Here is a 57,671-nt window from a genome sequence, read left to right on the forward strand (position 1 = left end):
ACGTCACTCCGCAAGAGGTCCGCCGGGTCCAAGATCTTATCAACCACAGACCCCGCGAATGCCTGGGCTTCCAAACCGCCCACGAAGTTTTTTACGCTAGCTCCTAAACCCGCGTTGCGTTTGAGTTTGATGTCCGCCAGTTGGCGTGCAGTCTTAAGTACTTTATTCCAACGATCTCCTACAAATGAGTAATGTCGCCAACCCGTAGAATGATACCGGAAGTCACCATCCCAAACGACACAGGCCCAATCGAGTTCGAGGCCTTGAACATGAAATTCCGTTGCAGCGTCTTCAAGATAATATGAGGATCGAACATCATCTTTGTTGTCAAGGAACCAATGTACAGGATCAACTGGAGACTTGATGTCAATTGCATAAGGTTTTAAGCGATGAGCCTGCGATGAAACGACAATGCCATAGCGTTCGGAACCTCGAGCTTGTGTTTTAATCCATTCTTTCGCTTTTATTAAGGACCGTGTGATCACAATCGGATATTGATGCTCGATACTTTGCAGCACGCTGCGAGCCTCTTCTTCGTTCTGATCAAGAATGAGTTTGACGAGGCTGGACAATTTTTCAGCACGAAATGACCTTAACGATACGGCCAGATGCAGATCATCGTTAAAGTGTACACCGTCGCGCTCAGCAAATAACTCAATAGCCTTATTAGCTGCATATTCAGTCTCGTGAAGGTCTGAGGAAATGTGCACATCCCAATGAGGAAAAGAGGTCGCGAGAGTTTTCAGCCATTCGCTTATACCTGCTTCACCTGTATTTATCTCCTGTCCACCTCCGACCAAGCAAACAATGACCGCCCAGTCTTGATGTCGATCCAGACACGAAATCAGAAATTCCGGCTCGGACTTATTGAAATCGGCAATTCCTTTTTTTTGACGCATGAACTTTGAGGTTTGCTCAACGTCCCATGCACGCTGAGCTTCATCAAAAATCGCGACATGCTCGATGGGTGGCTGACTTGCATCAATCAAGCCTTCGTCACGGAAGTTGTGTACGTTCTGAATAAAGAGTTTAACTTCGCTTCTAGCAGCTCCCTTTGTAATTTTTCGCCCAGCTAATACTTCTCTTTCAATTTTGTCACGAGCGAGGGCTTCCCTTAATACTGCAACGAGCGGGGCATTACCGGAAAGAAATACACTGTAAAGATCGCTCTTGTTGTCTATGTGTTGTGTAGCGACATTTAATCCGACTAGCGTTTTGCCGGCACCAGGCACTCCTGTCACAAAACCAATTGACTTTCTCGATTGCTCTTTGGATTGGCGAATAATCTCCGCGATTGCATTAGAGGTGCGGTCTAAATTGATTGCAGTAGCGTCATTACGAGAAATGTCAGCAACACTATGCCCTCTGTAGAGTGACTGTGCTGCCTCAATGATCGTTGGAGTTGGACAATAGCGCCCCGTTTCCCATGTCTGCAAATTAATCGGATGAGATTCGTCCAATTCAAGTACTAATTCGATTACTTTACCGATGTTGTCTATGGACGCGCAAATAGGAATTAGTAAACCGTCGTCGTGAACCGTTGTCGCAATATTTACTGAGACTGACGATGCACCTGTAGGAACCAAAATCGGGGCAATAGTCAGATGATGGCTTGGCTCATGGAAGTTTTTTAAATCAAGTGCGTAGTCCCAAACTTGTTCGATTGCATTCGTCTTGTACTTCGTTTCATTGACTTTGAATTCAATTACAAAAACAACATGCTTGATTAGGACAACAACATCAATCCGTCGTCCCATTCGCGGTATCGAATACTCAAAATATATCTTTCCACAACTACGAAAAGGTAAGAGGACACTTTTTAGGATTTGTATTTGCTGCAACCATGCATCTCGTTGGAGTGTTTCTACGGCAAAAGAATCATGCTCCACAATAGATCCGAGTATTTGATTCGGATCACAATCCAAGAAATTTCCTATGAAGTCAGAGTACAATGCACGAATGGTCATTTTTGGCTCCATAAGACTTAACTATCACTTTGCTGTTATTATAATCAATTTGTATGCTTCGAGAATAGATTTGAACATGTTCCCTACTTTGCCATCTGCCGCCACTTTTGTAAGTATGTCTTGTAGCGTCCTGACGTTGAGCAAGGGTCGCGGGAAATTCTAGCAATCCTCTCGGTCCTTATCCCAGCCCTCCCCCAAAAAAAGCGAGGGGTAGCTATTCCCAATCGAGTCTTTGCGCCGGCCTAGGGCCGAGATCTGTCGCAGATTCAGCGTAATCTGTGCCCACCCCCTATAACTAATAGTAAGTAGAGAGAGGTTATGAGTGAAAAGTACAACAGATCTCCGTTTTTCCAGAATTGCCTAATAAACGATTAACACAATTGTAGGAGTAAAGCTAATACTCGCGTTTTAGCCGTTGAGGCATCTGGCAATCAGTTTCTCACACAGTTCGCGGGCTACTAATAGGTTCTGTGGCGATTTCCCGCATCCAGCGATCTGAATGTTCCTGAATTTTCCATCGTCTTGTAAATATGCTTGTCGCCTCCCGGGAACTACCCCCGGTTCCTGTAGTGTCACACTATCATTGGATGACAATTTAAATTTCTTCCATAGGCATCGCGACACGCGGCGCAGGCGCGGTCAATCCCCCTCGACGCAAAAAATTATTTGCTTTTCGCCGGGTCATCGCCTATTTTCAAATTTCAGTCGTAGCTTTAACGACGGACTTTGATAATGGTTCTCCCACCCAGGAGCTGATCAGATGCGTTTTTGTTCCCGGTGCGGTTGTTGCAAAGGGGGCCTGAGTTCGCGGCATTTTTTGATGCAGGTCGGCCTGCTTTGGGGACTTTGGGGGTTGGCCTGCATGGTGTCCGCCGCCGAGCTACCCGTGACATTGACCGAGACCGCCGACGGCGTCACGGTGCAGGTCCAGAACGACCTTTTTACCAAGTATGTGCTCTTGTCAAAAACAAAGCCGATCCTCTGGCCAATTCATGGTCCGGACGGCGTGCCGCTGACCCGCGCCTGGCCCCTGGACAAGGTTGAAAAAGAGACCCGCGACCACCCGCATCATCGCTCGCTGTGGTTCACGCACGGGGATGTCAATGGCGTTGACTTTTGGTTGGAAGAGGGCAAAGATAAACAGCCGGGCGTGATCGAGCATCAAGGGTTTGATAGTGTCTCATCGAGCACGGGGACCGCTCCGGCCCGGCTGGTTGCCAAAAATATTTGGAAATCCCCCGCGGGAAAAGTTATTTGCCAGGATGTGCGGGAACTGGCGTTTTCCGCCACTGATAGCCAACGGGTGATCGACTTTACCATTACCCTATCGCCGGTGGATGCTCCGGTAACCTTTGGCGATACCAAGGAAGGCTCCTTTGGCATCCGCGTCCCCGACAGCATGCGAGTGGAGGCCAAACTGGGTGGTAAAATCGTCAATAGCCAAGGGCAGGTGAATGGTGCCGCCTGGGGGCAGGCCGCCGAATGGGTCGATTATCATGGGCCGGCCCGGTTTGATACGTCTGCTGACCAAACCGGTGGACGGTATGGGATCGCTATCCTGAACCATCCGGATAGCTTTCGGCATCCGACGCACTGGCATGTCCGCGAGTACGGGCTATTCGCCGCCAACCCGTTTGGCTTGCACGATTTTACCAAGCAACCTCCGGGAACAGGAAAGCATACCCTTCAGGTCGGGGATCACATGAAGTTGCGTTATCGCGTGATTTTGCACCGGGGAGATGAACAAGAGGCCAAGATTGCCGAACAGTATGTCAAATTTAAGGACGAATAAGGGCTTTGGTCAGGTGAACTGGTTCATTAAAAGGAGCCAGCATAAAAAGTTAACGGCGTCGTTGGCGAACTAAAGTCAAAAGTAGAAATTTCCGACACGCTATTTTCTCTATCTTAACCAAATCCTCACAGACAAATTTGCCGATAGGTAATTTGTCCCGCATTTATCCCATTTTGCCTATTCCTGCCAATTTGCGAATCTTTGCTAATGGCAGTTTTTTTATGGAGTTTTCTGTAGCAATGCTGTGTCCCAGCTTTCATTGCCCAGATTTTCATACCCTCAGACAACTTATCTTAACAACCTTGTGCGAACATGAGCAATTTGAACCTGACGCGTTTCCGTTGACGGCGCAGTCGCTCATTCGTCAGGGGAAAGTTTGCGGGTTGTTTTTTTGCTTGCATGGTCCCCGGTCCGTGCGTATCACCGCGATTTGGGAATCCGCGGCGAATGTGGTGTATTGCTACGGTGCCAATGGGGAACGGTTTGCCACTCTGCAATTAGCCAGCACGCCCGTGGTCTCCTCCCTGCCGCAAGCGGCCTGATGGGAAACCCGCGGAGTACTTTTTGTTGGGCGTGGTGATTAACAATTGACATTAGTACACCAAAAGTGTACCCTACATACAAACGACTTGGAGGTCATAAACATGTTGGTGCTCTCGCGCAAGGAAAGCGAACAAATCAAACTGGGCGATCAAATCACGATCACCGTGGTCAAGGTGGCCGGTGATAAAGTGCGCATCGGTATCGAAGCCCCCAGCGACATTGTGGTTTTGCGCGAAGAGCTCAAGCCGTTTTCCGCTCCCAAGGTCAGCCTGCAACAAAGTTGATATTTTTGATGGGGGGGGCTTTATATTAATTATTGGCATGTTGCAGTCGTGACGAACGACCTTTCTGGGTGATTGGCCAGGGCGTGCAAGTCCGGTTTTTTGATTCAATATTTTTCTTTGGCCGCGCGGCACCGGGGGTGGAAAGTCTAAAACTGGATATCCAGGGCAAAAAACACGCTATATCCGGGAGAGTATCCGCTGCCTAAAATAAGTGGCGGATGGTAATTCGTTCCCCGAAGTCTGCTACCCTGATGTCATCCAGCGCCGCCGTTTCAATGGCATCATGTTACGGAACAAATTTTTTTAGTTTATTGTCATGACATATAAGCTTCATCGCTGGCGTGTTTTTTGGTTATTTATCCTGGTCGTGGTCGTCTTGGCCGGGGGGGGAATCGGGGGATTATTGTGGGCGTTGCGAACGATCCGTCCGTTTTATCGATCCGCGCTCTTAATTCCCAAGCAAAACTTGGATCAGGGAAGTTTGGATTTTCTAAATCGTCTTAGCAAATTTAAAAATGACTTACGCAAGTTAGGACAGTGGTCGTTGGTTTTGACGGATGAACAAATCAATGGCTGGTTGGCGGTGGATCTGCCGCGGAACCATCCTGATGCGCTGCCGGAAGGCATTTATGATCCCCGCGTGGCTGTGACTTCCGGCCAGGTCTCCGCCGGGGTCACGGTTGATCGCCAACCGTTTCCCGTGGTGGCCTCTTTGGATGCCAATATCCAACTCGAACGGGAAAATCAGATTTCCGTGCGCATTTTGACTGTCCGCCTGGGGAATCTTCCCTGGACGCTCGAGCAAGTCGTCACAAAACTGATTGCTTCCGCCCAGGATCAAGGCTGGACAGTCCAGCAAACCGTGGTGGATAATACACCGGTGCTGATTTTTACCATGCCCGAGCGGCAGTCGGGAGAGCCGTACCAGATCATCATTGAGTCGTTGGAACTGCGGGACGGGGCGTTGTATGTAGCGGGGAGGACAGAACCAGTGGCCGCGGATTTGCCACCAAAGGAATCTGTTCCCGCGGCAGGCCAGCCAACAGGTCCACTGGCACAATAATTCCCTTTTGATTGAATCATTCGTGGTGGATACCAGGCAATCAACGACCGTGGCCCCGTCTCCTCCGCTTTTACGGGTTTGTCAGGCCAGCGTACGGTTTCCCACGGAAAAAACCTGGTTCGGCGCGACGAGCGGTTATTTACAGGCCGTGGCCGGCGTGAGCCTCGAGTTGCGGGCGGGCGAAACACTAGGGCTGGTGGGGGAATCTGGCTGCGGCAAGAGCACGCTGAGCCGCGCGATTGCCGGACTGACGCCGTTGCATGGCGGGGAGGTCTATTACAAAGATGAGCGGATCGATGATTTAAACGATCATGCGCGGCAAGCTTACCGCCGTAAAATGCAGTTGGTGTTTCAAGATCCATTTGCCTCGCTTAATCCGCGTCAAACGGTGGCACAGATCATCACCGAGCCAATGACGATCTTTGGCCTGCACCCCCCGCGGGAACGGTTGCTTCAGGCGTTGCGATTGCTGGAATTGGTCGGGCTGAATCCCCGCTCGCTCAATCGATATCCCCACGAGTTTTCTGGCGGGCAACGGCAGCGGATTGGCATCGCCCGCGCGTTGGCCGCCGAACCGGAGGTGCTCATACTGGATGAGCCGGTATCGGCCCTCGATGTTTCCATCCAGGCCCAAGTCATTAACTTGCTTGAGGATTTGCAGAGGCAACTGGGCTTGGCGTATTTGTTTATCGCGCATGATTTATCGGTCATTCGGCATTTAAGCGATCGGGTGGCGGTGATGTACCTGGGGCGCGTGGTCGAAACCGCGCCCGTGGAAGAACTTTTTGCCCAACCGCGGCATCCATACACGCAGGCGTTATTGGCGGCGATTCCCGTGCCTGATCCCATCGTAGCCCGCCTCCGTCGGCGGCAGCGTCCCCCCGTGGGGGGAGAATTGCCCAGCGAGGGAAACCGTCCGTCCGGTTGTGCCTTTGCCGAGCGCTGTCCGCTAGCCGACCTGGAGTGCCTCAAATCCGTGCCCCCATTAGTGGGAGAGAAACATGCCACGGCGTGTTTTAAAGTTGCTGGAGAGGACGGATTGTCCCTGGAGCGGGCGGCAATAGAATTCCCCGCAAGATAAACACCAAAAAAAGATAGATCGCACTGCTAAAGACGACCGCGGCCGAGATCACCACCGGAAAGTGGTCGCGCAGCATCACGAGGGCGGGGGGTTCCGGACTTTTCGGAGGGCGACGTTTCACTGGCGACTGCACGCCATCCATTTGATTCGCCGCCGCCCGCCATGCTTCCCAGGATTGCTGGTCCGCCGCACTATAGGCGGCAACCCAAGTTGGTTGATTGAGCAGCAGATAACCGACGATGGCGACTTCCAGGCAAAGCCAGATCAAGCAGACCGCCAAGAGGGGAATCATTGCGGATTTGCGGAAGAGGCTGGCCATGAGGGAAACTTGCTTCACGGAGAAGGAGAAAAAATCGCCAGCAGCGCTGGCAAAATCTGACGTAGGGAACGGGCCCGATGGCTGAGGACCGCTTTGACAACGGGGCCTAATTCCGCAAAAGTGCGGTGGTACTCCCGTACTTCAAAGTAAGGATCATAACCAAAGCCCCCGCCGCCGGATGGCGCCGAACGGATCAAACCGTGGCACCGGCCTTCGCTGGTGGCCACAATTTTGCCCGTCGGGTCGGATAGGGCGGCGCTACAGATATAATAGGCCGTGCGCTGGGGTGGGGGTACCTCCCGCAGGCGATCTTGCAACAAAAGATTATTCGACTGGTCGGTTGCCTCTGGCCCGGAAAACCGGGCGGAATAGATACCCGGCGCGCCATTCAGGGCGTCCACGCACAAGCCGCTATCCTCACCCAACACCCAGTGGCCCAGATGCCGCGCTTGAGTGGCGGCCTTGAGGGCGGCGTTTTCGGCAAAGGAAGCGCCGGTTTCGTCAACGGTGATCGCTCCCGGCAGATCGGCCAGCGTCAGCAGGGGAATGCGCCAGGGAGCTAGAAGGTCGACAAGTTCGCCGGCCTTTTTGCGGTTGTGCGTGCCCAGGACCAAGGGGGGAGGGGACATCGGTTTCCATTCGATAAATACGCGAAATTCGAGAGTTGCGAATTTAGCATATCAATTTAGTGGAAAAATCCCATTCCCCACCATATTACCGCTGCAATTTTGCCGCGACGCCTCGCTTGGGCACGCTCACGGGGAGCGGCTGTAGATCCAGGCTGATGCGTAGGTTTTCGCCGCCATAGCTGACGGTGGTAACCTTGGGGTGCATACCGGCCGCCGTGCCGGGATTGGCAGGATCAGCCTGGGTCGCGCCAAACACTTTCATGATTTGGTGGATGCGCGGATCAAGGTCGATTTTGCCGTCGGGATGCTTAAGCCCCACATCGTTAAAGCTGCCGATGCAGACCACGCTTTCATGCCGATCATGAAATTGGTACGCCTCGTAACCTTTTTCCCGCAGTGATTCCGTTAGCAGGGCCGCTTTGTCCCCGGCTTCGCTCAGTTTTTCCTTCATTTTTTTCCCCCCCGCGACCTCTTTGATCTTTTTTTGATCTAACAAGGTCGCGCCGCGAAACGTCGCCACTTTGACGCTGTATTTTCCCGGACAATCCAGCAGGCTATATCGCATGCCGTTATTCATATCCAACACAAATTTGTCCAGTCCCGGTTGCTGGAAATATTCTTTTGGTAACAGGGGATTGCTAGAGACAAAGGCCATGCTCATGGGTCCGCGGCGGCGCAGTTGATTCACCTTATCGCGGTACTGTTCCAGTTCGGCGGTGGTGGTGGAGTTATTGTCTTTATTGGCATTTTGCAGCGAATTTAGACGCATTTCCTTGATCTTCTTCAGCGTGGCCAGGGCATCGGGGTCATCCACGGTGCTATAATTACCCACCAACACGGCAACTTCGCGGATTGTTTCTTTATTGGCGAAGGACATCATTTCGGGTTTGCCATAGCGGTCCACATGCTGTCCCTGCCAGCTCTTGGAGTAATCCGTTTCGTACAGATGCGTATAGGCCTCCAAATGGTGGTCCTTGCGCAGTTCATAAACAATGGCCTTGGCTTCTTGTTCGGCTTTGTCGCCGCGGCAGACCGTGGCCATGATCATCCAGGGGCCGTTATTTTCCAGCACGGTGTAGTTTTTGTGGGGATCGGCCTCGACCCGGCGAAACAAGTTACTTAACGGATTGGCCGCGGAAACCAAGGTGACTCCCCACACGCCCAAGAGCAGTGCCAAACACCAATAATAGCCTTGACGATTCCAGGTCATAACCGCGCCTTAAACTTAAAAAAGGTAAGCACAGATTGCCGCGCACCGGGGCAGGCAAAATTTGGGCAAAGTTTAGCGGCTTTCCCCGGCCAGACCAAGAGCAGACTTAAATCAATCTATATAAAATTTCTAAAAATTCCCGCTAGCCCGGGTCACAAGCTGCTACTGCATGCAATCGCTAGCAAAAAAGCGGCCTGGATCGCAATGGATCCAGGCCGCATTACATATTTAAGACCAGTGTGTCTACAATGACTCGCCCTCGGTTCGCCTACTTCTTTTCCCCGAGCAACTCCGCTAGCTTATCCTCGATGGCGTCCGCCCAGATTTGATATCCTTGTGGGCTGAGATGTAAAAAATCGGGCATGACGTCGGCGCTAATGGTGCCGTCCGCTTGGGTGAATTTGGGGCCGATGTCCAAAAAATAAACCATCTTGTCATCCGCCAGTTCACTGGCCAGTTTGCTGGCGGTGGCGTTCTTTTCCCGTTGGGGGTTGGGTTTTTCGCCGCGGGGAAAAATCGCCAGCAGCAGGATCTTGGTCGTGGGTAATTCCTTGCGCAGTTTTTGCACAATGGCCTTGATTCCATCGGCGATTTGCTCGGCCGTGTGATCCCTGCCATTGCTATTATTGGTGCCGATCATGATGACCGCGGCTTTAGGCTCAATCCCTGCAATGTTGCCATTTTCCAGCCGCCACAGGACATGCTGGGTCCGGTCGCCGCTAATTCCCAGATTGACCGCCTTCCGCGGGGCAAACCGTTTATTCCAAATCTCCTTCCCTGGTCCTTCCCACGCCTCGGTGATGGAATCGCCGATAAACAGCACGCCCACATCCCCTTGTTTAATCCGCTCGTTAAACCGCTGGTGCCGCTCGGCAAATCCCCTTTGCAAAGAGCCGTCCGATTCGACTTTTGGAGCGGGGGTGTTTGCCGTGTGTGTTTGGGAATCTGAAATCAATTGGGCCGGGGAGACCGAGGGGATCCATAACAGTCCACACAAGCACATTTTCCACCAAGTTGGCATGGGATGCTCCTTAAAAAAATCGGTAATCAACGCACTCCGCGATGTCGTTAGCATAATCCATGCGGCGGCTGAAGCAACCAGAATCGTCGTCGCGCCGTTTGGACAAGATTCGCGGAATGCACCGGGTATGCCGGTAAAAAGCGGAATGCAGGGCGTGGAAGCCCGAATTTTTCGGCAAATAATTCGCGGTTTCGCGCAGTTGGCAACCTAGAGTTGTCTATATTTTTTAACGCTAGTCGGGCAACTTGCGTTTGTCGTCGGCGTCCCGGGAATTTCTATCCTTTTTTTGCGACCTACCCATGAGCATGCGAACACAGCGGATCGGCATCTTGACCAGTGGCGGTGATTGTCCGGGGCTGAACGCGGTCATTCGTGGCGCGGTTAAAAGCGCGACCCAGTTGGGATACGATGTGGTGGGTTTTTTAAAGGGGTATGAGGGACTGGTGGACCCCGTGAGCTACATGCCGCTCAACAATAACAATACCAGCGGCATCCTGACCAAAGGGGGAACGATTCTCGGATCGACAAATAAAGGTCGGTTTGTCGCCGTGGCGGGCGTGCATGACCGGGTGGAAATTGACCCCGTGCTGCTGGCGGGCGTCAAAGTGACCTGCGAGCAACTTGATTTGGCGGGATTGATTTGCATCGGCGGGGATGGATCTTTGGCGATTGCCCAGCAATTTCATGAATACGGCATTCCCGTGGTGGGAGTTCCCAAGACGATTGATAATGATCTGAGCGCGACGGCCTTTACTTTTGGCTTTGACAGTGCTGTCGCCTGCGCGACGGACGCGCTGGATCGCCTGCACACCACCGCCGCCAGCCATGAACGGGTGATGGTGCTAGAGGTCATGGGCCGCCATGCGGGCTGGATCGCCCTGTATTCCGGCCTGGGCGGGGGCGGGGATGTGATCTTGCTGCCGGAAATTCCCTGGACATTTGAAAATGTCTGCCACAAGATTTTGGACCGGGACTCCAATGGACGGCATTTTACGTTGATTGTGGTGGCGGAGGGGGCGGAATTACCCACGGGGGGCATGGTGGGACAAGATCGAAACGAGTTAAAGCAACAAATGAAACTCGGGGGCATTGGGCAAGTAGTCGCGCAAGAAATCGGCAAACGTTTGCATCGTGAAGTACGCAGCATGGTGTTGGGACATTTGCAGCGCGGCGGCGCCCCGACCAGCTTTGATCGGGCCTTGGCCACGCAGTATGGCGCGCATGCGGTTCGATTGATCCATGAAGGCCGCTTTGGCGAAATGGTTTGCTACTGGCCGCCGCGGGTCGAAAGCTGCCCCATTTCCGATGCTATCAACAAACTGTCCACGGTCGATCCCAATTGTTCCGCCGTCCAAGCCGCCAGGGCATTGGGGATCAGCTTTGGAGACTGCTCGGCCCAGATCAGCCCCTTTGCCCATCGGGAACTACTGCGGACAAATAAACCCACCTTCAACGGAAATGAAGCGACTTCCGGCTCTAACGCCCCAAGCTTGCCCCAGACCAACGCTACGCCGGTGATCGCGGCGGTGGCCGCCCTGGCCTAGCCGCCAAAGCCCCCTTCGTGGGGACCCTCGCCAAGAGCCGCCAGAAAGAGAATAATACGGGTATGGCGCGAGGGAAACGCAAAAAATCGAAATCAGCGGCGGAGTTGTCGGGAGAGGCTCCGTCTATCCCAACAAGCGAATCACAAGCAGGGATTGTGTCCGACGGGGGGGAAGCGCCCGCACTTCCCGGCACTTCGTCCAGCGGATGCTCCGAAGAGACCTCCACCCCGGCTAATTCTTTTGCTAGCGAAGCATCCCCCCCGGCTGGAGGGTTTGAGTTCGCATCCAAAAAAGTACGTGAATTTCCCCAAAGCCCGGGCGTTTATTTGATGAAAGACCGCGCCGGGCGGGTGATCTACGTGGGCAAGGCCAAAAACCTGCGGAGCCGTGCGGGTAGCTATTTTTTGAAAGCGGCGGCCCAGGATCTGCGCACGTCGGATTTGGTCCGGGAAATTTGGGATATAGAGTATTTATCGATGACCAGCGAGGTGGACGCGCTATTGGCGGAAGCCCGCCTGGTTAAGGATATCCAGCCCAAATTTAATAGCGATCTTAAGGACGGCAAAAGCTTTCCATACTTGCAAATCACCACGCACGAGGACTTTCCGCGCGTGGAAATCACCCGCAAACCCCGCACGAGCGGGGTAAAGCTGTATGGGCCGTTTGTCAGCGCGGGGAGTTTGCGGGGGGCGGTGACTGCCTTGCAAAAAATCTTTCAATTTCGTAATTGCAGCCTGGATATCGACGCCGACGATGAGCGCTGGCGCTGGTTTCGTCCTTGTCTGTTAGCGAGCATCCGTCAATGCACCGCGCCTTGCAATTTGCGGATTAGCAAGGAGGAATACCGCCGTTCCATCCAGCGGCTGCGGATGTTTTTGGACGGTAACAAGGAAAAGCTGCTGGCCGAGATGCGGGCCGAAATGCAAGCCGCCAGTCAGGCCCTGCGGTTTGAAAAAGCGGCTCGTTTACGGGATGAAATAAGCAAGTTGGAAACCTTGGATCGGCGGGGAACGCTTAGCGAGAACACGCAACCGGAAGTGTTTTATATTGATCCCAAACGAGGCCTCAAAGGCCTGCGTAAGATATTGCAGCTAGAAAAATTGCCCCGGGTTATCGAAGGAGTGGACATTGCGCACCTGGCTGGCGGCGAAACAGTCGCCAGCTTGGTGCAGTTTATTGACGGTCTGCCGTTCAAGCCCGGTTATAAACGCTTTAAAATTCGCGGTGTGGCGGGCGTTGACGACTTTAAAAGCATCCACGAGGTGGTTTCCCGTCGTTTTCAACGGCTCAACGAGGAAGGCGAGGTCTTTCCCGATATTTTATTAATCGATGGGGGCAAAGGCCAGCTAAGCGCGGGACTGGCCGCCTTTGCCGAATTGCAAATCCAGCCTCCCACGGTGATTTCACTAGCCAAGCGCGAAGAAGAAATTTACATTCCCGGCCAAGAAGAACCACTCGTGTTGAGTCGGCATTCTTTTGCCTTGCGGCTTTTACAGTATGTGCGGGACGAGGCGCACCGCTTTGCCCAGCAGTATCATCATCTCCTCCGCAAAAAGAACATCTTAGGCGACTGACGCCAATGCGGTAATGCAGCGGCACCTTGGATGAATTGTGGTATCGTCGGTACTGCCACGACAATCCGCGCAAATCTTGCGATTCTGGCTGTTTTAATTTTCTGGAAAAAAAGACTTGCGAAAAGCGGAGAAATCCGTAAATTCATCTTTGTGGATTTTATACCCATCAACGGCAATTTAACTGGAAGTGTTGTGGGTTTTTAACCCAATATGCCCTATTTGCCATAAAGGAGTCATGGCAGCCGAACAGAGTCATCTGGGGTTTGTAACATTTGGTACCTGTGGCCATGAGCGCCGATACCCGCTTATTAATGGGTGAATTTTCCCGTTCCCTGGATGAACGGTATCGAATGTCGTTGCCAGCGGAGCTAGCCGACCCCTTTGTGGAGGCTGGCCCCAACTGCATCTTGGTAAAGGAACGTCCCGGTTGCCTCAGCCTGTGGGTGGAATCCGTTTGGCAGGCTCAGTATTCAGCCGCGGTAGAGCTTTTGCAGGCGAAATTGCGGGCGGGTAAGTTGCGGGATCGTGGGGCGGATGTGCAACGGTTGGGTCGGATGTTGTCGACGCGGCATCGGGTTATTCCCCTGGCGGGTCGGGGCAGGTTGGTGCTGCCCGAGGGTTTTCGCGAGTTTTTAGGTGTGGAAGCCGGCGGCATGGTGTTGGTGGTGGGAGCGGCGGTTTGCCTGGAGTTGTGGCATGAAGCCTCCTGGCGGGAACATCTGGGCCGGGAGTTACCCGGCTTTTCCAGTTTATTTGAGGAATTAACGCGCTAGTCTATTTGCATTGTAGATGATGGGACACGATTTGCCGAAGCTTGTTGATTTCGAATTTGCTTTAATCAATTGACGCGTGGAAGCGTTACGCCTGCGGTATGGAGGCCGGTTTATTGCGACTTTGCCCGTGGCCGGGATTTCACCACCTTTTCAGTACCTGCCATGTGTCACCCGGCGGAGACTGGGATAGAACAGAGAAGGATTCTCTAAGTTTGTGGGTCACGGATGCCGTAGAAAGTGGAATTTCGCCCGGGCAAGTCGCATTTTTGGGGTTAGTTCGTATTTAGCAAAAGCAAATTATCTTGAGCGGGGTCTAGCAGCGCGTGCGACGGCTCAATAGGTATTCGCTGAGCGCGCGGTCAAACTGCTGGCTGGTGTCCAGGGGAACATAATCAATATTTGATTGAAAACAGAATTTACGGTAATCCTCTCGCCAGGCGGAAATTTGCTCCATATACTCTTTGCGAATATGGTCCGCGTCGACTTGCAGCTTGTCCAGGCTTTCCGGTTCTTCCAATTCAACCATGCCGCTAAAGGGAAAGCGAACCTCTGCCTCGTCCAGGATATGAAACAAGATTACATCGTGTCCGCCGTGTCGCAGACGGGCCAGGGACGTTTTTATCGGTTCAGGATCGGTCAACAAATCGCTAAAAATCATGATCAAGCTGCGATGCCGCAGCATGGCGGCCACCTGGACCAGGCTTTTGGCGATGTCGGTGTCGCCGGTGGGCTTTAATTTGGCCAACAGGGATAAAATCTGGGCCAGTTGCGTGCGTTTGCTTTTGGCGGGAAGGGATTGCCGCAACTGCGTGTCAAAAGTGATCAGTCCCACCGGGTCCTGCTGCATGACCATCAGATACGCCAGCGCCGCGGCCAGGCAAATGCCATATTCAAACTTGCTCAATGTCTGGCGGTGGGTGTAGCCCATGGATCCACTCAGGTCCATGCAGAGATAGCCGGTGATGTTGGTTTCGGCCTCAAATTTTTTGATATAATATTTATCGGTTTTGGCAAAGACCAGCCAGTCGATATCATCCGGGTCGTCTCCGGCGGTGTACTTGCGGTGTTCGCTAAATTCGACTGAAAAGCCATGAAACGGGCTGGAATGCATCCCTTGTAAAAAGCCCTTGACGATAAATTGCGCGCGCAGGTCCAATCGCGCGATCTGGCGAATGACTTCGGGCTTTAGATATTTTTCGACGGTGGACATGGAGAGTGTGGGGCGGGAAACATTACCCTTCCGTTGACTTATTATCGTTCATGAAGTTTATAAACATACCTGCCACTCGCATTACGTTTTCGTTCAAGGTGGAAGTCACACTGTAATACCGGGGAGTGGCGATAACCAGACTCGTCCGGTAGGGATTCCAAGTACTTACGACGAGCTAACTTAAAGATTTGAAATTTGATGGACTGATGACGCGCATCAATAATCCAAAGTTCCTTGACTCCCGCTGAAAAATAAGCTTGTGGCAATCGTTGCGTATCTTTCATTTCCGAGGAGTCGCTCACAATCTCAACAACCAAGTCCGGGGGACCTTCTAATTCAACAAAGCGTTCGGCTTCTTCGCCCGATTTGGGAATTAACTTTACCTTTCCAGAGTCAATCGATTTATCCGAAACATACAATACATCTGGTTCCACGGATAACATGGCTTCCACGCAAGTAACACGGGTGCGGTCGGTGCAGACATGGCCACTGCCCAAGTCCGCTACGCGAGAAAAGATCGCAGCCGCCACGCTCGTCTTGATAACGGCGTGAAAGAAAAAATCCTCCGGAGACAAATCGACCTCCACTTGACCCGCAAGAAAATCAAAACGCCCAATTTTTGGAAAATCCAATGATTGAGTCCATTTTCGAAAGTCCGACAAGGATGCCACAAATGGGACCCTGATTCGTTCGTCGATTATTATTCCCGGCGGCATGTTGGAATCACTTTACTGTGAAGTAACCAGGGCCTCCCCCTTACCTCACCAATTTGGGAATTTCCGGCGCGGGAATTTCCTTGATCAACCGCTCAATGATTTGTTCATTGTTGATCCCCTCGGCCTGGGCCTGAAAGTTGGTGCTGATCCGGTGTCGCAGGACCGGCGTGGCCACCTTGCGGATATCGTCAATCGCCACGCTAAACCGTCCCTCCATCGCCGCCAGGGCTTTTCCCCCATAAATCAAAAACTGCCCGGCCCGCGGACCCGCCCCCCAATCAACCAGTTCCCGCACGAATGCCGGGGCGGAATCATCCTTTGGCCGGGTCGCGCGGACCAGCCGCGACACATATTTTACAATGTATTCGCTGACCGCCACGCTGCCGACCAATTTCTGCAAATTGACAATCGCCCGCCCGCTCAAAATCTTATTCACGGTCGGTTTTTCATTCCGTGTGGTCGAGGACAATATCTGTTCTTCCTCGCTAGCGCTGGGATAGCCCACCTTGATGTTAAACATAAATCGGTCCAGCTGCGCCTCGGGCAAGGGATAAGTTCCCTCTTGCTCGATCGGATTTTGCGTCGCAATCACAAAAAACGGCTCCGGCAGTTGATAGGTCGTTTGACCCACGCTGACTTCCCGCTCTTGCATGGCCTGCAATAATGCCGCCTGCGTCTTGGGCGGGGTGCGGTTGACCTCGTCCGCCAATAATATGTTGGTAAAAACCGGCCCCTCGACAAAGCGAAAATTCCGTTTGCCGCTTTCATCCTCTTCCAGGACATTCGTTCCCGTAATGTCACTAGGCATCAAGTCCGGCGTAAACTGAATTCGCTTAAAACCCACGTCCAGGATTTTTGCCAATGTGCTGACCATCAGGGTCTTGGCCAGGCCGGGAACCCCCTCGAGCAAACAATGCCCACGGGTAAAAATAGCCGCAAAGAGCTGTTCAATGACATCCGATTGGCCAACAATGACTTTCTGAAGTTCGTCGCGCATCACCTGCCGGTGCTGGGCAAATTCCTGCAAAAAATCGCCTAAACTGCGGGGTTTGGTGGACACGCCTGCTCTTTGCCCGGAGGGGCAAAGCCAAGAAACAAGGGGGATAAGGAGCCTGCCGGGGGACTTTTTCACCCCGACAAATTGTATCTTATAGCCCACGCCGACGGCGGGCAATCCAAACTGGCAGTTCCCGGAACCGGCAGTTTCGCTGGTTTTACCAGCTTTTGGTTACTCCGCTTTCACTCCATATTCCCCAATTTGGCGACAAATTTCACTAAGTGACGGCAAATGCTAAAATAAAGGGATGATGACAGCCAATCAAACTGGCCGGAATCGTGGTTTCCCGATCCACCATTTTTGAACACTAGCCAAGATGTCCAATCCAGGCAGTTTATCCAGTCGTTTGCACAGACCCCCTAGGGCAACAAATTTGCCCCAAACAACTAAATGGGGCAGGGGGGGCTTGCAAGTTTTTGCGATGGCGCTGCTGGTTTGGATGATCGGGGGAACTGCCCTGCCCCCCCTGCATGCCCAGCAAGAGGTAGCCAAGGGGCCGGTGGACGCGGTGCAAATTCGCACGGCAATGGACAAAGGGGTGGAGTTTTTACGTCGTTCCCAAAATAACGACGGCACCTGGGACGGTCATCCGGAGCAACCAGGCGGTGTCACGGCGCTCTGCACGCTGGCTATGCTCAATTGCGGCGTCCCCGCCAGCGATCTCCAGGTGGCCAAGGCCCTCGCCCATTTGCGGACCAAAACTCCCGAAAAAGTCTATGCCAGCGCGCTGATTATCATGGCGTTTGCCGCCGCCGATCCTAAACAAGACGCCGCCACCATTAAAAAACACGCCCTTTGGCTGCAAGAAAACCAAGCCAAAAACGAAAACACCCGCGGCGCCTGGGCCTATGATCGGCCCACGGGGCGTCCCGATAATTCCAACAGCCAATTTGCGCTACTGGGCCTCTACGAAGCGACCCGCGCTGATGTAGGGGTCAATATTAGCCCCGCCACCTGGAAAAATTCTTTGGATTATTGGAAAAAATCGCAAAACGAAGATGGCTCTTGGGGGTATATCTTTGACAAGTTGGTTCATGGACGAACGGTCCCCGGCACAGGCAGCATGACCTGCGCGGGTATCGCCTCGCTGCTCATCGCGCAGAGCATGGTCGAACAAGGGGATGCCAAAATCCAGGGAGATAATATTATCTGCTGTGGTAATCAGGAATTGGATGAAGGAGTAGAAAGCGGTCTCCGCTGGATGGGACGGCATTTCACCGTGCGGTTTAATCCCGCCAACTTTAGCGGGGCAGGGGTTGGCTGGAATATGTACTACTTGTATGGCATCGAACGGATTGGACGTCTTAGCGGGCGAAGGTTTTTTTACGGAAATCAGGGCCAAGCGCATGATTGGTACCGCGAAGGAGCGGAGCATTTGGTCCGCACCCAAAATGTCGGCGGGAGCTGGTCGGGGGGAAATGACAACGAGGGTAACCCTCCCGTGTCAACCAGTTTGGCGTTGTTATATCTCAGCAAAGGGAGGCGGCCGGTTTTATTGGCCAAGGCCAAATTTGGATCCGGAAATTCTTGGAATCGTCATCGAGATGACGTGGCTAATCTGACCACTTATGTGGAACAAGAATGGAAAGCAGATTATCCCATTGGCCTCAGCTGGCAGGTGGTCGACCTGGAGCGCGCGACTGTCGAGGATCTGCTGCAATCGCCGGTACTTTTTCTCAGCGGGAGCGAGGCCCATGAATTTGCGCCCGCCACGGTGCAGTTGTTGCGCGACTATATTGATCGAGGGGGCTTTATCTTTGCGGAGGCTTGCTGCCCCGGAGGGGGGGATTTTGATCGCTCGTTTCGCCGCGCGATCCAGCAAATGTTCGCCGATAAGCCGGAACACACGCTGAAACTGCTAGGCCCCGAACACGCGATTTGGCGGGCCGAAAAATCGATTCCGCCCGATGCCTTGCGCCCTTTGTGGGGTGTGGATTACGGCTGCCGGACCTGCATTGTGTATGTTCCTCCCCGCGCGGCCGACGATCCTCCGGGGAATTTAGGTTGTTGGTGGGAGATCAACACCCTGCGCAAACAACTCAACTTTACCGAAAAAACCAAAAAGCAATGGCAAGGGGCCTATGGTATCGGCCTGAACGTGTTGGCCTATGCCACCAACCGCGAATTGAAATCCAAGGACCAAAATCTGAATTTGGAATTAACTGGCAAAAAAGTCGATTCCGGCGACCGAGCGCTGGTTTACCTGGCAAAACTTAAGCACCCGGGCGGTTGTGACACAGCGCCCGGAGCTTTGCCGGGAATTCTGCGCGCCGCCGAACAGCAATTGGGCTTTCGCGTGGAGGTTGATTCCCGGTTGATTGACATCACCGGAGAGTCCATCTTTGACCATCATCTGGTATTTATGCATGGGCGGAATGATTTTCGTCTGACGCCCAATGAGCGTAAACGAATTCGCGAGTATATCGAGCGGGGAGGGACCCTCTTTGCCGATGCCATATGTAGCAGCCCCGCGTTTGCCGATTCTTTTCGCCAGGAAATGCGAGAAATCTTTCCCCAGGGAAAAATAGAGCCGATCCCCCCGACCCATCCCCTGTGGACGAATAAATACGGTGGGTTTGACCTGTCCAAGGTTGTCCGCCGCGACCCGCAAAATGCCGCCGATCAACCGCTGGAGGCCCGCAAGCAGGTCGGCCCGCCCGAGTTAGAGGGGGTTATGGTCGGCGACCGATTCGGGGTGATCTTTTCCAAATATGACCTAAGCTGCGCGCTCGAACGGCATGATTCCCTGGAATGCGCGGGGTATAGTCGCGAGGATGCGGAACGAATCAGCCTCAACGTGCTGCTCTACTCGCTGGTGCAGTGACCATTGTTAGTCGCGACGCAACAGTTATCCAACCACACCTACCAGGGTGATAGTGCGGACATGGGGGGCAACGTGACGTGCTAGCACGTCCCCACTTGCCCAAGTCCGCCAGAAAAGCTATCTTTTCCGCCCACTGGTTTTTTCTGTCAACAGCTTGCCTGATTGGGCCATCCTTTGCCAAATTGCAAATTCGTACGGGAAAAAGGAATTTCCATGCGCTGTTATCGCCTTTGGACATTGTGCCTGCTGAGCGCCACAAGTCTGGTTTTTGGCCCGCAACTGCTATTAAACGCCCAGGTAATTGTCCCCGGGACCGGCACCAAGATCGCCGTCGCGGGGGACGATTTTGAGGATGAATCCTGGGCGTATATTCCCAATAACCCCAAAAGCAGCGATGAAGATGACGAGAATAGCCGTTTTCCCGCGGGCTATTCGGCCAATCGCCGCTGGTTTGAAGGGGTCAAACGGGGGCATCCCGATCTGGTCAAACGGATCGATACTCCCGCCGGAGGCCTAGCGGGCAGTAAGGGAGCGTTATTACTGCAGACGCTGCGCTCGGGTATTCCCAACCAATTTTTGAATAAGCCGATGCAGGACGACTTTGTGGCAAATGTGATTAGCAACACCGGCGGAATGCTGCATGTGTCGCGCAGTCCGAATGTCGTTTGCCGCGTTTATCTGCCTCCATTTGAGCAATGGGAACGCCGCAGCGGCAATACGTTTGGATTTCGGCTGGCTTGCCGGGGAAATCCCACCCGCGCGACAAACTCCGAATTCAAAAATAGCGATGGCACAGAGACCTATTGGCCCGGCTTCTTTATTTGGCATACCATGCCTAGCCCCCAGCGAAAAATGGAGGAGTCGGCCCATTTTATTTTACGGGCCGGACCCGTGGGGCAGGATTTTCGCGGGCCGGAAATCACCAGGGAACAATTGGGCTGGTGGACCTTGGGGCTTTCATGTTCTCCGGATGGGGCAGTCCACTATTATGCCAAACAAGGAATCGAGAATCTGACGCCGGAGGATTGGATCGCCACCGAGCGTCCCTATGGCTATCGCTGCACGCACATGGAAACTTTCTTTTTTAACGTGTTGAATCAGGATAACGGCCGCACGTGGTCGACACCCTGGGTGATTGACGACCCGAGTGTTTATTACACCGGTCCGCAAATCAATCCTCCGACCGTTAAACAGCAAACCGTCCGGCAACAGCCCGCACGGCAACAAACAGTCCGACAACCTTCCCGTTCGACTCCCGGCGCTTCCCAAAAATCCGCTGCAAAAAAGAAGTCAACCGCGGGCCGTTAAAGAGCGGGGTAAGCTACATTGACGCTTTATCGTCCCGCGGGATTGGCGCCGTCACGCCACTTGCGGCCCATCAGCCACCGCCAGCGCAAAAGGCAACTGTGCTAACCACGCCAGTAACCTAGGGCGCAGGGGAAGTCCGTCATGGGTGGTTTCCCCCCGGCAAATGGTTGAATCAGCCCCGAGGATCTGTTCCAGCCAGGATAGTTTTTGGCGCGCGGCCAGCAGAAATTCGTCATGTACCCGTGGGGCCAGCGGGGCGCTGCGCAGGACCACTTGATCAGTCGTGCGTTCTCGCTGCAGGCGGATCAGTTGACCCGCCTGGGCCTTATACAATTCTCCCCCCGCGTAAGCCCGCCGCAGTTTTCGGTTGCTGGTAAAATGGTAAGCGGGATCCTCGCCAAAGAAGAAACTGGCCGCGCCATTCGCGCGAAAGCCAGTCACAATCGGCGGTTCTCCGGTCGCGGGCAAGTATTCGCCACGCATTACCAACGCGCGGGCGTCACGCAATAAATCTTCGCGGGGAAGTTCTTGCCGGGCCATGAGTGCCACATTCCCTTTGCCGGGGGATAGGATGCGCGGTAATGCTTAGTGCCGCGGGCGGGCGCGGGCGCGTAATTTTTGGCTGGCCTGTTCCAAAAATTCCCGGTCCCGGCGCGATAGCGAAGAGAGTCCCGCCAGTTTGACACGGCTCAAAATTTCGTCCAAGCGTTCTTCTTCGGTCGGCAGGGGTGGCGCATGCCATTCGGTGGAACCTTCGGGCGGATAAGTAAATTCCTCTGGTTCTCCATCTTCCAGCCAGTCCGCCGCATCCGCCAATTCCTCATCCATCGGGGGATCGCCATCCAGGACATCTTCCGGAGGAAAAGGCTTGGTAGTGCGGCGATTCTTGGCAAATGGCTGGGGACGTGGTTCGATGTCTTGCTCGATGACCCCCCTCGCTTTGCGCGGTTGATCATCAATCCAGGGAAATAACTCGCTTTCGTGATGATTGTCGTGGTCCCAACGCCGGTCGCGACCTTCGTCGGCAATCCAGCTTCCGCTGGACCAATCGGCAAAAGCCGCAAATAAAAGCCACGTGGCCAAGCACATCATGGCCAACCATCCTGGCAAGTACCACAACTCGATCAGGGGCAATAAACATGACAACACCACTAGGCCCGCGCTGGTCAGCATCATGCTGCGGGTCACGATCAGAATGGTACCCCGGCGGGAAAATACCGGCCATAAAACCGCCACCAAAGCCCGCCCCCCGTCCAAGGGAAGCGCGGGAAACAAATTCAATAAAAACAAACCGTTCCACCAACACCAAAGTTTCATCGCCACCAGGCCCAAGGGGCCTTCTTGCACGCCCTGGGGCAGAAACGGCGACAGGACCAAGTCAAGGCAGTTAATCCCCTGCCAAGCTAATAAAATAGCCGCCGCCAAGCCCAGAATAAAATTCATTCCCGGTCCGGCCAACGCGTAAGAAAACTCGGCCTGGGGTTCCTGGGAGAGGCGCGGGGCCGCCATATTGCCCAGCGGAGTGCAGACATAATCCTGGAGTTTGCCGCCAAAATGAACCAAGGCATAAACATGCCCCAGTTCGTGCGCCGCCAGCGCCAAGACCCAAGTCAAAAAACCGACGCACCACAGGGTCGCGCCCCGCGCGGGATCGGCCAGTTGCGCCACCTGCCAGGCAAATAACCAAAACAAGACCGTCGTCACATGCAGGCGAAAATGGATTCCCCGCCACGTGCCAAGCAATATTGTCCAAGAAAAACGGTCACGCATATCGCACCGTTGGAGATCCCGCCCGACGCACAAACTGTCAAATAAACCACTGCTACTGATTTTATCAAGCTCGGGGGCTAGAGACAAACTGGCTCCGACAGGGAATTTGCCAATTCCTCTGTGGCACATTATTCGCCCTCTATTGGCATGACCCCGGCTGACCGCCGTTGGTGGAAAAATTTGCACAAAAAACGCCGGGATTCCCCGCAAGAGCACCCCTTCCGGCGCGCTTGGTGTAACATAATGACAGATTCGCACATGTTGAACTCAACTATTATTTTCTTAACTCCACTTTTATGGCAGATCGACTAGTTTCTCCGGAATTGTTATTGGCTACTCCCCGATTTACCGTGGTGCGGCACACTTTGACGCTGGCCGATGGCTCCCTCCTAAAAAAGGAAACCATCCAACACCCCGGAGCGGTGGTAATTTTGCCCTGGTTTGACAACCAACAAGTCGGCCTCATCCGTAATTTTCGACTCGCCGTGGGTGACACGCTGTGGGAACTACCCGCCGGGACGCTGGAGCCGGGGGAAACCCCCCTCGCCAACGCGCAACGCGAATTACGCGAAGAAACCGGCTACACCGCGGAAAAATGGACACCCCTGGGTGAAATGCTCATGTCCCCCGGAATTTTGCACGAACGGATGCATTTTTTTGTGGCGGAGCAACTGCAAGCGGGGGGGACGGCCTTGGAACCAGGGGAGTTAATAGAAAATGTCCGACTTCCCTGGGAATCAGCGCTGGGCATGATCGATCGCGGGGAAATTCTTGATGCCAAGACGGTTGCCGCGTTGTTGCTGTGGGAACGGCGGCTAACCCAACGGCTTAAGCAAGCTGGGGAAGATAGAAAAGCTTAGGCGGAAAACCAGCCTAGTTCAGCCACCACCCTAAGAGCCAAACCCGTGGCTGGTCAGATCGCCATCAATAGTCCCCCACATCCCCCCCGTCTGCGCGCCGACCGACCCAATCGCGCTGATCACGGCGACCAGGATCAAGGCCAGCATCACAGCGTACTCGACGGCAGTGGCCCCCGTCTCCTCACGCAAAAATTTTTGACCGGCGGCTAACATGGCACACCTCGATGCGGAATTGCCTGGTTGGAATAACCTTCCACCCAAGATAAAACTTATCCCAGAAACGGGCGGAGTCAAAAGCGACCCCCCCTTCATGAGTCAAAATCACCTCTCTGTCCAATTTTTTTGGTCCATCTCGACGGCATTGTAACGTTTATTCCGGTTAGATGGTTCAATCGGATTGCGGCGCACCATGGCTGATTTGCCCAAGGCGGATAGAGAACCTTGACAATAAACTAGCCCGTCGGTTGGGCCATGACCGCGTGCGGCTGATAATGCGCCTTGGGGGGGATATGCAAGTTTCGCCGGGGATTGCGGTATAAAAGTTCGGCTAATAACCGTCCACAGCCTCCTTCTGCCGGTTCCCGCCGATAATGCCATTCGCGATCGGTGGGAATCCAGCGTTCTTCCAGCGGCCAGGGGTCAAAAGGCTGGTAGCCCAACGCCGCGGCCAGTTTGCTAGAATTCATGCTGACATTTCCCGCGCGCGGCGGCATCGGCCCCGCCTCGATCCGAGGAATGCCGTGCAGCAAATGCGGATCGTACCCCCCCACGCGATTCACAATCTGGGCGATTTGATATAGGCTGAGCGCCCGCGTTCCCCCGGCGTGATATAGACCTTGAATGTTCGGGCGAGCCAGGACAACTTCGCATAGTTCATTCAGGCAATCGGTAAACGTGGGCGTGCGGACCTCGTCAAAATAGAGCGTGGCGGGCTTGTGCTTTTTAAAGCGGGATTGGATCCAATCGATCGCCCCGGCGTGGCCGTTAAAGCTGATTCCCATCGGCAGGGAGATGCGTAAAATTGCCGCCGTGGGATAATCGGCAAGGATTAGTTCCTCCGCCGCGACCATGCTTTGCCCATAGGCGGTGACGGGGTCGGGGATAGCGGTTTCGAGATAACCGCCCGAGCCGACTCCGCTAAAAACCAAATCGATTGATAGGTGCACATAGCGAGTATTCCCGCCGCGCATGACGGCCAGCAGGTTTTTGACGCCGTCCACATTGATCCGCCAAGCCATGGCGGGGTCGAGTTCGCAGCTTTTGAGGGCGCAGTTGCCCGCGGTGTCCAGCACGCTGCGAAACTGAAAGCGGTCAAATAGTTTTTCGAGCGTGGCGCGGTCTTCGGCATTGCAGACGACCACGCCGGGACCGACGAGTCGCCAGTTATCCGCCTGGCGAATCCCCACGACCTGGCTGCCATACCTGGCATAAAAATAAGGGAGCGCGTTATAGCCCGCGACGCCGGAAATGCCGGTAATCAGCAGGGGAAGGGGAAGCGGGGGGACGGAATATGAGTTCATGTACGGCATTGAGGGTTTATCTTTACAGTGTGTACAGCGGAGCTAGGGTTGATACTGACCGTTAGATTTCTCGCTTTGCACAGCACTGCTTTTTATTGAAATTTCGCTTGGTGGCCGCTGGCTTGTTTTGCGGGCCAACGGCCCGGTTCAAAGTCGTGGTTTACAAACAGTAGTGCGAATTCCTTAGGGTTTAAGGATCGTAATCATTGTAGTTTAGACGGTGTCAGCCGCTGCGCGGAGGTCTCGCCCCGTTTGCATAAAATGCATGCGGTGTTTATACCTGAAAAATCCCGTAATTCAGGCGGCAAAGGTGATTTGTGACAGGTTTTTAGAGAAAGTAAAACTGCCCCAGGGGTGTTTCAAAGTTGAAGATTGGAGTTAGTCAAATCAGCCGCCGGGTGCTAGCCCACGCTTAAAGCCACTCCAACTTGGGCTATGATCCACTGTTTTTGGATTGTACAGTGAGCTTCGCGGTACTCCCTCTCCCTTTAGGAGAAAGCAGGGGCGTGGGATTTCTACCGCAACGCGGTTGCGTAACTCAGCCCAGGGTTACCGCGCAGCGGTTTCCCTGGTAAAACGGCAAGCGAAAAAATTTCTACCGCAACGCGGTCGCGTCATGCCCAAATTCACTATCGATTTTTCGCAGATTTGCAATATGCTGGCCGCGCTAGATTTCGCTAGTACGCGGAATACATGCGAAAATAGTGTGACAGTTTAGAAACCAACAGGTAAAATGGAGTTTGTGTATTAACAATGCGCGTGTGAATGGGGGCATAGATGACTAATATTAACGTAGCCGTAAAGTTTGGAATCGTTCGTCAACGATGTCATAACAGCCTGGTGAGCATGAGATTTAGATGCCGACTATCTTGCGAATCGGACCATATCGATTCTACTTTCATAGCCATGAACCCAATGAGCCGCCGCATGTCCATATTGATCGGGACGACTTATCGGCCAAGTTCGGGCTTGAGCCAGTAGGACTCGCTCGAAATCTCGGATTCAAACCCTCGGAACTGCGTCGCATTCAAAAACTAGTAATGCAACATCAACCTGAAATCGTGGAGGCCTGGCATGGGTATTTTGGCACTTACGGCTGATGAACGAGTCGCCGACGTCAAATTTACGAAAGATACATTGAGCGTGGCCCTGAAGGATGGGCGGACCATCATCGTTCCACTCGCTTGGTATCCACGGTTATTCAACGCGACTGTCGCCGAACGAAAAAACTGGCAAATCGCAGGTGGGGGTTATGGCATTTATTGGCCCGATATTGATGAGGATTTGAGCACCGAGGGGCTACTCCGCGGCGCTCCCGCCCCGTTATCGGCAAAGGTCAGTACCCAGAAAAACCCTAGCCGCCGCACAAAGCGGTGAATGGGAGGGTGGTTAAGTCATATAATGAATCCAAAGCTATTGCACCACCAACCGCGATATCTTGATCGTTAGTTGACTTTCAAATGCATCGCATTCACTCAGATAACCGGCCCATCCGTGCTTTTCCTAAAGACCACCCCGCACGCGCCACACTGATTGCCCATATTAAGTGTCGTCGACAATGCATAGGTCGTGAGATTGCGTGGCCGGGCCACGAGGCTGAAGCAATCGACCAAGAATGGTATTCTGTGATTGACGGCAGAAAGAGTAACTTCTCTGGTTTTGCTTACTCATATCTAAGTTTCGATCTCGTTCTGCACGAATGGCTCGATCAAGAATCGCCGTTCGACGCGCATCCTACGCTCGCCCACATCTCCAAACTTTTGGGTATGCTTAACGAATGCGAGAGTGCTTGCGGGAAAGACGAAAACAACGGTGTCCTCCAGCTAATACCCATCGTTCGTAGGTTTCTCACCCTTTGGGATGCCGCAACTAGACATCGTGAGTCGCAAAACGATACTTACGCGCAGAACATCTAGCCAGTCAGTCGGTTAATTGAGCGAATGGCTGAAACAGCATAAAATGCGAAAATTGTGGGACGGCGCACACAATATGCCGAGCGTATACTGCGATTCAGGTTAGCATCGGCGCGATCTATTTCACGGAACAGTAAATCAGTTATACCCCACGAGTTCACATATGGCAGACAGCGACGAAATGGAGACGGTCACCGATCGAGACGACGCGACCTGGATTGCTGATCAACGCAAGATCGTCGAGACATACCTGCAGCATCAAGGTTGCGAGCATGCCGGTGTTTCTTTGGAGCCGCGATGGTACTTGTATCCATATCTAGCTCTCTGGGCCGTGCGATCCAAATTGAATCCCCAGTTGGTTGGGTGGTGGGCAATATCTGGTGATGTACCGACTGATTACATGGCAGCGGCTCGCGAACTGCGAAGCATAGCGGATGTTCTTGCTGCATTTGGTAGGTTATGGCTCCAATCAGCCGAAGCAATGTCACGAGGGGAGCACACGGGAAAAGGCAAGCCTGAAAACGCAATTGAAGTTGCTCCCTTACTGCGTGTTCGAGCAGAGATGATGCAAGAGCTTGCGGAGCAGGTTCGAGCCGAAGAGAGTGAAGAATAATCTGTGAGAGAATATCACCCTACGGATGGTATCGCGGTTGGTGTGTCGTCACTCATTTTTTCTGTTATGTGCATAAGGAAGCGACAATATGTCAGACAACTGGATTACGATTGTACCTGAGGACCCTCGATTTGTTCCCGATGTTTTGAAACAGCGACTTGCACGCGATCGGTTTGCAGAAATTGCACCCGAGGCGGACGAAATCAATATCAAGGTCTCTGAGAATATTAATTTCTTCGATTGTGGAGCAAACTTCGAACGAATCTGTTGTCCATCATGTGCTGCGGAAATCCCGGTCGAATGGTGGCAAGTCCGTATGGATGAAGATCACGATAATGGATACAAACTTGCCCCGTATGCCTCGCCCTGTTGTGGAAAAGTGTTAACGCTGAATGAACTTATTTATGTATGGCCACAAGGATTTGGTCGATTTGCGCTCGATGCAATGAACCCCAAAATCGGCAAGCTGGAAGACAAGTTTAAGATGGAAATGGAGAAGATACTTGCCACTAAATTGCGTGTAATTTATCAACATCTATGATGACCGAGAATTTTAAACGTTTGCTGATGATTGAGGGCGCATCTGGTTTCACGCGGTAAATGCCTAAAAGGTGCGCGGGAATCTATCTTTTTATCTTCACATCGATCCTCTCCGCCCACGTTTTACTGGGTCATTTCCTAGTTTAACATCTCCCCCCTAATCCACATAATCGTTAAACTTTACCAGCACTCCGCGTCGATTATTGGCAGGGAAGCCGAAAATCCTGGGTTGGGGTTTTATGCCCACCTTTGCCTGTTAGACCGCGAAAAATCGCCAGGAGCTGTCATGACCACCGCGGGAATCAGTGGCTGGAATACGTCGGTGGATGGTTCCCCGCGCGGCAAAAAAGGGGAAGAGTCCGCTAGCACGTCCTTTGCGCGATTATTGCAAGCATTTGGCGGGGGTGCCGCGCCCACCAGCGAGTCCCCGGCGGCCGGAACGGAATCCGCAGATCCCCTGGCTGGCGTCGCCACGATCTCCGCCGACCCCGCGCTGGTGGAGCGCTACGATAACGATTTGCAGCTATTGCGCGAGCGAATCCAGGAAATCCTGGCCGAGCTAAACCTGCCCAGCGATGCCGGGCTGACCATTCAGCAAAGCCTGAGCAATAACCTGACCGTTACCGGAGAGGAACCCGCCCGCACCGAACTCGAAACAGCGCTCAATGACGACCCACGGTTGCAACGCTTGTTCCAGGCGGTCAAAAGCCAAGCCGAGCAGCTTGCCCCCAGCTTTGACACCGAGGGAGTATTACCCACCGCGGGCCTAGCGGCGGACGGCAGCATTCAATTACCCGCGCGGTTTTCCCTGCAGATTGAAAACAATCGTATCTCCGCGCGCGTGGGCTAGGGGGTGGAGTACTGGAGAAATGGAGTAATGGAGTAGTGGAGTAATACAGTTCTGCTCCCCTGCCCCCCTGCTCCCCTGCCCCCTCCGCTCCCCCATAATCCCACTCTTTGAATCACTTGTTCGGGGTAGCGTAAACAATCGTCCCCGTCGAGGTTTGCAGTTCCGCTCCTGGTGGCAAATTGCGCCGCAGATACGCCAGGCCCAGGCTGGCCGAGCTATCCGGCAGGGGAGCGATCGACGTGATCCGCCCGACTGGCTTCTCCTGATAAAATAGTGGCAAGGGAGTGGTGCCTGTTAGCCGCTCTGGTGACCATATACGCCGCAGCAATTGATTGACATGTCCCAGGGCATCAATTCGGGCCACTGTTTCTTGGCCCAGATAGCACCCCTTGGTAAAGGAGATGGCTTGCTGGTCGCGGGCGACTTCTTGCGGTAAATTTTCCGTGGTAATATCACCCCCAAACCAGGGATACCCCCCTGCCACGCGGAGCAGGTCAAACGTCTCCCATGGGGCGAACAACTCCGCCGCTGGCCGCTGGAACGTGCTTGCCATCCAGGCTTCGGCAGCGTCGGCCTGTGCCAGCGGCGTGCGCACTAGCCAGGACGGTACGGGAAGCCAATCGACCTGGGCCATCCACAGGTTAAATTCATGTCCCGCCGGATCCTGCGCGCGGAGTTCGCTGCTGATTAATGGTTCCTCTGGCCAGGTTGTGATACCGGCTAGTTGCCATGTAGCTTCATTACCGCAGACCAGCCACGTCGCAACCGCGTTGGTCTGATCGGCCAATTCCACCTGTTCGCGAATGATGTAGCGATCCCAGTGGGGTAGCAGTGTGGCCGCCTGACCCGCCACGGTCATATATGCTAATTCATTTGGAAAAGCCCAAAAGATTCCATGCCCCAGCGTGTGCCCCTTGGCCGTGCAAATGAAGGCCTCTTGCCCCCGGCCCTCCGCCAATTCCCGCACCTTATGGGTGCAAAAGTTATTGGCAAACGTCAGTCGGTCCCGCCCCGCCAGGGTCAGCCAAGTAAGCTGGGAGCTCATTCGCACGAGCAGGGGATATGTCAATTGTGGCAGGGCTGGAGGGGATGGCTGGTCCATGTTAATTCCTTCCCGCTGTGGGCTGGGGCAATGGTTCCAAGTCCACAAATTCCGCATGATGAAAGACGCAACCGCTGGCTGCCGTTTCACAGAGCCGTTGCAAGTCCTCATCTTCCACCAGGGGATGCCAGCCCAGGTCGCTCACTAGATGTTCTGGTAATTCACTCGCTAGGGCCAATCGTGCGTGTTCGCGGGCGTTTTGCAAAATTTTGGCCATTTGCCACCCTGGGACCTTTTCTCGTTCCAGGACTTCCGGCACTTCGTCGGCAAATCCTGATTGCGCCCATTCCAGCACTCCCGCCGGTGGCATGACGGACAGATCGGTGTAAAGCGCCAGGCTGCCGCCACGCTTGACATATTGCAAATACCTTGCTAATTGCAAAACCACATTTTCCCAACTGGAGCTGGTAGCACCATTTAGCCCGGCAATCACCAATGGGACTGGAGTTCGCAAACCGGCTCCCCATGCTTGACGGCCAAAATCGGCTCCCCACTGACAGACAGAATCCAACATGCCAGCGGAAACAGCTAGCACATCCCCTGCCGGTCCAGGAACCACTTGCACGCAAAATTGCACGCCTAAGAGCCAATCGGGGGAGTGGGTAATTTCTGGAGCCTTGCCTGACTTGGGTGGCTTGGCGGATTTGAGTGGCTTGGGGGATTTGGTCAGATTGGCCAAGCTGGCGTTAATGGCTCGCCCACGAGCGGCCAAATCGGAGAATTCTGGATACAGCAAACTGCGCTGCACGGGAGTTTTTCCTGTCAGATCCGTCGTTGAATTCGAGTTCGTCCAGCTTGCGCAGCCCACGGGAATAATCAAATCCGCGTCCAGCAGTCGTCGGTTAAAGTAAATCGGCGCCGCGGACTCGTCAGCGGCCAGATAGCCCAGGTCGTTACGTTGATCGGGATGGTGCAGCGCCAACGTGGGTGCATCGGAGCTTTCCGCTGGCCAAATCTGGCGTAGTTGTGCGAGTTGTGCCTGTGCGGCGCCATCCAAAAGGACGGTAAGCCGCGCGGCGTCAACATTTTGGGCGAGTAAATACTTGCAAATTGCCGGGACGATCGTTGCGACCTGGGGCAACTGGGGATCGACAGCTAGCACGATTTGGTCCCCCGGAACGGTTGCCGCCGCCAAGGGGGGAAAATCACGCGGATGATGCAGGGCTGTTTGTACAGTCGAGGCCAAGTCCGCGACTGCGGCGAGCGTGGGGAGTCCATAGTGCGTCAGTCGACAACTGGTGTCAACCGGCACAAGAATCTCACTTTGCTGGCCATATTTTAACCGTGCTGGCATGCAAGCCGACCCGCGCGACAGGTGTTAATTCGGGGAGGTTATTAAATTAGGGTATTTGGCATCATAGCCCCCCATGTGCAGGGGTCAAGGCAGGGGATGTTGGTCAAGGCTGCTCCGGTTCGTACAAGGAATTCGGTTGCTAGCCCATTCCCAGGGAGATAACGAGAGAATTGCCTGGTCACCAGGTGTCAGCGGCGTATTTCCTGCTAAACTCCCCCAGATCGAGCTTTACGCAAAACCTCTGGAAAGAAATAATTCCCCAGCGGAAGACTCTCTTGATTATTTTTGCTTGATTTTTGCCAGCATGTGCCATGAAACTGCCGCTCAAAATATTGGTCCTGATGATCGGGTTGGGGATGATTTCCTGCGCTGGACTGCCCGGTTGCGGAAGAGCTGTTCCCGAACCTAATTCCCAACAACCCGCCGCAACGGTGGCTAATAATACCACTGGCGGAACAGTTCAGCCACCCGCGCAAGGTGCTTCCTCCACCGCCCCGCCGATTACCGATTCGGTCAATTTTGTGCCAAAATCCGTTGTCCCGGCGGGAACGCCTGTTGCAGCTCCGACTACAGCCCCCATTCCCCTGGCGGCCGCCGATTCGGCGGTGGGAATCTTGCAACGGATGGCGCAGGCGTACCGCGTTGCGGAGACTTACGCCGATCAAGCGTACGTGCGGCAAAAGTTTGTGCGCAATGGCCAGGAATTTACATTAGAACAGCCGTTGCAGGTTGCCTTTGCGCGGCCCAACAAACTGCGGCTCGAGTGTTATACGTTGAAACTGGTGAATGATGGCCAAACCGTGCGCGGGGCGGTGGAAAATACCGAAGGAGTGCTGGAGTTGCCCGCGCCGGGACAACTGACGCTGGATAACCTGGTGTTAGACGCGACCATGCAAAACATCATCAACCAGGGCTTTGCCGGGACACCGTTGCAGCCTTTGTTGCTGTTGGGTGATGACGCCTTATCGATGATTTATCAACCCAGCCTGCAACCCCGCTTGGCGGTCGAGGGGCGGCATGAAAACCGCCTGTGCCACCGGGTGGAAATTCCCTCTCCCGCGGGTGTGTTGACTTTGTGGATTGACCAAGAGAGCTATATTTTGCGGCGGGCCGATTATCCGTTGGATGGCCTGCGGGGCGAACTGGAAAAGGGGGGGCCGGTGTCGGATTTGCAAATGTTCGCGGATTTTTCGCAAGCACAGTTCAATTCGCGGCTCGCGCCAGAGGCTTTTCAATTTGCCGTCCCTCCCGGCGCGCTGCTTGTCAAGCGGCTGATCTCCTTTCCTCCACCGTTGTCGCCGACGCCCCTCCTGGGAAAACCGGTTCCCAACTTTGAATTTGTGGCGCGAAATGGAGATAAAATAACGCCCCAAACCATGCGGGGAAAAATTCAGGTGCTCTTGTTTTGGGGGGTGGACAATCCCGCCAGCCGACAAATCTTGCCGTTGTTTGCGGAACTTGCCCAGCGCTACGGGGAGATGTCCGCGCAGCTCGCCTTTACGCCCGTCAATGTGGATGACGCCCAGGTCACGAACGAGACCATCGCCAACACCTTGTCCCAGTTAAACATTACTTTGCCGACCTTGCGCGATCCGCAATTGGATGCAAAGAAATCACTAGGCGTGGACGTTATTCCTTCGCTGCTAGTCCTGGATGCCGCGGGGAACATCGAGCATCATTGGCCGGAATTGCTGCTAAATATGGCTAGCACGTTGCCGCCGTTTTTGGATGCCCTGTTGGCGGGCAAATCCACCGCCGCCGCCTCTTTTGAGGATTTTCAGTTACGTCTGGCCGAATATCGCCGCTATCAGCAAATGCCTCCCCAGGCACCCGGGACCGTGGCCGAAATTCCGCTGGCTCCCGCGGCGACCCAGGCCAGTGCCCCCAGTAAACATCGTTTGGAACCGCTGTGGAAATCATCCGCGGGACAATTGGCGCAGGGAGGTAATATCTTGGTCATCGAAGCGGGCGCCGGCGACCCCCAGGTGTTGGTATTGGATGGTTCGCAGGCGGTTTGTCAATTCGATAGCGCGGGCAAATTGATCCAGCGGCACGAGTTGGGCTTGCCCCCCCAAACACCGGTGACCACCCTGCGTACCGCGGTCGGCGCCAACGGCCAACGTAGTTATTTGTTATTTCATCCGTTTGAAAAGCATGTCCATCTCTTTAATGAGCAATGGCAAAAGACGCTCAGCTATCCCCAACCACAGCAACAGGGGCAAGATCAAATTACGGATGCTCAATTGATTGACTTGGATGGCGACGGCGAACTGGAAATTGCCCTGTCGTATACCGGTCTGACCGGTGTGCGGCTGGCCAAGCTGGATGGCACCGACCTGGGGGGAAACCGCAAGGATATCCAGTTTGGCCTACGCCTGGCCTATAGCGAACCGGACGCCCAGCGGCAGCGTCTGCTGTTTTGTTCCACGGCACAGGGTAATATCGTGCCGCTGGATTTCCAGTTGCGGGCCGCCACCCCGTGGACCATTCCCGATGTGCGGCTCTTTGGAATTGTCGGCGGAGATGTGCAACCTCTGGGCGTACGGCAGTACCTGGGTTATACCTTGGCGGCCAGCAGCGCCACGCGCCTCTTAGCGCTGGATAAGACGGGCAAGCCGCTGTGGAGTTATGATCTGCCCGCCGGCGTGCACCAGGTGCCGATCGACTTTTTATGCACGACCCCTTTGGTAGGCCAGGCCAACCGCGCATGGTTGATGGCGGGGGCGGATGGCTCGATTCATTTGGTTGATGCGGCGGGAACGTTGATTGATAAATTTGCCACTGGACAGGTCCTTAGCGGGATCGGGGGATATGTGACCGCGGATGGCCGACAGTCGGTCATTTTGACCTCTAGCGGCCAGGAACTAACCGCCTGGAAACTGACGCCGCTAGAGTCCGCCAGCCAAAAATAGTAGAATGTATTTCTCTCAATCCGTGAGAGGGTGGAATGGAGTTTGGAGTTTAGAGAAGTGGAGTTGGGTGATGATGACATTGTACTCCTCTCACTCCGTGAGAGGTGCAGAGTGAAGGAGACTTAGAATGGCCGTATTTAGCGTCTCAACACCGAACGGCGGTAATAGATACATCACACGGAGTGTGATGATGACATTGTACTCCTCTCACTCCGTGAGAGGGGTATCGGCTGCTCGCGATAAATGAGGATGTTTTGCGGATTGCCAGGTTTTGTTGCAAATCAAAGATTATCCCATGACCACCGCCACCACCGAAAAACAGCTCGATTTGCCCGCTTATGCCCGGGAAGTGGCCTCCGCCGCCCGCGCGGCGTCCGTGGAGTTGGCCCAGGTCTCCTCCGCCGTAAAAAATGCGTGGCTGCAAAGCGCGGCGACTGAATTGCGAGCGCAGACCGAAGCCATCCTGGCCGCCAATCAACGCGATCTGGCGGCCGCTCCGGATTACGGCTTGACCCCCGCCGCGGTGGATCGATTAAAACTAACGCCGGCGCGGATCGCGGCCATTAGCCAGGCCCTAGTAGAGATCGCCAGCTTGCCTGATCCGGTGGGCGAACTCATCGAAGGCCACATCCGCCCAAATGGTTTGGAAATACAAAAAGTACGCGTCCCCCTGGGTGTGGTTTTTTTTATCTATGAGTCGCGGCCTAATGTGACGGCGGACGCGGCGGCGATCTGCCTGAAGAGCGGCAACGCGGTGATCTTGCGGGGGGGGAAGGAAGCCGCGCACTCCAGCCAGGCGATCGTGAAAATCCTGCGGGAGTGCCTGATCCGACACGGTTTGCCAGCGGCGGCGGTGCAGATTGTGGAGACGACGGATCGGGCCGTGGTGGGGCATTTTTTGGAATTGGCCCAATACATTGATGTGGCAATCCCCCGGGGAGGAGAAGCCCTGATTCGCCGCGTCACGGCCGAGGCCAAAATGCCGGTCATCAAACACTTTGACGGCAACTGCCATGTGTATGTGGATGAACACGCCGACTTGGATCTGGCCGAGAAAATCATCATCAACTCGAAATGCCAGCGCATGGGTGTGTGCAATACGGCGGAATCGCTAGTGATTCACGCGGCGGTGGCAAAAGACTTTTTGCCCCGCATCGCCGCGGCGCTGGCCGCGCGGGGCGTGGAATTGCGGGGGGATGAACGCACCCGGCGGATGGTGCCCGCGGCGACACCCGCCACCGAGGAAGATTACGGCAAGGAGTATTTGGGACCGATACTTTCGTGCGTGGTGGTGGACACCCTTCCCGCGGCGATCGAGCATATCGGACGGTATGGGTCCAAGCATACCGACGCCATTATCACGCGCGACTTGGCCGCGGCCCGCGCTTTTGCCGCGCGGGTGGATAGCTCGGCGGTGATGATCAATGCCAGCACCCGTTTTAACGACGGGGGGGAATTTGGCTTGGGGGCCGAGATTGGCATTAGCACGGACAAGTTTCATGCGCGTGGTCCTTGCGGACTCAAGGAATTAACCACGTACAAGTATATTGTGTATGGAACGGGCCAAATTCGCGAATAGCGGCCCGATTCCGTCGCCACGCCCCTAGATGGATGTCGGCAATAGGAATTTTAGCGCAAGGAAGCCACGCATGGCCGATCTGTTAAGTCAAAACGAAGTCGAAAGCCTGCTTTCCGCCATGGAGACGCAGGCCCCGGCAAAAACATCGACCCTCTTGCCGGAAAGTCCCGCCCACCCCGTCCCCCGCGTGCGCGAGAAAGTCACTCCGTATGACTTTAAGCGTCCAGAGCGCGTGGGCAAGGAGCAAATGCGCTCCCTGCAGTCCTTGCACGAGGGGTTTGGGCGAAATTTTGGCGCGTCATTGTCGGGCATGCTGCGCAGCATCGTCGAAATGAAACTCACCAGCGTGGACCAACTGACCTACAGCGAATTTGTGTTCAGCCTGGAAAATCCCACCTGTTTTAACGTGCTGCGGGCCGATCCACTCGAGGGAAATCTGATCCTAGATATCAATCCGGCAATTTTGTATCCAATCATCGACCGCATGCTGGGGGGGGGAAAGGACTCTGGCCCAATTTCACGCCGGCCGCTGACCGAGATTGAATTACGGTTGGTGGGGCGGATCACCACGCTGTTTTTGGAAGAGCTGAAGCACGCTTGGGAAAACGTCCTGGAGCTAAATTTGTCCCTGGATCGCGTGGAAAGCAATCCGCAACTGGTTCAAATCGTCCCTCCCAATGAAGTTGTCATCTTGATCTGTTTTGAGCTGACGCTGCAGGATGTGCGGGGAATGCTTAGCCTGTGCATTCCCTTTAATAGCATCGAACGAATCGGTAACAAGCTTACCGCCAATAATTGGACCTATGGGCGTAAATCGAGCACGCCCGAAACCGTGGAGGCCCTCAGTCGGCATCTGCGGGGGGCGCTGGTGGAAATGGAAGTCCAACTGGCCGAAACAAAAATCACGACAGGAGAACTGATCGGTCTGCGGGTGGGAGATATCATCACCACTAATAAAGACCAGCGCGAAGCACTGGCGGTGCTGGTCTCGGGTGTTCCCAAATTTTCGGCCAAGGCGGGGGTCTTTAAAGGGAATAAAGCCATTCAAATCGAGCAGGTACTAGTGCGTGAGCCAGCCCCCCCATCCACCCCGGCCCCCGCCGCCTCCCCGACTGCCGCTCCCCCACCCACGGCCAAGAAAAAGTAACCACCGAACATTCCTTAGCCAGCGGCGTCAGCAAGGGACCACACTCAGCCCGCCGCGTTAGCCAGGGACATTTGATTTGGTATTTCAATTTTCAGATCAGAGATTTGAGATCCCATATTCGAGATTTCAAATTTCAAATCTGAGATTTGGGAACTTAATACTCCCTTACGTTTTCGTGATCTACTGCTTCGTACCGCCAGACTGCTTCGTATCGTCAGAGTTGGCCCGCCGGGCAAAAAAGACCGCTCCCCCTAATACTGCCAAGGCCGGCAGTTGCAGGACCAAATTCCCCCAAAATTCTTCATCTGATTGACGTGAGCCCTGCACCAGCACCAGCGTCGTAAAGCAAGCCAACGCCAGCCACGCATAGGGTAACGACCGACTGGTCATCCGCATGGCCAGGATTAATAAAATCAGCCCCCCGATAATGGATATCTGGTCAACCCACAACGCATCATTAAAGATCGCTTCCACTTTAAAGCGGATATCATCGGGCTCTCCTTTTTCCTCTGCTGTCGCCCGCTTGAATTCTTGTTCAATGATTTCCGTCTTGCTGATGTACGACAAAATGTGGGTAAGTACCACTAATAATCCCACCGTCCCCACCAACAGTACCGCCAGCGTGTGGGCCAGGCGGGGCGTTAATAACTGCTCCACGCCTAAACGGTCACTCGCGCCCGGCAGGGGTAATTTGACCGCCGCGGCGGTTTCCTTCTCCTCCGGCGGGCGGAACTTATGTTTTTGTTTTGCCATAAAGCATGCGTTTGATAAAAAACCATGATTGCCGCGGGAATTAAACCGCCAGCCGTGGAGTGGTGGGTCAAAACGATGTTCCGTTTAACCCGCCGCGGGAATCAAGTTGCCTGTTTGGGGCAAGGTGGCCCTGCGGCGGGGTGGCCCGCCGGCAAAGATCGCCAGTACCGCCTCTACCAGCATGAGCGCGGCCAAAACCAAAAGCACCACGCCGGCCCAGGCGACCGGATCGCTGCTCCATCGCCAGCTTTGCGCCGTCGAGTCCCAAAACTTGGCCCTGGTCATGGTCATTAGCGCCCAACTGCTCATTACGTACATCCAGACGGTTGGAATTCCCGTGACCAGCCATACCCACATCGCCCTGCGCGTTCGCCACAACCAGACGGTCACGCCCAAGAGCGTTAGAGCGGCCAACAATTGATTGCTAGCGCCAAATAAATCCCAAAATGTCCGCCACATGGGCTGGGGTTTGCCGTTGACCACCAGCGGATCCAGCAGCACAAAATAAAGTGGCACACCCGCGGTCAAAACAGTGCCAATCAAGCGTCCGATCCAATCGGGCCGGCCGATCAACTCTTGAATAATAAACCGGCCCAACCGGACGCAGACATCCAGCGTGTCAAACACAAATGTGCTAAACGCCAAGAGCGCGAATGACGCCGCCAGCGTCGCCGGAATGCCAAAGGACTGCACAAACGAGCCGATTCCGTTGGCATAGACCGCGTTAGGCGATTTACCCGTCAGGGGGGAATCCGGAGCCAGGATCATCACGCAGGAGAGCGAAATGATGGCAATCATCGCCTCCAGCAGCATCGCCCCATACCCGATGGGCTTGGCGTCGGTTTCCACCCGGAGTTGTTTAGAAGTAGTCCCGCTGGCGATCAGCGAATGAAATCCTGAACACGCGCCGCAGGCAATCGTAATAAACAACATGGGGAACAGATCAACCGGCCCTTTGCCCAGTACATCCACCCGCCAGCCACGAAATTGGGGGTATTGAATCGTTTGCGGAGTTAGCAGCATCCCCACCGCTCCCGCAGCCAGCGCCACATACAAAAAATACCCCCCTAAATGTCCCCGTGGTTGCAAAAGCAGCCACACCGGCAACACCGCCGCCACCAGGCAATAGCCCAAAAGAATCACATCCCACAATTTGTGGGCTTGAACCTGGCTGATTCCCAACAGGGATTCTAAGTCCAGCGGCAAAAAAGGCCCGGCATAAATGGCCAGCCCGATCAGCGGCACAAAAATTAGCGTGGCCATCGTCAGCGATAGCTTTGTATAACGCAGCAATATGCCCATGATAATCGGCAGCGCCAGATAGATGAGCGAAGAGGTGGCAATGGCCGCTCCTTGAATTTCGTGTCTGGTGGGGGGCTGATCGGCGGAAACGACTGCCTTTTCGCCGGATTCTAGATTAAATGTTCCCACAAAGGACTGCGCCGTGATGTCCGTGAACGCCACGATAATGTACACCAGCGCGATCCAGATAAAACTGAGAAACAGCAGGTACGACCGCTGGCTCATGTGTTGGCGGACAACCTCGGCAATGGACTGGGCCTTGTGCCGAATACTGGCTACCAGAGCCGTCAAGTCATGCACACCGCCAATGAGAATGGAGCCCACCAAGATCCAAATGAGCGCCGGTAGCCACCCAAAAGTGATCCCGGCCAGAATGGGTCCGACGATCGGTCCCGCCGCGGCAATTGCCGAAAAATGCTGGCTGAGCAAAAATTTGGAGTCGGTCGGCACATAATCCAGATCATCGCGCAGTTCCACGGCGGGCGTCTTTGTGCGCGGGTCTAGCCGCAGCAGTCGCGCCAAAAGCGTCCCGTAGGTCCAATAGGCCGTTAATAAAATTCCCGCCGCTCCGAGGGCAATTCCCGCCAACGTCATCGTAAAGTTCTCCCTAGTTGTGCCGTCCCCAGTTTAACACGACCGCCAGAGTTTCGCAGCACTCCTTTGTTTTCCTTGGCAAAAGTCCTATAATTGCCCGCTTCGCGACACTGTGTTCCTGTTCCTAGCGAACGCCAGGGACGCTTTTGGGTCCCAACATTTTTGCCAAATAATCCCTCCCCTTTCCACTTTTGCCAGAGGATTCTTGCATGCCCGAACAGTTGGTCATCATCGGCAGCGGTCCGGCCGGCTGGACCGCCGCCATTTACGCCGCGCGGGCGAATCTGCAGCCGTTGCTCTACGAAGGGGCAATAACGCTTGAAAACCAAGTCAATAGCACACTCCCCCTGGGTCAACTCGCTCTGACCACGGAAGTCGAAAATTACCCCGGATTTCCCGCAGGCGACCTCGAGTCGTACCTGGACCATGCTATTTTGCCCGCCCGCCGCGAACTGATGGCCCCTCATATGAAAGAAGGGGTCAGCGGCCCGGAACTCATGGAATTGATGCGGCAACAGGCACTCAACTTTGGCACGCGAGTGGTCACCGACGACATCGTCAGTGTGGACTTTAGTGATCGGCCGTTTCGGCTGCAAAGTCTTGCGGGGGAATCGCTTACGGCAAATTGTGTCATCGTCGCCACGGGCGCGCGGGCCAATTACCTGGGCCTGCCCAGCGAAGACCGATTCAAGAATCGCGGGGTAAGCGCCTGCGCCGTATGCGACGGGGCGTTGCCGCGCTTTCGCAAGAAACCGCTGGTGGTGATCGGAGGGGGTGATTCGGCGGTGGAGGAAGCGACCTACCTGGGCAAGTTTGCCAGCAAAGTGTATCTGGTCCATCGCCGGGATAAGCTGCGGGCGAGTAAGATCATGGCCGAGCGGGCGATGAACGACAAACAGATTGAAATTGTCTGGAACCACGAATTGGCCGAGGTCCTGGGGAATGATCAACAAGGGGTCACCGGGGTTCGGCTAAAAAATACCGTGGATGGCAGCGAGCAAGAGCTTGCCGCGGGGGGGATGTTTTTAGCTATTGGACATACGCCGAATACCAAGTTTCTGAATGGCCAATTAGCCACCACGGAAAAAGGGTACGTGCGCTGGACGGTCCCTTTCCGGACAAATACCAGCGTGGAGGGGGTCTTTGCCGCGGGGGATGTGGCGGACGACTACTACCGCCAGGCGATCACCGCCGCGGGAAGCGGCTGCATGGCGGCCCTGGACGCCGAGCGCTGGCTAGCGGGGCACTAAGTGGTTTTTGGTATATGGAATTTGGTGAGGCAGAGAGTGGTGACAAGCCGCGAATTGAAATCTCCAGATTTCAAATTTGAGATTCTTGATTTCAGAAATGCATTTATCACTGAGGACTGGAGCAGACACGGAGGCGCACGGAGAAGCATAAATAGGACGCGGATGCACGCGGTAGCGCAGCAGATTTTCGCGGAACTGTAATTGGAAATTCTTAATGCAAGAACTGGAAACAAACTACTTTATTAATACCCGACTTCATTTCTTCTCTGTGAATTTCTCCGTGTACCCAGTGTCTCAGCGGCTTATGAATTTCCTCGGTGGCTTAGAAATTTTATGACTGACAACTTCTCCGTGCCGCTCCTGTCTTTATTCCGCGACTCCGAGCTAAACGAATTCCTATTTGTTTTCATTTTTGAGTAACCCATGACTACTCTTTCCATCAAGGCGGCATTGCAACCCGCGGCCATCGGTCAATCCGTCACCCTCCGCGGTTGGGTTCGTACCCGTCGTGACTCCAAGGGAGGGTTCTCATTTATCGAGCTGAACGACGGCACCAGCCAGGCAAATCTGCAGGTCGTGGCCGAGGCCGCGCTGCCTAATTACGAAAGCGAAATCAAAAAGCTGGCAGCCGGTTGTAGCGTCAGCATCACCGGCGAACTGCGGGCTTCTCCCGCCAAAGGACAGGCGACGGAACTGCTGGCCAAAGAGGTCGTCGTGCATGGTTGGGCGGACCCGGAAACCTATCCCCTACAAAAAAAGGGGCATACCTACGAATTTTTGCGAGGGATCGCCCATTTGCGGCCCCGGACCAACACCTTTGGGGCGATCGCCCGCGTGCGCAACCGGGTCAGCTACACGATTCACCAGTTCTTTCAGGAACGGGACTTTTTGTATGTTCACACGCCGATTATCACGGCCAGCGACTGCGAAGGAGCGGGAGAACTCTTTCGCGTGACGACTCTCGACCTGGAAAAGCTGCCCAAAACAAACGACAAGGTCGATTATGCTAGCGATTTTTTTCACAAAGCGGCGTATTTGACCGTCAGTGGTCAACTCAATGGCGAGACCCACGCCTGCGGACTGGGTAAGATCTACACCTTTGGGCCGACGTTTCGGGCCGAAAACTCCAACACGTCGAGACACTTGGCTGAATTTTGGATGGTAGAGCCGGAGATGGCGTTTTATGACCTGGCCGACAACATGGACCTGGCCGAGGCGTTTCTCAAGCGGATCATCAGCGACGTGCTAACTCACTGCGGCGACGAGCTGACGTTTTTTGTCGAGCGGGTGGAAAAAACGGTGCGGGACAATCTGGAAAAAGTGGTTGGCAGCGAGTTTGTCCGTTGTTCCTACACCGAGGCGATCACGCATCTGGACAAGGCCAGCCAAAAGTTTGAATACCCGCACGAGTGGGGGCGCGACCTGCAATCGGAGCACGAACGCTATCTGACCGAAGTCGTCTTTAAGAAGCCGGTTATCTTGTATGACTATCCGCGGACGCTCAAGCCGTTTTACATGCGGGTCAATGACGATGGCAAAACCGTCCGGGCGATGGATATTTTAGTCCCTGGCGTGGGAGAGATCATCGGCGGCAGCCAGCGCGAAGAACGCCTGGACCTGCTAGAGTTGCGGATGCGGGAGCAGAATCTCGACCCCGCGGCTTATGGCTGGTACAGCGACCTGCGGCGTTACGGCACGGTCCCGCATAGCGGCTTTGGCCTGGGACTGGAACGAATCCTGTTGTTTTTGTCCGGCATGGGAAACATCCGCGATGTGATCCCGTTCCCCCGCACGCCGGGGAATGCGGAGTTTTGAGTGTAGGGAATGGGGAACGGGGAACTGGGAACGGGGGATGGGCGTTTAGCCGCGACGCGCAGCGGAGCGCGCCTGGGAGCGGCCTTTTGCTAATAGCGTGGTAGAGCGAGACGTGTGCAAAAATCCCAAATTTGAAATTCCAGATTTGAGAATGATATGATAGGTGGGTGTTTCGCGTGAAACTCAATTCAGTGGACTTTCCAGACTTATATTAAAAATCTCCTTTCCGCCGGAGTATCAAATCTATGCAAAGTAGAGTCTTAATTTAAGTCGCTTTTGCCGTATTCAATTTATTGCTTTGCCTGGTAATTGTTTATTGGTACAACATTCGGCAAGGTACCACTTACACTCAAACCAGCCAGTATTTTAGCGGTCTGAAACGATACCCTGATTTAACCCATCATCGTTTCATTTTTGATCAAACTCGTGTCGGTAGCACTTCAGGCTCTGGGCCAGTCATTGTATTTGGAAAACCGGTCCATTTAACTGAAAAAAATCAGCCTGGTCACTTCGGAACGCGGCGAATGCTCGGGCATCGCGTAGCTCAGAGTCACATAACCATCTGGAAGTTTGACGCCAAAGGAGAGTTGGTTTATCCTTGTTACCGGATCACGAATCAAGGAAAAATTCTAAAGAGCAATTCGTCTATCTTGTTTGACGTGTGTGAAGAAGCCCAGGAAATCCAAGTAACTCAAATCCCTGATCCCGAATTGCGATTAGCTACTGAAAGAGAATCGAAAATCGCTCAATTGACTGGTTGGTTAAGTCACTAGCAAGCACATTCGAAAGTTGTTTTCCAGCAAACAAAGTCTAGCCACCAAACTTCACTTCTCCAGCCTTCCCCTTCGGCAACGGAGTTGCCTCCTACAGTTCCCTGTTCCCCGCGCCCTGTTCCCTAATCTCCGGCAACGAGACGCTGCCTACTACATTACTCCAGCGGGTTCACCACCAGCCCACCTAGCAGCTTGGGGTAAAAATACGTGCTCTTGGCGGGCATGACTTCATTGTGCAGGCTGATCCGGCGGATATGGTCCACCGTCGCGGGCATGACCAGCGCCGCCAGTTCAAACCGCCCCCCGCTGCTCACCACGCCAGTGGCGTCGCGCCCCGCCACGTCTCCCGCTTCCAGCGATTCGACCACTTCTTCGACCGAGTGGACATATTTGGCCTTAGGCAGGTCTTTGGCTCCCAAAATCGTCTCCACCAGCAATCGGTGCAAAATCGCCACCCCCAGGCCGTGCCAGTCCGTCGAATGTTCCTGCGCGATCTCCGCCATTTTCTGCTGACCGGCGGGACTAAGCTGCGCTAGCGTCCACCTTTCATCCGACTGGGTGAATAGGCCCAGCGTCCCTTGATTATTGCCGGTTTCGATCTCTTGCCAGACGCTAGCGGCCTGGCCAGCTCCTTCACCCACGATGCGGGTGGAGAAATAGGGGTTAAGCTTGGTGGCCAGTTCCATTGCGGTCATGGGCGCTAATCCCCGAAACAGGCGATGGGTTGGTAACACCAACAGGCCCGGATCGTCCATGCCGACGCACATCATCAGGACAAAATTCGCCGGGTGGTGGTCCGGCAGTGAACCGCCGTTGGCCGCGGCGATTTCATCGCGATAGTTGCAGGCGGTCTCGTAACGATGGTGGCCATCCGCGATAAATATTTGCTTATCGCTCATCAGGCGGGTCACGGTGGCGCACAGTTCGGGACTGGTAATAGGCCACATCCGGTGGATAACGCCCAAGTGGTCCCGTGCTTCTAGCGGGGCTGTAGTCCCCAGATGCGCTTCCAGTTGGTTCTGGATAGTGTTGGTGGGATCGGGAAACAAGCCAAAAATCTGGCTCAGATTTGCCTGACAGGCTTTCATCAGTAGCAGTCGGTCGGCCTTGGGACCGCTCAGCGTTTCCTCATGGGGAAAGACCTGCCCCTGGCCGAACCGCGTTAACCGACAGCGACCCATGAATCCGCGGCGGGTCACGGTTTTGCCATTGGCCTGAAAAATCTGGTGATAGACGTAAAACGCAGGTTGGGTTTCGGCTTGTAACACACCCTCTGTTCGCCAATTGGCCAAAAACCGGGCCGCGCGGGCGTATTTGTTGTTGGCCTGATCATCCCCCGGTTCCTCGCGGTTCAGTTCCACCCGCACGAAATTAGCCGGATGCAGTTTGTACAGGTGGTCGTGCAGGGAGGCATCGATCACGTCATAGGGAGGGCAGACCACGTTAGTCAGATCTCCCACATGTTTTTGGTCGTAACGCAATCCGCGAAAGGGTTGAATGTCGGGCATGATAAAAAAAGCGAGAAACGAGCGGGAACGTAGTAATTCTTGAAAGCGCGAGGCACCCATGATCGGGGGTGCCACGTGAAACAGGGAAAGTTGGGAATGGTTTACCGGTGAAGGTAGCTGTAGTCTGCCGCGCACGGGGGGGAATTGTCAAAGGGGAGGCGAGGTCAAGGAAAAGAATACCATACAAGCGGAAACAGAGATTTTTATAGGCGCTCGCAGCAATTCCATACCGGAAGTATGGAAAGACAACAATCCAAAATGCTGCGCTAAACCGCAGAAAATCACGAGTTGAAGTCAAGTTAACTCACGGAAATTCGCTACTCATTCAAACACCACGCTAGCAAAATCCTTACAAAGTTGGGCAATTATTTTGGCTAGAATAGAAATCGATGAAGTTCATTTTGCGCCGCTCCAATTCATTGACCTAAATCTCTTCTTCCTCTAACACAAGTGGGGTACTGGCAATTTTTGTGCAGTTCCTAAATCTCGCCCAGTTTACTTTTTTTGGGCGAGTCAGTTTGTACTTTTTTTAAGGGGAGTCGCTCATGAGTCGTCGTTCGCTTCGCTTGGCCCTTGCGGCCAGCGTCAGTCTCGTTGCCCTTGGCGCAAGCACGGTCCACGCCCAGTTTATGCCCCCGGCCGTTAACGTTCCTGCGGGCGAATCTGCTCCGGGTGCTTGGCCATTCCGCCTGAGTGGCGTCAATTTGGAAATTGCCCCGGTCCCAGGCTCGGTTTACAACACAACAAATCAAAACAATCTTTCCGTGGTGCCAACCGATTTTGGGCCATACAAATGGACCGATACCCGACATAACCAAGGTGACTTTGCGTTGGTGATCGGCCCTGCGGATACCAGCGTCAATTCCAATCCACCCCTGCCACCGGATCCGGCTGCGAACAACTTTGCCCCCTCTACTGGTCCGACCACCCATGGCTGGCGCGTCAATCACGCTGCTGGCTTTCCCATTGCCACTGTCCGGGTCAATGGCCGCGACAACTTGGACACGATTCCCTCGACTCCGGGAACTCCGGTGGGAACAGTCTATGGCACCGCTAGCTTTAACGCCCAATTCGCCCAAGGTACGTCCTATAACATGCTCACCGGCAATTATGGCAACGGTGGGAATGGCGCGAGCGACTTGGTGATTGGGATTGCCGGAGCACCGGCCCAGGAAGGAAGCATGAACGTCGCTGCTGCGTTTTTCCCTTATAGCCAGGGTTGGATTGGTGGTTTTGTGGATGGCAGCAACATCGGGCCTGCCGGCGAGGTGAATTATCTCTCCCCCTCGGCGGGAATTCGCTCTGCCAGCCCAAAGGTGCTGTCGGACTCCTTTAACGCCGCACCCAATGTAACCTGGCAGTTGAATCCCGGCACTTCCGCCTACGATGATGGTCGCGCGGTTGTCAATTTGGGGACGGGCCGGTCGAATAGCGACGGGATGCTGTTTGTGACCCAGTTGGATGACGACAGCAATCTGGAAATCGCCGCCGCCACCCCCAACACCACGGGTGGTTGGAATGTGGCCATCCGGAATGACGGCAACTTTGACACAACAGGCGCGACTTTGGCCCCGATTGCTGGCAACGATTCCGATTTCGGTTACTTGTATATCCCCTATGACGCCAATAATTTGGTGGGTGGACGGATCGATGGCTCCACCGGAAATGCGTTTGCCGGCGAAGCGGCGGGGAGCTTTACGTTGACTCGGACGGCCGCGGGCGTCTACGAGTTGGAAGTCACCGGCGAAACCGGCAGCGACGGGATGCTGATCCTGTCCAATGCCGATGGCAATGGCAACCCCGGTGGCCTGGCTGATCGCTCCTTCCTGTCGTATGAATACAACAGCGGCACCGGCAAGTTTGTGATCCAGGCTCGGGAAGGGATCGCGGGTACCAATCCCGTTACTGGCGGAACTTTCCCCCTGACCGACACGGATTTCTACTTTGCCTATGTGGACTTTAGTAATCCCATGACCCCTGTGGCTCAAAGTTTCACATGGAACGTGGCAACGGGCAACTACAAGGATTTTGGCAATTGGTCCCCCAATGGCCGTCCAGTATTGACCGAAAACGCCACCATCGGCAACAACGGCACGGCGGAAATCAGCTTTGACAATGTCGGCACCGACGCCGCCATGGCGCGTGATCTTTCCATTGGCACAACCAGTGGCAGCGGCACCGTGCTGATGACCGCTGGCGAACTGTACCTGGGGAATCGTCTGTATGTGGGGGACAGCGGCACGGGAACACTGACCCAGGACGGCGGTTTGGTGCGGATCGAACTGCAAGGGAGCGAAGACCTGCACATTGGCAACCAACTGGGCAGTGTCGGCGTGTACAACTTGAATGGCGGGGAATTGGCCGTGGGTGACGACCTGTTGATCGGCGCTAACGGAACCGGAACGCTGAACATCAACGGCGGCGTGATCCTGCGTGCCGGTTATACCGTCATCGGTGATGAAGATGCTGGCACCACCGGCGGCGCGGCCGCCACGGGTACGCTCAACATGACCGCGGGGGGCTTGACTTTGGCGTTTGGCGATATGGAAATCGGCGACGAAGGGACCGGCACCGCCAATATCAGCGGCGGCGTGCTCAATGTGCCGGAGCGGATTTCCATCGGTAATAGGGCCTTGGGGACGGGTGCCTTGAATGTCAGCGGCGGGGCGATTATCAACACCCGCGACTTGGGGATTGGCTTTCGCGGCCAAGGAACTCTCAAGGTCACTGGAGATACCGCCTTTGTCACTGCAACCCAGGATGTCGTTGTGGAAGGAAATGTCGGCAGCACAGGTCGCCTGATCGCCGAATTTACCAGTGCCAGCCACACCACCATCAACGCCAATCGCGATGTACTACTCAATGGCGGGACGATTGAAGTTTCCGCGGCCAGCACTCCTCCCGCGACCGGCGCTCATACCTGGAATATCCTGGTGGCCGACGCCGATAGCGACTCTAATGGCGCGTTAGTTGGCACGTTTGCCGCCAAGTCCTTGCCTGGACCTGATTCGCTGGGTCGGCGGTATTCCGTCCTGTATGAAAACCGCAATCAGGGTGGTGTGGGCGTGGTGGACGCGGTCAAGGTTGGTCTGGCCCTGCCGGGCGACCTGGATTTTGACAGCGATGTCGATTTCAATGACGCCTTTGAATTGACCAATAACTACGGTCTGGCCACCGGAGCCACTTGGCGTCAAGGGGACTTCTTTGATGATGGCGCGGTCGATTTTAATGATGCCTTTGAACAGACGAACAACTTTGGCGCGACCTACGCCACCACCGAAGGTGACTTTGGCGATAACCGGTTGACCGTCGTGTACAACCCCATCACCGGTCTGTTGACCGTGGATGGTGCTCCGGGCGAAATTTACAAATCGCTGATCATCGAAAGCGCGTCGGGTTTGCTGAAGATCAACCAAGCCGGTTGGTTGGGCGCGACGGGTGTGGGTTTTACCCAGAACTCGCCTAGCCAACAAGGTTTTGCCTCGAACACCGCCCTGGGTCATACCTTTTTGATCCAGGATGGTTACGCCATTGGCACGCTGATCGATCCGGGAGTTTCCCAGTCGTTCCTGCTACAGGATCTGACGATCCGGTATGGCATTCAGGGCCAAGTGGGGACCCGTACGGGGGACTTTATCCCGGAACCTAGCACCTTTGTGCTGGCGGGCCTGGGCCTGGCGGGGTTGGCTGTGGCTGGCCTGCGCCGCCGCAAGCTGGCCGCGTAGTGGCAAGCAATAAACAAATGCGGCTTGTCTGTCATAGACCAGTCCGTTAAACGCAAACAACCAGCCGCAAAGCTGGTTGTTTTTTTATTGGCTGTTAATACTAATTGCAAGTAATCATAGCGCGGCTTTTACCCAATTTACCAAAGGATTCCGCAACTCCGTTGGAGTAGGATTTCACTGGTTTTGTTCTTTTCCCAGGGTTGTTCGCTGCGCTCCAACCCGTGGGCTATGATCCAGAACCGCGTTGCGGTACTCCCTCTCCCTCTGGGAGAGGGCCGGGGTGAGGGAATCTACCGCGAAGCGGTTGCGTCACGCGGAAATAACTCACGAATGCTGGGTGTCTTCATAAATTGCTAGCCGCGCTACGTTTAGCTAGAAAGAGTATTAATCTTCAAAGTTATTTTGCTTCGACCGCTTCTTCCACACCCTCAAGGTGCAGGGCGGAGCAATACACAGCGCGATCCGGGAGGGGATCTGCTTTAGTGGTATGTGCCAGGGGAATGCCGATGTAGATTCCACCTTTGACCAGCCATGCGAACTCTGGGTGCCGCACTTCTTATCGATCCCCGCTAGACAATACCACGGTAAACGGCGTGAATGGACGTCGTTTAAGCATATCCCTGAGATTATCGATCATATTTAACCGCTAAGAAACATAGCCGTAGAATAAGAAACTATGCGCATGCTAATCTATACAAATGTTCAAGCTACCCGGCATGGATTCGAACCATGAATGAGAGAGCCAAAATCTCTAGTGTTACCGTTACACCACCGGGTAGTGATTCTTATAAGTAATTTAGCACGTATGACAGTTGCGGAACAGTGGAATTTGGCCCAAAAATCGCACGCTTACTCGGTAATTTCCACTTGCCAAACAACAGCACGGCGGCGATTTCAACCGCATCCGCTTTTTGGACACTATGATGCAGGACTTGGTTCGCCAGCCTCGGTCAAAAGCCAGTTTTATGAATTAAATTAGCCAGCAATTAGATTTCGGCGTCGCTTTCCAGCTTTTCCTTGGCCTTGCGGCCCGCCACGGCAAAGCACAATTGCTCGAGCTCGATCGCCAGATCCACGCCAATCAATTGTACTTTTTCCGGTAAATTTAGCGTCACTGGGGCAAAATTCAGGATTCCCTCGATACCGGCCGTCACCAGGATATCCGCGACCATCTGGGCGGCAGGGGCGGGGACCATGATCATCCCCAGTTTAATCTTTTGCTCCTCGACCAGTTTGGCCAGATCGTCCAGATGATAAATGGGGATCCCTTCGATCTGGCCCCCCACCTTGGCCGGATCGACATCAAACGCCGCCACAATATGAAAATTTTGGCTGCTAAAGCCTTTGTAGCCTAATAGCGCGCGGCCTAGGTTTCCCGTGCCGATCATCGCCACCGGCCATTGCCGGTCCGTTCCCATGATCCGACGGATATTGTCCACCAACTCTTGGCAGCGGTACCCGACCCCTGGATAGCCAAAATGCCCAAAATAGGCCAAATCCTTGCGCACCTGGGCGTCGGTAAAGCCCAGCAGCGTCCCCAACTGGCTAGAACTGGTGGTATCGTACCCATCCCGCAGGAGATGCTGCAATTCTCGCAGATACAGGCTTAGCCGGTTGGCGACAGCCTTTGGCACGGGCGTGTCAGGGGGTGTTTTGCCGGAATTTTCAGACATACCGTCATCCATGGGGAAGAATAAGGTTGTGAAAATTCCCGGAATTTGTAGGTGAGACGGGAAAAAGCGGTACGGAGGGGCAAAATTGCCAAAGGCGGAATTGTTTTAATGCTATCGTACTCTAAAAAAATGTGAATCTTTTCACAAGGGGAAGCCACAATTGCTGGTAAAGGTATCGCATTTAACACGAACCACCGTGGCTGAGGGCATTCGCGGGGACATGACGGGGAGAGCTACATTGGTGTAAGGCTTAACACATTAAATCCCAAAAAAACTTATCTAAAGGGCGTCAAGTATGCCCTTTTCAAAATCATTAAACAATATTCTATCAAAATCATGGCATTTTGGCCGCGCGATACAAGCATTACGACCTGCATAACCCGTTTATCTCTTCAGAATTCCCCCGACGTTAAGGTGGTTACGTGGCTAGCCTCAACGGGTGGTTAAAGTAGTCGTAAATTGCGCAGGAATAACAGCTTACATAAATTAATGACGATTAGTAAAAATAGGATTTTTGCAAAGACTGTGGTCATTGGCAAGACTGCGTAAATTGCGAAGGACAGCTAATGTGCGTTGTCTTTGCTGGCCGATGACAGCTAAGGCGAGTCGGGCTCGTCAGACCAGACCTATTTTCCCCTTACGGAAGCCGTCCCAGAAGGAGGCAGGACAATGAAAAGACTGTTTATGGCGCCGCTGCTGATGGCCGTTATGGCCCTCTCTTCGGCCCAACTTGCCCGCGCGGGTTATTGCGGCGCGGCAAGCTTTCGCTTTTGTTCCGCTCAAAGCACGGAGAGCGGGACCAGTGGCCCATGCCACACCGTGATGAAGACTGTGCGCGAAACGGTATATGAACCGCAACAGTTCACCACGTACAAGACCGTGCACGAGACCGTCTACGAGGACAAGACCTACAACGTGGTCAAATATGTCCCGGAAACGGTTTATAAGGACGTGGAATACACCGTCCGCAAGCCGGTGTGGGAGACCAAGACCCGCACGCACACCTATACTGTTTCCACGCCCGTGTGGGAAAACCACACCAAGGAAATCCAGTACACGGTGATGAAGCCGGTTTGGGAAACCAAGACCCGCGAAGTCAACTACACGGTGATGAAGCCCGTGTACGAGACCCGCGAGGCGCGGTACACGGTGATGAAGCCGACTTATGAGACCGTGACCAAGGAAATCCCCTACACGGTGATGAAACCGGTCTACGAAAACCACACGCGGACCATCAACTACACGGTGATGAAACCCGTGTACGAGACCCGCACCCGCGAGATCAACTACACGGTGATGAACCCCGTGTACGACACCCGCGAGATCCCCTACACGGTGATGAAGCCCGTGTACGAAACCGTGACCAAGGAAGTGCCCTACACGGTCATGAAGCCGGTGTACACCCAGCACACCAAGGAAATCCCCTACACGGTGATGAAGCCCGTGTACGAGACCCGCACCCGCGAGATTAACTACACGGTAATGAAACCCGTGTACGAAACCCGCGAGATCCCTTACACGGTGATGAAGCCCGTGTATGAAACCGTGACCAAGGAAGTCCCTTATACGGTTTGCAAGCCCGTGTACGAAACCCACACCCGCCAGATCAATTACACGGTGTGCAAGCCAGTGTATGAAACGGTGAACAAGGAAATTCAATACACGGTTTACAACCGCGTGACCGAGCAACGCGAACGGGAAGTCACCTACACCGTCCGCAAGCCCGTCCATTACACCAAGGAAATCCAAGTGGCCGGCGGCCACTGGGAAAACCAAAGCTACGAAGTTCCCGGCCGAGTCATTAACAAGACCGTCCAGGAACCCGGACGCTGGGTGTGGGATCCGTGCACTTGCAAATGCGTTTATTGCCCCGGTAAGTGCTGCACCGTCCAAGTGCAATGCCCGCCGGTCAAATGCTGCAAGAAAGTCTGGGTGCCGACCTGTGAAACCAAAACCATCAATTGCTGCCGTTACGAATGCGAAACGTGCGTCAAGAAGGTGCCTTACTGCGTGACCAAGTGCGTTCCGGAATGCCGGACCAAGACTTGCAGCTATACCGTGTGCAAAATGGTTCCCGAATGCCGCACCAAGACCTGCACCTACACCACCTGCAAAATGGTGGCCGAACAGCATGTCAAAACTTGCAGCTACAAGGTTTGCAAGATGGTCGCGGAACAAAAGGTCCGGACTTGCACCACCTGCAAGATGGTCCCCGAATGCCACACCAAGACCTGCAACTATACCGTGTGCAAAATGGTTCCCGAATGCCGCACCAAGACTTGCAACTACACCACTTGCAAGATGGTGCCCGAGTGCCACACCCGGACCTGCAGCTATAAAGTGTGCAAGATGGTTCCCCAGGAATGCGTGAAGACCTATACCTGCTGCAAAATGGTGCCCGAATGCCGCACCAAGACCTGCAGCTACCAGGTCTGCACCATGGTTCCCGAATGCCGCACCAAAACCTGCAACTACAAAACTTGCCGGATGGTGTGCGAAACCAAGACCTGTGAAGTGCAGTACAAGGTTTGCCACATGACCTGTGAAAAGTGCGTTAAGCAAGTCGCCTGCACCGTGTGCAAGCCGGTTTGCGAAACCCGCACCTGCAAGGTCGCCAAGTGCGTCTGCAAGCAAGTCCCCTGCACCGTCACGCGTTGTGTTCCCAAAGTGATCTGCAAGCAAGTTCCGGTCTGCGTTTGCTGCCCGGCTCCCGCTTGCAACTGCACCGCTGATCCCAGCTGTGCCGCCGACCCCGGTTGCGCCGCCGAGGCCACCTGCGCCGGTAACTAACATTGGCCGGGATCGTCCCGCTGGCTTCACCGCCAGCGGGACACCCGCCTGTTTCGAGCGACCCGGATCAACGACAACCGCTAGCATCCAGGCCAGATTTCGCTCGCATAAAGATCGCCGGCCACCGCCGCCGATCCCGATTGTTAAAAAAGTTTCCTATCCAAATACCCGGGGTCGTGGTTCTGAAACCCGTTCCGGTCACATAAATCCGCAGAAAATTCAGCCTGCCGACTACTGGCGATTTTGTACTTCGCCAAACCGTCCGTAGTAACGATTTTTGCGGAGCTTGCCAGCCTTTCGAAGGATTGCGAAAGGGTTGAGTCTGGTCAAATCGGCCCCGGGTTGATCCCTGTTGGATCAATCCGGGGTTTTTTTATGCGCTTTTGATAACTTGCGCGGTTTAGTGTATCTGCACAACTGGCATTTCTGGCGATCGCTCCCTCTCAAACTGCGAAACACGCTTTAGCCCGAAAAATCGCTGCAATCGTTATAAATTCACTCAATGACCCTGTGCGGGATACCGATAACGAAGAGGCCGAAACCTCGATCTGCTTATCGTTATGCCAGCAACTCCTCCTCAATCCGCCGCTCCGCTGTGGCTTTCCGACGCTGTTGTGGCGGCGGACGGGTCGCAAAGGTCCGCGGTATGGCTTCGTTTTTGGCGTCAATGGGGGTATGTCTGGCTCGTGGGGGCCTTGGCCTGGTTTTTGATCGGGGTGGTGATCGCAAATTTGGTGCAATTCCGCCTGGCACAAACGCAAGCTGCCGCCACGCGTCAGACGCATTCCGAGCTTATGAAACTTACCGCCCAACAACAACAGTTGCGGGAAGCGGAACAAAAATTATGGCGTGAGAGTTTAGCAGTCCCCGTGGAGATCGCGCAGCGCTTAACGCGCGCCCCGCTCGTCACGCCGGAAACACGGGCAGTGCAACAACTATTACCAGCGTTTCGCGCGGAATTAACAGCGGCTCAGGCCGAATTGCAGTCCAGTCTGGCGGTGCTGGCCCGAAATGTCGCAACCCCCCTCGCAGGGGATGCCGCCAACTCCCCCGATCAGTCTTTTACGTCCGAAAATCACGTTGATCGGACCGCCATCGAGCAGCAGTTGGAAAAATTGCGAAGCTGGCGGCAAATACACGGGGCAAAGTTTCCCGCGGATCATCCCCTCAATCAGGCTCATGCGCTAGCCATTGAAAATCTGGAAAATACCCTGGCGTTGGGCGTAAAAACTTCCACGGATAAGTCCCCGGTAACTGTCGTACAAAACCAATTTTTGCAGCTTGCCAGTAATTCCCCCGGGAAATCCAACTCAACCGCGGGTCGGTTCGAGTTCGGATCGGTCTTGGCTCAATTGACCTCCATCAATGCCGCCTTGGAAAAACTGCAATCCCCCGTTAACGCCTTGGAGGAATCCTTGGCGTCGGCGAATGCCCTCATAGGGCAAAGCCTGGAATCGGCGGAAATAAAAAAGCTGGCGGATATAGAGCAACAAGCCGCCGCGGCTCAATCGCGTCAAATCGCCGCAGCGCGTCAGTGGCGAAGTATCGTTGAACGCCCCCAAACCGCAATCTGGCAGTTTGACGCGCGCAGCGCGGTTTGGTTGGCGGGGGGCTGCCTGCTGTTAAGCGCCGGTATATGCTTTTTTTGCCATGATGCCGAAGCTGCGCGGGATTTGCCGGCAAAATCCGACATCCCAGCAATGGTAGACGGTCCCCTCCTGACCACCGCCGGAATCGCCCAAAGCCTGGGCATGCCCCCGCAGGCGGTTATTTCCTGCAATTGGAAATTTTCCCCCGCCGTGTCACCTGGCATTCCTTCAGAGCCGGTCTTGATATCCAAGGAGTTAGCTGGCGACAGCCGACTCAAATCCCGCTTGCGGTCCGTCGGTGAATGGACGATCGTGGGTGTGGCCTGTGCCACGCTAATCATGTGTGCGTTGGATGGGGCGTTTCGCACGCAGTTTTTACAATCGCCGCTGACTGCCTGGGTGGTGGGGTGGCAAGAAGTGGCGAATTACTTGTTCGCCGGGTAGCCCCCACAGAGGTTGTTGCCCGGGAATCTAGCTGACATCCCCGGGGCGAGGACCTTTATCCAAAATTAACTAACCAACTGACAGCACTGCCAGGACGCGGGCTTATGTATTTCAATTTTTATGGATTAAGCGGACATCCGTTTGTTGCCGCTCCGCTGGCCGAGAGCTACTTTCCGACAGGTACGGCGGAACAGGCGCGGCACACGCTGGAGCGCTGTCTGGACCGGGCCGAGGGGGTGGCGCTGTTGATCGGTCCGGCGGGAACCGGTAAGAGCCTATTACTGCAGGTGTTGGCCGCGCAATTGGGGGACCGCTATGAGGTGGCCCTGCTGCCTGGGGGCAGAATCTGCACCCGCCGCGCGCTGTTGCAAGCGATTTTATTCGCGCTGCGATTGCCGGTAGCTTCGAGGGACGAGGGGGATTTGCGGTTGGAGTTGTGGGAGCATTTGACGCGTCAACAACGGGCCTTGTTGTTGTTGATTGACGAGGCTCATACCTTGCCGCTAAGGTTGCTCGAGGAGCTGCGGCTGTTGTCAAATTTTGTCCTGCAAGGGAATTATCAGGTGCGGATCCTGCTGGCGGGGAGTCCCTCGCTGGAAGAACGGTTTGCCAATCCCAAACTAGAGGCATTGCAGCAGCGGGTCACGGCCCGGTGTTATTTGCAAGCCTGGAATCGGTCGGAATGCCGCGAGTATATCCGTGCGCAAATTCACCGCACCGGCGGCGTGCCCGAACATTTATTCACCAGCGACGCCCTCGATGCGATCCAGTCCGCCGCCGAGGGTATTCCCCGCTTGATTAATCAGCTATGCGACCACGCGTTGGTGCTGGGGTTTGCCAATGGCCGGGCGCCCCTGGCCAAGCAGGACATCGCCGAGGCTTGGGCCGAACATCAGCAACTGCCCACGCCGCACAATATTGGAATCGTGGCCGCGCCCACCCGGGCCGAAGCAACGGCCTTTGTGGAGTTTGGCGAATTGTCCGACGCATTTGGGGACGCCAATCAGCCAGAGGATGAATATGAAGGAGTCTTAAGCCTGCCGTCCCAGTCCTCCGATTTTCACCTGCCTGATGACGTTTCCCAGGATTTTCATCCACCGCGGCTATTTGACGGCGATTCGCCGGAAGAAGAGTCGCTGCAAACGGAATTTTCCACCACCGAGCCACTGATATCTGGCACGGGACCAGCCGCGCGGAGAACCGCTCCCCCGCGCGTCACTTGGCACGCGCCAGGGAAGGACCCAGCCCCCGCATCAGCCACGGACGCCCTCACCCAGTTAGAGCGGGCGCACCTGCAAGTGCAACAACTGCAAAATGAGTATTACCGTTCCCTGCCTGATCCGGAGGCCGACATGTCGCACCCCGCGCATCCCTTTGCCGAAGCTTTCCTCGAGGAAGAAATTGTCCTAGATCCGTTTTTGCAAAATTCACTGGCCATCCTGGCTGATAAGCCGCGCGTGAATAATCGCCAAAGCCAGGAAATCAGCCAGGGCCTAGAGCGGCACTTGCAACTGCAAGCGCCCCTGTCCGTCACGGTTCATACCACGGAACCCTCCTCGCGACAGGTCTTGCCCATGCCGACCGCGATCCCGCCAGAAGCCGTCCATCCCCCGCATATTCACGAATGCGGGTCGGGGTTGGGCACTTCGCAAATCCAGACTTTTGAGGACGATTTGATTGTGATCGAGGATGATCCCCGCCAGCCAGCGCACACCCGGGTGCGGAGGCAGGATTATAAACAATTATTTGCCCGGCTGCGAAACGGCCAATCATGACGGCCTCATTCATGAGATTTGATCCCCCCCATTCCGGCGAGCGCGCGGCCGACTGGCCCACGCGCCCGCATTTGGCCTTTTGGCAGTTGCCGCATGGCGTGCGGGTATTGACCCGTCTTCCCACGGTGGACAATGGCGAGGCCATTCCCGCCGAGCAAATTCCAGCGAGTTCGCGACCTTTGCCGGAATCTTTCTCCAGCGCGGGCGAACCCCGTCCCACCGAAGCGGAACGGCGATTGTTTGTCGGTTTAGGCTTGCCCGAACTTCCACAATTGCTAACCAGGATAAGTCCCGTCCCGGATACCACGGCGATCGTGTCCCAGGTGGACACCGGTTGCCTGACGGAAGTCATTTTAGAGACCGAGCAAACCTCCCCTGTTCCGGAAGGACGCTCTCTTGCGGATCCTCCTGCCAGGGAAATTACTTCCCACTTACCGCTGGCCGATGATTTGAATCATGAAACGCCGCGGGTCATTACCCTCGAGGAGTCGACATCGCATCCCGTCATCCGGCCTTTGCTGGATTTTGAGCCGACAATTTTAGAAATTGTCGAGCGGCAGGCGCGTGGGCTCCGTTGGGAAAAATCCCGCATGGTACAGTGGCATCTGGCGCAGCCGGAACAGTTGGTCGCTGTGCGCTTTCTCTGGTCCGTGGCGCAAGCCTGG

General features: G+C 54.6%; 45 protein-coding genes (1 of these 45 running past the window's edge). 27 read left to right on the forward strand and 18 right to left on the reverse strand.

Annotation, left to right across the window (positions count from 1 at the left end):
• Positions 1 to 1,967: DUF2075 domain-containing protein (locus SFX18_19145; protein MDX1965270.1), on the reverse strand; the 1,967-nt coding region annotated here is incomplete at its 3' end.
• Between the two features lie 760 nt (positions 1,968 to 2,727).
• On the opposite strand from SFX18_19145, the gene SFX18_19150 reads away from it, so the two are divergent.
• From SFX18_19150 to SFX18_19170, 5 genes are all read left to right on the forward strand, one after another.
• Positions 2,728 to 3,759, forward strand: coding sequence for a PmoA family protein (locus tag SFX18_19150; protein ID MDX1965271.1), 1,032 nt, complete (start codon positions 2,728 to 2,730; stop codon positions 3,757 to 3,759).
• Positions 3,760 to 3,980: 221 nt separating this feature from the next.
• Positions 3,981 to 4,301 (forward strand): hypothetical protein, encoded by a 321-nt coding sequence (locus SFX18_19155; GenBank protein MDX1965272.1) that lies wholly within the window; start codon positions 3,981 to 3,983, stop codon positions 4,299 to 4,301.
• Between the two features lie 102 nt (positions 4,302 to 4,403).
• The gene (locus SFX18_19160) at positions 4,404 to 4,586 is read left to right on the forward strand and encodes a carbon storage regulator (GenBank protein MDX1965273.1); all 183 of its coding nucleotides are present in this window, start codon (positions 4,404 to 4,406) and stop codon (positions 4,584 to 4,586) included.
• Positions 4,587 to 4,902: 316 nt separating this feature from the next.
• Positions 4,903 to 5,649: a hypothetical protein gene (locus SFX18_19165; protein MDX1965274.1), complete on the forward strand. Its 747-nt coding sequence runs from the start codon at positions 4,903 to 4,905 to the stop codon at positions 5,647 to 5,649.
• 7 nt (positions 5,650 to 5,656) lie between these two features.
• The gene (locus tag SFX18_19170) at positions 5,657 to 6,730 is read left to right on the forward strand and encodes an ATP-binding cassette domain-containing protein (protein MDX1965275.1); all 1,074 of its coding nucleotides are present in this window, start codon (positions 5,657 to 5,659) and stop codon (positions 6,728 to 6,730) included.
• On the opposite strand, the gene SFX18_19175 is transcribed toward SFX18_19170, so the two are convergent.
• The 4 genes from SFX18_19175 to SFX18_19190 form a co-directional block, all read right to left on the reverse strand.
• Entirely contained in the window at positions 6,666 to 7,067 is a 402-nt protein-coding gene (locus SFX18_19175; GenBank protein MDX1965276.1) for a hypothetical protein, read from the reverse strand. The genes SFX18_19170 and SFX18_19175 overlap by 65 nt on opposite strands.
• Positions 7,064 to 7,678 (reverse strand): non-canonical purine NTP pyrophosphatase, encoded by a 615-nt coding sequence (locus tag SFX18_19180; GenBank protein MDX1965277.1) that lies wholly within the window; start codon positions 7,676 to 7,678, stop codon positions 7,064 to 7,066. The genes SFX18_19175 and SFX18_19180 overlap by 4 nt, the downstream gene beginning before the upstream one ends.
• A gap of 85 nt (positions 7,679 to 7,763) precedes the next feature.
• Positions 7,764 to 8,888, reverse strand: a complete 1,125-nt coding sequence (locus SFX18_19185) for a hypothetical protein (protein MDX1965278.1) — start codon at positions 8,886 to 8,888, stop codon at positions 7,764 to 7,766.
• Positions 8,889 to 9,156: 268 nt separating this feature from the next.
• On the reverse strand, positions 9,157 to 9,909 hold the full coding sequence (locus SFX18_19190) for a platelet-activating factor acetylhydrolase IB subunit (GenBank protein MDX1965279.1): 753 nt from the start codon (positions 9,907 to 9,909) through the stop codon (positions 9,157 to 9,159).
• 299 nt (positions 9,910 to 10,208) lie between these two features.
• On the opposite strand from SFX18_19190, the gene SFX18_19195 reads away from it, so the two are divergent.
• The 3 genes from SFX18_19195 to SFX18_19205 all read left to right on the forward strand — a co-directional run bounded on the left by SFX18_19195 (position 10,209) and on the right by SFX18_19205 (position 13,800).
• Positions 10,209 to 11,453, forward strand: a complete 1,245-nt coding sequence (locus tag SFX18_19195; GenBank protein ID MDX1965280.1) for an ATP-dependent 6-phosphofructokinase — start codon at positions 10,209 to 10,211, stop codon at positions 11,451 to 11,453.
• Positions 11,454 to 11,782: 329 nt separating this feature from the next.
• Positions 11,783 to 13,027 (forward strand): excinuclease ABC subunit UvrC, encoded by a 1,245-nt coding sequence (locus SFX18_19200; GenBank protein ID MDX1965281.1) that lies wholly within the window; start codon positions 11,783 to 11,785, stop codon positions 13,025 to 13,027.
• A 287-nt stretch (positions 13,028 to 13,314) separates the two neighbouring features.
• Positions 13,315 to 13,800: a division/cell wall cluster transcriptional repressor MraZ gene (locus tag SFX18_19205; protein ID MDX1965282.1), complete on the forward strand. Its 486-nt coding sequence runs from the start codon at positions 13,315 to 13,317 to the stop codon at positions 13,798 to 13,800.
• Between the two features lie 313 nt (positions 13,801 to 14,113).
• Here the strand turns inward: SFX18_19205 and SFX18_19210 are convergent, their stop codons facing one another.
• The 3 genes from SFX18_19210 to SFX18_19220 all read right to left on the reverse strand — a co-directional run bounded on the left by SFX18_19210 (position 14,114) and on the right by SFX18_19220 (position 16,723).
• Positions 14,114 to 15,010, reverse strand: coding sequence for a DUF58 domain-containing protein (locus SFX18_19210; protein ID MDX1965283.1), 897 nt, complete (start codon positions 15,008 to 15,010; stop codon positions 14,114 to 14,116).
• 41 nt (positions 15,011 to 15,051) lie between these two features.
• Positions 15,052 to 15,681 carry a Uma2 family endonuclease gene (locus SFX18_19215; GenBank protein ID MDX1965284.1) on the reverse strand — a complete coding sequence of 210 codons (630 nt, stop codon included), beginning with the start codon at positions 15,679 to 15,681 and terminating at the stop codon, positions 15,052 to 15,054.
• 85 nt (positions 15,682 to 15,766) lie between these two features.
• Entirely contained in the window at positions 15,767 to 16,723 is a 957-nt protein-coding gene (locus SFX18_19220) for a MoxR family ATPase (protein MDX1965285.1), read from the reverse strand.
• Positions 16,724 to 17,204: 481 nt separating this feature from the next.
• Between SFX18_19220 and SFX18_19225 the strand changes: the two genes are divergently transcribed.
• Entirely contained in the window at positions 17,205 to 19,607 is a 2,403-nt protein-coding gene (locus SFX18_19225; protein ID MDX1965286.1) for a DUF4159 domain-containing protein, read from the forward strand.
• Between the two features lie 213 nt (positions 19,608 to 19,820).
• Positions 19,821 to 20,915: a hypothetical protein gene (locus SFX18_19230; protein MDX1965287.1), complete on the forward strand. Its 1,095-nt coding sequence runs from the start codon at positions 19,821 to 19,823 to the stop codon at positions 20,913 to 20,915.
• Between the two features lie 51 nt (positions 20,916 to 20,966).
• On the opposite strand, the gene SFX18_19235 is transcribed toward SFX18_19230, so the two are convergent.
• The gene (locus SFX18_19235) at positions 20,967 to 21,464 is read right to left on the reverse strand and encodes a hypothetical protein (GenBank protein MDX1965288.1); all 498 of its coding nucleotides are present in this window, start codon (positions 21,462 to 21,464) and stop codon (positions 20,967 to 20,969) included.
• 36 nt (positions 21,465 to 21,500) lie between these two features.
• A complete protein-coding gene (locus SFX18_19240; protein ID MDX1965289.1) occupies positions 21,501 to 22,685 on the reverse strand; it encodes a hypothetical protein in 1,185 nt (394 codons plus the stop codon).
• 296 nt (positions 22,686 to 22,981) lie between these two features.
• On the opposite strand from SFX18_19240, the gene SFX18_19245 reads away from it, so the two are divergent.
• A complete protein-coding gene (locus tag SFX18_19245; protein ID MDX1965290.1) occupies positions 22,982 to 23,545 on the forward strand; it encodes an NUDIX hydrolase in 564 nt (187 codons plus the stop codon).
• 30 nt (positions 23,546 to 23,575) lie between these two features.
• On the opposite strand, the gene SFX18_19250 is transcribed toward SFX18_19245, so the two are convergent.
• Positions 23,576 to 23,758, reverse strand: a complete 183-nt coding sequence (locus SFX18_19250; protein MDX1965291.1) for a Flp family type IVb pilin — start codon at positions 23,756 to 23,758, stop codon at positions 23,576 to 23,578.
• A 239-nt stretch (positions 23,759 to 23,997) separates the two neighbouring features.
• Positions 23,998 to 25,065, reverse strand: coding sequence for a sugar nucleotide-binding protein (locus SFX18_19255; GenBank protein MDX1965292.1), 1,068 nt, complete (start codon positions 25,063 to 25,065; stop codon positions 23,998 to 24,000).
• An 857-nt stretch (positions 25,066 to 25,922) separates the two neighbouring features.
• On the opposite strand from SFX18_19255, the gene SFX18_19260 reads away from it, so the two are divergent.
• From SFX18_19260 to SFX18_19280, 5 genes are all read left to right on the forward strand, one after another.
• Positions 25,923 to 26,165, forward strand: coding sequence for a DUF4160 domain-containing protein (locus tag SFX18_19260; protein ID MDX1965293.1), 243 nt, complete (start codon positions 25,923 to 25,925; stop codon positions 26,163 to 26,165).
• Complete coding sequence (locus tag SFX18_19265; GenBank protein MDX1965294.1) at positions 26,140 to 26,442, forward strand: DUF2442 domain-containing protein; 303 nt, start codon at positions 26,140 to 26,142, stop codon at positions 26,440 to 26,442. The genes SFX18_19260 and SFX18_19265 overlap by 26 nt, the downstream gene beginning before the upstream one ends.
• A 699-nt stretch (positions 26,443 to 27,141) precedes the next feature.
• The gene (locus SFX18_19270) at positions 27,142 to 27,591 is read left to right on the forward strand and encodes a DUF4826 family protein (protein MDX1965295.1); all 450 of its coding nucleotides are present in this window, start codon (positions 27,142 to 27,144) and stop codon (positions 27,589 to 27,591) included.
• 88 nt (positions 27,592 to 27,679) lie between these two features.
• A complete protein-coding gene (locus tag SFX18_19275) occupies positions 27,680 to 28,132 on the forward strand; it encodes a hypothetical protein (GenBank protein MDX1965296.1) in 453 nt (150 codons plus the stop codon).
• A gap of 285 nt (positions 28,133 to 28,417) precedes the next feature.
• A complete protein-coding gene (locus SFX18_19280; protein ID MDX1965297.1) occupies positions 28,418 to 28,981 on the forward strand; it encodes a hypothetical protein in 564 nt (187 codons plus the stop codon).
• Positions 28,982 to 29,093: 112 nt separating this feature from the next.
• On the opposite strand, the gene SFX18_19285 is transcribed toward SFX18_19280, so the two are convergent.
• Both SFX18_19285 and SFX18_19290 read right to left on the reverse strand, forming a co-directional pair.
• The gene (locus SFX18_19285; GenBank protein MDX1965298.1) at positions 29,094 to 30,083 is read right to left on the reverse strand and encodes a hypothetical protein; all 990 of its coding nucleotides are present in this window, start codon (positions 30,081 to 30,083) and stop codon (positions 29,094 to 29,096) included.
• 1 nt (position 30,084) lies between these two features.
• On the reverse strand, positions 30,085 to 31,377 hold the full coding sequence (locus SFX18_19290; GenBank protein MDX1965299.1) for a lactate racemase domain-containing protein: 1,293 nt from the start codon (positions 31,375 to 31,377) through the stop codon (positions 30,085 to 30,087).
• 311 nt (positions 31,378 to 31,688) lie between these two features.
• Here SFX18_19290 and SFX18_19295 point away from each other — a divergent pair, with 311 nt between their 5' ends.
• The 3 genes from SFX18_19295 (at position 31,689) to fliM (ending at position 37,015) form a co-directional block, all read left to right on the forward strand.
• The gene (locus SFX18_19295) at positions 31,689 to 34,289 is read left to right on the forward strand and encodes a redoxin domain-containing protein (protein ID MDX1965300.1); all 2,601 of its coding nucleotides are present in this window, start codon (positions 31,689 to 31,691) and stop codon (positions 34,287 to 34,289) included.
• A gap of 295 nt (positions 34,290 to 34,584) precedes the next feature.
• On the forward strand, positions 34,585 to 35,868 hold the full coding sequence (locus SFX18_19300; GenBank protein ID MDX1965301.1) for a glutamate-5-semialdehyde dehydrogenase: 1,284 nt from the start codon (positions 34,585 to 34,587) through the stop codon (positions 35,866 to 35,868).
• A gap of 70 nt (positions 35,869 to 35,938) precedes the next feature.
• Positions 35,939 to 37,015 (forward strand): flagellar motor switch protein FliM, encoded by a 1,077-nt coding sequence (fliM, locus tag SFX18_19305; GenBank protein ID MDX1965302.1) that lies wholly within the window; start codon positions 35,939 to 35,941, stop codon positions 37,013 to 37,015.
• 180 nt (positions 37,016 to 37,195) lie between these two features.
• Here fliM and SFX18_19310 read toward each other — a convergent pair whose 3' ends face one another.
• A complete protein-coding gene (locus SFX18_19310) occupies positions 37,196 to 37,768 on the reverse strand; it encodes a hypothetical protein (GenBank protein MDX1965303.1) in 573 nt (190 codons plus the stop codon).
• 84 nt (positions 37,769 to 37,852) lie between these two features.
• Positions 37,853 to 39,664 carry a carbon starvation CstA family protein gene (locus SFX18_19315; protein ID MDX1965304.1) on the reverse strand — a complete coding sequence of 604 codons (1,812 nt, stop codon included), beginning with the start codon at positions 39,662 to 39,664 and terminating at the stop codon, positions 37,853 to 37,855.
• 209 nt (positions 39,665 to 39,873) lie between these two features.
• On the opposite strand from SFX18_19315, the gene SFX18_19320 reads away from it, so the two are divergent.
• The 3 genes from SFX18_19320 (at position 39,874) to SFX18_19330 (ending at position 43,502) form a co-directional block, all read left to right on the forward strand.
• Complete coding sequence (locus SFX18_19320) at positions 39,874 to 40,914, forward strand: thioredoxin-disulfide reductase (protein MDX1965305.1); 1,041 nt, start codon at positions 39,874 to 39,876, stop codon at positions 40,912 to 40,914.
• 423 nt (positions 40,915 to 41,337) lie between these two features.
• Positions 41,338 to 42,729 (forward strand): asparagine--tRNA ligase, encoded by a 1,392-nt coding sequence (gene asnS, locus SFX18_19325; protein ID MDX1965306.1) that lies wholly within the window; start codon positions 41,338 to 41,340, stop codon positions 42,727 to 42,729.
• Positions 42,730 to 43,022: 293 nt separating this feature from the next.
• Positions 43,023 to 43,502 carry a hypothetical protein gene (locus SFX18_19330; GenBank protein ID MDX1965307.1) on the forward strand — a complete coding sequence of 160 codons (480 nt, stop codon included), beginning with the start codon at positions 43,023 to 43,025 and terminating at the stop codon, positions 43,500 to 43,502.
• Positions 43,503 to 43,657: 155 nt separating this feature from the next.
• Here SFX18_19330 and SFX18_19335 read toward each other — a convergent pair whose 3' ends face one another.
• Positions 43,658 to 45,010, reverse strand: coding sequence for a DUF1015 domain-containing protein (locus SFX18_19335; GenBank protein ID MDX1965308.1), 1,353 nt, complete (start codon positions 45,008 to 45,010; stop codon positions 43,658 to 43,660).
• A gap of 545 nt (positions 45,011 to 45,555) precedes the next feature.
• Between SFX18_19335 and SFX18_19340 the strand changes: the two genes are divergently transcribed.
• A complete protein-coding gene (locus tag SFX18_19340; GenBank protein ID MDX1965309.1) occupies positions 45,556 to 48,735 on the forward strand; it encodes a PEP-CTERM sorting domain-containing protein in 3,180 nt (1,059 codons plus the stop codon).
• A gap of 986 nt (positions 48,736 to 49,721) precedes the next feature.
• Here the strand turns inward: SFX18_19340 and SFX18_19345 are convergent.
• Entirely contained in the window at positions 49,722 to 50,408 is a 687-nt protein-coding gene (locus tag SFX18_19345) for a redox-sensing transcriptional repressor Rex (GenBank protein MDX1965310.1), read from the reverse strand.
• 669 nt (positions 50,409 to 51,077) lie between these two features.
• On the opposite strand from SFX18_19345, the gene SFX18_19350 reads away from it, so the two are divergent.
• The 4 genes from SFX18_19350 to SFX18_19365 form a co-directional block, all read left to right on the forward strand.
• Positions 51,078 to 53,198, forward strand: coding sequence for a hypothetical protein (locus tag SFX18_19350; GenBank protein ID MDX1965311.1), 2,121 nt, complete (start codon positions 51,078 to 51,080; stop codon positions 53,196 to 53,198).
• Positions 53,199 to 53,758: 560 nt separating this feature from the next.
• The gene (locus tag SFX18_19355) at positions 53,759 to 55,231 is read left to right on the forward strand and encodes a hypothetical protein (GenBank protein MDX1965312.1); all 1,473 of its coding nucleotides are present in this window, start codon (positions 53,759 to 53,761) and stop codon (positions 55,229 to 55,231) included.
• Between the two features lie 104 nt (positions 55,232 to 55,335).
• Positions 55,336 to 57,006, forward strand: a complete 1,671-nt coding sequence (locus SFX18_19360; protein ID MDX1965313.1) for an AAA family ATPase — start codon at positions 55,336 to 55,338, stop codon at positions 57,004 to 57,006.
• A gap of 11 nt (positions 57,007 to 57,017) precedes the next feature.
• Positions 57,018 to 57,671 carry the 5' portion of a hypothetical protein gene (locus SFX18_19365; GenBank protein ID MDX1965314.1) on the forward strand. 498 nt of this gene lie beyond the right edge of the window, so 654 of the gene's 1,152 nt are visible here — the first part of the coding sequence; its start codon is at positions 57,018 to 57,020; its stop codon lies off the right edge, out of view.

It is taken from the genome of Pirellulales bacterium, from assembly GCA_033762255.1.
Lineage (GTDB): Bacteria > Planctomycetota > Planctomycetia > Pirellulales > JALHPA01 > JANRLT01.

What these genes read in the sequence shown, in the direction of transcription:
- SFX18_19150 (MDX1965271.1), top strand. Translation starts at nt 2,728, where the DNA reads ATGCGTTTTTGTTCCCGGTGCGGTTGTTGCAAAGGGGGCCTGAGTTCG.
- SFX18_19155 (MDX1965272.1), top strand. Translation starts at nt 3,981, where the DNA reads ATGGAGTTTTCTGTAGCAATGCTGTGTCCCAGCTTTCATTGCCCAGAT.
- SFX18_19160 (MDX1965273.1), top strand. Translation starts at nt 4,404, where the DNA reads ATGTTGGTGCTCTCGCGCAAGGAAAGCGAACAAATCAAACTGGGCGAT.
- SFX18_19165 (MDX1965274.1), top strand. Translation starts at nt 4,903, where the DNA reads ATGACATATAAGCTTCATCGCTGGCGTGTTTTTTGGTTATTTATCCTG.
- SFX18_19180 (MDX1965277.1), bottom strand. Translation starts at nt 7,678, where the DNA reads ATGTCCCCTCCCCCCTTGGTCCTGGGCACGCACAACCGCAAAAAGGCC.
- SFX18_19185 (MDX1965278.1), bottom strand. Translation starts at nt 8,888, where the DNA reads ATGACCTGGAATCGTCAAGGCTATTATTGGTGTTTGGCACTGCTCTTG.
- SFX18_19190 (MDX1965279.1), bottom strand. Translation starts at nt 9,909, where the DNA reads ATGCCAACTTGGTGGAAAATGTGCTTGTGTGGACTGTTATGGATCCCC.
- SFX18_19195 (MDX1965280.1), top strand. Translation starts at nt 10,209, where the DNA reads ATGAGCATGCGAACACAGCGGATCGGCATCTTGACCAGTGGCGGTGAT.
- SFX18_19200 (MDX1965281.1), top strand. Translation starts at nt 11,783, where the DNA reads ATGAAAGACCGCGCCGGGCGGGTGATCTACGTGGGCAAGGCCAAAAAC.
- SFX18_19205 (MDX1965282.1), top strand. Translation starts at nt 13,315, where the DNA reads ATGAGCGCCGATACCCGCTTATTAATGGGTGAATTTTCCCGTTCCCTG.
- SFX18_19210 (MDX1965283.1), bottom strand. Translation starts at nt 15,010, where the DNA reads ATGTCCACCGTCGAAAAATATCTAAAGCCCGAAGTCATTCGCCAGATC.
- SFX18_19220 (MDX1965285.1), bottom strand. Translation starts at nt 16,723, where the DNA reads ATGCGCGACGAACTTCAGAAAGTCATTGTTGGCCAATCGGATGTCATT.
- SFX18_19225 (MDX1965286.1), top strand. Translation starts at nt 17,205, where the DNA reads ATGGCGCTGCTGGTTTGGATGATCGGGGGAACTGCCCTGCCCCCCCTG.
- SFX18_19230 (MDX1965287.1), top strand. Translation starts at nt 19,821, where the DNA reads ATGCGCTGTTATCGCCTTTGGACATTGTGCCTGCTGAGCGCCACAAGT.
- SFX18_19240 (MDX1965289.1), bottom strand. Translation starts at nt 22,685, where the DNA reads ATGCGTGACCGTTTTTCTTGGACAATATTGCTTGGCACGTGGCGGGGA.
- SFX18_19245 (MDX1965290.1), top strand. Translation starts at nt 22,982, where the DNA reads ATGGCAGATCGACTAGTTTCTCCGGAATTGTTATTGGCTACTCCCCGA.
- SFX18_19250 (MDX1965291.1), bottom strand. Translation starts at nt 23,758, where the DNA reads ATGTTAGCCGCCGGTCAAAAATTTTTGCGTGAGGAGACGGGGGCCACT.
- SFX18_19255 (MDX1965292.1), bottom strand. Translation starts at nt 25,065, where the DNA reads ATGAACTCATATTCCGTCCCCCCGCTTCCCCTTCCCCTGCTGATTACC.
- SFX18_19260 (MDX1965293.1), top strand. Translation starts at nt 25,923, where the DNA reads ATGCCGACTATCTTGCGAATCGGACCATATCGATTCTACTTTCATAGC.
- SFX18_19265 (MDX1965294.1), top strand. Translation starts at nt 26,140, where the DNA reads ATGGGTATTTTGGCACTTACGGCTGATGAACGAGTCGCCGACGTCAAA.
- SFX18_19270 (MDX1965295.1), top strand. Translation starts at nt 27,142, where the DNA reads ATGGCAGACAGCGACGAAATGGAGACGGTCACCGATCGAGACGACGCG.
- SFX18_19275 (MDX1965296.1), top strand. Translation starts at nt 27,680, where the DNA reads ATGTCAGACAACTGGATTACGATTGTACCTGAGGACCCTCGATTTGTT.
- SFX18_19280 (MDX1965297.1), top strand. Translation starts at nt 28,418, where the DNA reads ATGACCACCGCGGGAATCAGTGGCTGGAATACGTCGGTGGATGGTTCC.
- SFX18_19285 (MDX1965298.1), bottom strand. Translation starts at nt 30,083, where the DNA reads ATGGACCAGCCATCCCCTCCAGCCCTGCCACAATTGACATATCCCCTG.
- SFX18_19290 (MDX1965299.1), bottom strand. Translation starts at nt 31,377, where the DNA reads ATGCCAGCACGGTTAAAATATGGCCAGCAAAGTGAGATTCTTGTGCCG.
- SFX18_19295 (MDX1965300.1), top strand. Translation starts at nt 31,689, where the DNA reads ATGAAACTGCCGCTCAAAATATTGGTCCTGATGATCGGGTTGGGGATG.
- SFX18_19300 (MDX1965301.1), top strand. Translation starts at nt 34,585, where the DNA reads ATGACCACCGCCACCACCGAAAAACAGCTCGATTTGCCCGCTTATGCC.
- fliM (MDX1965302.1), top strand. Translation starts at nt 35,939, where the DNA reads ATGGCCGATCTGTTAAGTCAAAACGAAGTCGAAAGCCTGCTTTCCGCC.
- SFX18_19310 (MDX1965303.1), bottom strand. Translation starts at nt 37,768, where the DNA reads ATGGCAAAACAAAAACATAAGTTCCGCCCGCCGGAGGAGAAGGAAACC.
- SFX18_19315 (MDX1965304.1), bottom strand. Translation starts at nt 39,664, where the DNA reads ATGACGTTGGCGGGAATTGCCCTCGGAGCGGCGGGAATTTTATTAACG.
- SFX18_19320 (MDX1965305.1), top strand. Translation starts at nt 39,874, where the DNA reads ATGCCCGAACAGTTGGTCATCATCGGCAGCGGTCCGGCCGGCTGGACC.
- asnS (MDX1965306.1), top strand. Translation starts at nt 41,338, where the DNA reads ATGACTACTCTTTCCATCAAGGCGGCATTGCAACCCGCGGCCATCGGT.
- SFX18_19335 (MDX1965308.1), bottom strand. Translation starts at nt 45,010, where the DNA reads ATGCCCGACATTCAACCCTTTCGCGGATTGCGTTACGACCAAAAACAT.
- SFX18_19340 (MDX1965309.1), top strand. Translation starts at nt 45,556, where the DNA reads ATGAGTCGTCGTTCGCTTCGCTTGGCCCTTGCGGCCAGCGTCAGTCTC.
- SFX18_19345 (MDX1965310.1), bottom strand. Translation starts at nt 50,408, where the DNA reads ATGTCTGAAAATTCCGGCAAAACACCCCCTGACACGCCCGTGCCAAAG.
- SFX18_19350 (MDX1965311.1), top strand. Translation starts at nt 51,078, where the DNA reads ATGAAAAGACTGTTTATGGCGCCGCTGCTGATGGCCGTTATGGCCCTC.
- SFX18_19355 (MDX1965312.1), top strand. Translation starts at nt 53,759, where the DNA reads ATGCCAGCAACTCCTCCTCAATCCGCCGCTCCGCTGTGGCTTTCCGAC.
- SFX18_19360 (MDX1965313.1), top strand. Translation starts at nt 55,336, where the DNA reads ATGTATTTCAATTTTTATGGATTAAGCGGACATCCGTTTGTTGCCGCT.